The 47,244-nt window shown below is 51.6% G+C and carries 35 protein-coding genes and 3 pseudogenes; 21 read left to right on the top strand and 17 right to left on the bottom strand.

What is annotated here, in order from left to right:
- The 6 genes and pseudogenes from FC814_RS23545 to FC814_RS14945 all read left to right on the top strand — a co-directional run.
- The coding region (locus tag FC814_RS23545; protein WP_071528444.1) for an IS1 family transposase at positions 1–61 on the top strand (61 nt) is incomplete at its 5' end.
- Between the two features lie 16 nt (positions 62–77).
- Positions 78–536, top strand: a pseudogene (locus FC814_RS14965) (DUF2877 domain-containing protein); the annotation flags it as partial.
- Positions 526–2,073, top strand: coding sequence for an acyl-CoA synthetase FdrA (fdrA, locus tag FC814_RS14960; RefSeq protein ID WP_137326125.1), 1,548 nt, complete (start codon positions 526–528; stop codon positions 2,071–2,073). The pseudogene FC814_RS14965 and the gene fdrA, both read left to right, overlap by 11 nt.
- Positions 2,073–3,491, top strand: a complete 1,419-nt coding sequence (locus FC814_RS14955) for a DUF1116 domain-containing protein (protein WP_137326124.1) — start codon at positions 2,073–2,075, stop codon at positions 3,489–3,491. The genes fdrA and FC814_RS14955 overlap by 1 nt, the downstream gene beginning before the upstream one ends.
- Positions 3,492–3,703: 212 nt before the next feature.
- Positions 3,704–4,654 carry a carbamate kinase family protein gene (locus FC814_RS14950; RefSeq protein WP_137326123.1) on the top strand — a complete coding sequence of 317 codons (951 nt, stop codon included), beginning with the start codon at positions 3,704–3,706 and terminating at the stop codon, positions 4,652–4,654.
- Between the two features lie 9 nt (positions 4,655–4,663).
- Positions 4,664–6,046 (top strand): amidohydrolase family protein, encoded by a 1,383-nt coding sequence (locus tag FC814_RS14945; protein WP_137326122.1) that lies wholly within the window; start codon positions 4,664–4,666, stop codon positions 6,044–6,046.
- Positions 6,047–6,200: 154 nt separating this feature from the next.
- On the opposite strand, the gene FC814_RS14940 is transcribed toward FC814_RS14945, so the two are convergent.
- A complete protein-coding gene (locus FC814_RS14940) occupies positions 6,201–8,066 on the bottom strand; it encodes a YaaW family protein (RefSeq protein ID WP_137326121.1) in 1,866 nt (621 codons plus the stop codon).
- 312 nt (positions 8,067–8,378) lie between these two features.
- Here FC814_RS14940 and zorA1 point away from each other — a divergent pair, with 312 nt between their 5' ends.
- The 4 genes from zorA1 to zorD are packed head-to-tail and all read left to right on the top strand — an operon-like array spanning position 8,379 to position 16,706.
- Positions 8,379–10,934, top strand: a complete 2,556-nt coding sequence (zorA1, locus tag FC814_RS14935) for a type I Zorya anti-phage system protein ZorA1 (protein WP_137326120.1) — start codon at positions 8,379–8,381, stop codon at positions 10,932–10,934.
- Between the two features lie 11 nt (positions 10,935–10,945).
- A complete protein-coding gene (zorB1, locus tag FC814_RS14930; RefSeq protein WP_000483327.1) occupies positions 10,946–11,683 on the top strand; it encodes a type I Zorya anti-phage system protein ZorB1 in 738 nt (245 codons plus the stop codon).
- Positions 11,680–13,467 carry a type I Zorya anti-phage system protein ZorC gene (gene zorC / locus FC814_RS14925; RefSeq protein WP_137326119.1) on the top strand — a complete coding sequence of 596 codons (1,788 nt, stop codon included), beginning with the start codon at positions 11,680–11,682 and terminating at the stop codon, positions 13,465–13,467. The genes zorB1 and zorC overlap by 4 nt, the downstream gene beginning before the upstream one ends.
- Positions 13,467–16,706, top strand: a complete 3,240-nt coding sequence (zorD, locus tag FC814_RS14920) for a type I Zorya anti-phage system protein ZorD (protein WP_137326118.1) — start codon at positions 13,467–13,469, stop codon at positions 16,704–16,706. Before zorC ends, zorD begins: the two co-directional genes overlap by 1 nt.
- A gap of 313 nt (positions 16,707–17,019) precedes the next feature.
- Here zorD and FC814_RS14915 read toward each other — a convergent pair whose 3' ends face one another.
- Both FC814_RS14915 and FC814_RS14910 read right to left on the bottom strand, forming a co-directional pair.
- Complete coding sequence (locus tag FC814_RS14915; RefSeq protein WP_137326117.1) at positions 17,020–17,652, bottom strand: LysE family transporter; 633 nt, start codon at positions 17,650–17,652, stop codon at positions 17,020–17,022.
- Positions 17,653–17,786: 134 nt separating this feature from the next.
- Positions 17,787–20,414, bottom strand: a complete 2,628-nt coding sequence (locus FC814_RS14910; RefSeq protein WP_137326128.1) for an autotransporter outer membrane beta-barrel domain-containing protein — start codon at positions 20,412–20,414, stop codon at positions 17,787–17,789.
- Between the two features lie 582 nt (positions 20,415–20,996).
- Here FC814_RS14910 and yahO point away from each other — a divergent pair.
- The gene (gene yahO / locus FC814_RS14905; protein ID WP_000848012.1) at positions 20,997–21,272 is read left to right on the top strand and encodes a DUF1471 family periplasmic protein YahO; all 276 of its coding nucleotides are present in this window, start codon (positions 20,997–20,999) and stop codon (positions 21,270–21,272) included.
- 110 nt (positions 21,273–21,382) lie between these two features.
- Here yahO and prpR read toward each other — a convergent pair whose 3' ends face one another.
- Entirely contained in the window at positions 21,383–22,969 is a 1,587-nt protein-coding gene (gene prpR / locus FC814_RS14900; RefSeq protein WP_137326116.1) for a propionate catabolism operon regulatory protein PrpR, read from the bottom strand.
- A 238-nt stretch (positions 22,970–23,207) separates the two neighbouring features.
- Between prpR and prpB the strand changes: the two genes are divergently transcribed.
- The 6 genes from prpB (at position 23,208) to codA (ending at position 32,005) form a co-directional block, all read left to right on the top strand.
- Positions 23,208–24,098: a methylisocitrate lyase gene (gene prpB, locus FC814_RS14895; RefSeq protein WP_000052204.1), complete on the top strand. Its 891-nt coding sequence runs from the start codon at positions 23,208–23,210 to the stop codon at positions 24,096–24,098.
- A gap of 160 nt (positions 24,099–24,258) precedes the next feature.
- Positions 24,259–25,428 carry a 2-methylcitrate synthase gene (gene prpC, locus FC814_RS14890; protein WP_001285883.1) on the top strand — a complete coding sequence of 390 codons (1,170 nt, stop codon included), beginning with the start codon at positions 24,259–24,261 and terminating at the stop codon, positions 25,426–25,428.
- A gap of 431 nt (positions 25,429–25,859) precedes the next feature.
- Positions 25,860–27,311 carry a 2-methylcitrate dehydratase gene (gene prpD, locus FC814_RS14885; protein WP_137326115.1) on the top strand — a complete coding sequence of 484 codons (1,452 nt, stop codon included), beginning with the start codon at positions 25,860–25,862 and terminating at the stop codon, positions 27,309–27,311.
- A 39-nt stretch (positions 27,312–27,350) separates the two neighbouring features.
- Positions 27,351–29,237, top strand: a complete 1,887-nt coding sequence (prpE, locus tag FC814_RS14880; RefSeq protein WP_137326114.1) for a propionate--CoA ligase — start codon at positions 27,351–27,353, stop codon at positions 29,235–29,237.
- Between the two features lie 235 nt (positions 29,238–29,472).
- Positions 29,473–30,732, top strand: coding sequence for a cytosine permease (gene codB, locus FC814_RS14875; RefSeq protein WP_085460440.1), 1,260 nt, complete (start codon positions 29,473–29,475; stop codon positions 30,730–30,732).
- The gene (gene codA / locus FC814_RS14870) at positions 30,722–32,005 is read left to right on the top strand and encodes a cytosine/isoguanine deaminase (protein ID WP_010344717.1); all 1,284 of its coding nucleotides are present in this window, start codon (positions 30,722–30,724) and stop codon (positions 32,003–32,005) included. The genes codB and codA overlap by 11 nt, the downstream gene beginning before the upstream one ends.
- Positions 32,006–32,134: 129 nt before the next feature.
- Here the strand turns inward: codA and cynR are convergent, their stop codons facing one another.
- A complete protein-coding gene (gene cynR, locus FC814_RS14865; protein ID WP_137326127.1) occupies positions 32,135–33,040 on the bottom strand; it encodes a transcriptional regulator CynR in 906 nt (301 codons plus the stop codon).
- A gap of 110 nt (positions 33,041–33,150) precedes the next feature.
- On the opposite strand from cynR, the gene cynT reads away from it, so the two are divergent.
- From cynT to cynX, 3 genes are read left to right on the top strand one after another with little or no spacing between them, the layout of a single operon-like run.
- A complete protein-coding gene (gene cynT, locus FC814_RS14860) occupies positions 33,151–33,810 on the top strand; it encodes a carbonic anhydrase CynT (protein WP_000658635.1) in 660 nt (219 codons plus the stop codon).
- A 30-nt stretch (positions 33,811–33,840) separates the two neighbouring features.
- Positions 33,841–34,311, top strand: coding sequence for a cyanase (cynS, locus tag FC814_RS14855; protein ID WP_000616250.1), 471 nt, complete (start codon positions 33,841–33,843; stop codon positions 34,309–34,311).
- Positions 34,312–34,316: 5 nt separating this feature from the next.
- Positions 34,317–35,498, top strand: coding sequence for a cyanate transporter CynX (gene cynX, locus FC814_RS14850; protein ID WP_038809064.1), 1,182 nt, complete (start codon positions 34,317–34,319; stop codon positions 35,496–35,498).
- A gap of 102 nt (positions 35,499–35,600) precedes the next feature.
- On the opposite strand, the gene lacA is transcribed toward cynX, so the two are convergent.
- From lacA to FC814_RS14825, 5 genes and pseudogenes are all read right to left on the bottom strand, one after another.
- Positions 35,601–36,212 (bottom strand): galactoside O-acetyltransferase, encoded by a 612-nt coding sequence (lacA, locus tag FC814_RS14845; RefSeq protein ID WP_137326113.1) that lies wholly within the window; start codon positions 36,210–36,212, stop codon positions 35,601–35,603.
- A gap of 65 nt (positions 36,213–36,277) precedes the next feature.
- Positions 36,278–37,531 (bottom strand): lactose permease, encoded by a 1,254-nt coding sequence (lacY, locus tag FC814_RS14840; RefSeq protein WP_000499563.1) that lies wholly within the window; start codon positions 37,529–37,531, stop codon positions 36,278–36,280.
- A gap of 51 nt (positions 37,532–37,582) precedes the next feature.
- Complete coding sequence (gene lacZ / locus FC814_RS14835; protein WP_137326112.1) at positions 37,583–40,657, bottom strand: beta-galactosidase; 3,075 nt, start codon at positions 40,655–40,657, stop codon at positions 37,583–37,585.
- A gap of 122 nt (positions 40,658–40,779) precedes the next feature.
- On the bottom strand, positions 40,780–41,871 hold the full coding sequence (lacI, locus tag FC814_RS14830; RefSeq protein ID WP_137326111.1) for a DNA-binding transcriptional repressor LacI: 1,092 nt from the start codon (positions 41,869–41,871) through the stop codon (positions 40,780–40,782).
- 27 nt (positions 41,872–41,898) lie between these two features.
- A pseudogene (locus FC814_RS14825) lies at positions 41,899–42,000 on the bottom strand (GlxA family transcriptional regulator); the annotation flags it as partial.
- A 62-nt stretch (positions 42,001–42,062) separates the two neighbouring features.
- On the opposite strand from FC814_RS14825, the gene FC814_RS14820 reads away from it, so the two are divergent.
- Entirely contained in the window at positions 42,063–42,602 is a 540-nt protein-coding gene (locus tag FC814_RS14820) for a DUF2058 domain-containing protein (protein WP_001096713.1), read from the top strand.
- Between the two features lie 57 nt (positions 42,603–42,659).
- Here FC814_RS14820 and frmA read toward each other — a convergent pair whose 3' ends face one another.
- The 7 genes and pseudogenes from frmA to FC814_RS23540 all read right to left on the bottom strand — a co-directional run.
- The gene (gene frmA, locus FC814_RS14815) at positions 42,660–43,769 is read right to left on the bottom strand and encodes an S-(hydroxymethyl)glutathione dehydrogenase (RefSeq protein WP_000842101.1); all 1,110 of its coding nucleotides are present in this window, start codon (positions 43,767–43,769) and stop codon (positions 42,660–42,662) included.
- A gap of 34 nt (positions 43,770–43,803) precedes the next feature.
- Positions 43,804–44,079, bottom strand: a complete 276-nt coding sequence (gene frmR, locus FC814_RS14810; RefSeq protein WP_001141271.1) for a formaldehyde-responsive transcriptional repressor FrmR — start codon at positions 44,077–44,079, stop codon at positions 43,804–43,806.
- Between the two features lie 201 nt (positions 44,080–44,280).
- Positions 44,281–45,054 (bottom strand): YaiO family outer membrane beta-barrel protein, encoded by a 774-nt coding sequence (locus FC814_RS14805; protein WP_085460444.1) that lies wholly within the window; start codon positions 45,052–45,054, stop codon positions 44,281–44,283.
- A gap of 1 nt (position 45,055) precedes the next feature.
- Positions 45,056–45,580 carry an acetyltransferase gene (locus tag FC814_RS14800; RefSeq protein ID WP_170967949.1) on the bottom strand — a complete coding sequence of 175 codons (525 nt, stop codon included), beginning with the start codon at positions 45,578–45,580 and terminating at the stop codon, positions 45,056–45,058.
- Between the two features lie 34 nt (positions 45,581–45,614).
- Positions 45,615–46,811 (bottom strand): glycosyltransferase family 2 protein, encoded by a 1,197-nt coding sequence (locus tag FC814_RS14795; RefSeq protein ID WP_000860450.1) that lies wholly within the window; start codon positions 46,809–46,811, stop codon positions 45,615–45,617.
- Between the two features lie 9 nt (positions 46,812–46,820).
- Positions 46,821–47,168, bottom strand: a pseudogene (locus FC814_RS14790) (PIG-L deacetylase family protein); the annotation flags it as partial.
- Between the two features lie 14 nt (positions 47,169–47,182).
- Positions 47,183–47,244: IS1 family transposase (locus FC814_RS23540; RefSeq protein ID WP_071528444.1), on the bottom strand; the 62-nt coding region annotated here is incomplete at its 5' end.

Here is a 47,244-nt window from a genome sequence, read left to right as displayed (position 1 = left end):
ATCGGTGGAGCTGCATGACAAAGTCATCGGGCATTATCTGAACATAAAACACTATCAATAAGTTGGAGTCATTACCTTATCAGGCGTTAAATAAAGAATTACATATCAGGCGACGTGCTGTTATTCAGGCAGTAAACGATAAACAAAATATCGCGTCAGCGGTCGCTAATATGATTGGGTTAGGGATTGGTCTGACGCCTTCAGCCGATGATTATTTAACAGGTCTGGCGCTTGTTTTATTTATTTCCGGGCATCCGGTAGAAAAATACAAAGAGGAATTTTATCTCGGCCTGCAACGCGGCAGAAATAATACCACGTTATTAAGTGCCATAACGCTGGAAGCCGCATTACAACAACGCTGTCGGGAAAATATTTATCACTTTATTCACGGCATCATTAATGACATCCCTGAGAACGCCACTCAGACAATAGAAAAAATTAAACATATTGGCTCCAGTTCCGGCTGCGACATGCTGTATGGCATGGCCGATGGTTGTGCGCTGAGCCAAACCTACGGAGGGAATTATGTCAGTTAAAATAGTCATTAAACCGAATACCTATTTTGATTCTGTCTCGTTGATGTCCATCTCCACGCGTGCAAATAAACTCGACGGTGTCGAGCAGGCATTTGTGGCGATGGCGACCGAAATGAACAAAGGCGTGCTGAAAAATTTAGGGCTGCTAACGCCGGAACTGGAGCAGGCGAAAAACGGCGACCTGATGATCGTTATCAACGGCAAAGCGGGCGCGGACAACGAGCAGTTGCTGGTGGAGATTGAAGAACTGTTCAATACCAAAGCGCAAAGTGGTACGCACGAGGCGCGTTATGCCACTATCACCAGCGCCAAAAAGCATATCCCGGAAAGTAACCTGGCGGTGATTTCCGTCAACGGCCTGTTTGCCGCTCGCGAAGCGCGTCAGGCGCTGCAAAATGACCTCAACGTGATGCTGTTCTCCGATAACGTCTCGGTTGAAGATGAACTGGCGCTCAAGCAGCTCGCTCACGAAAAAGGGCTGCTGATGATGGGACCAGACTGTGGCACGGCGATTATTAACGGCGCGGCGCTCTGCTTTGGTAACGCCGTGCGTCGCGGCAACATCGGTATTGTTGGCGCATCCGGCACCGGCAGCCAGGAACTGAGTGTCCGCATCCATGAATTTGGCGGCGGCGTTTCGCAACTGATCGGCACCGGCGGGCGTGACCTGAGCGAGAAAATTGGCGGCCTGATGATGCTCGACGCCATCGGCATGTTAGAAAACGATCCGCAAACTGAAATCATCGCCTTAATTTCTAAACCGCCAGCGCCGGCGGTGGCTCGCAAAGTGCTGGAACGCGCGCGCGCCTGCCGCAAACCGGTGGTAGTCTGCTTCCTCGGTCGTGGCGAAACGCCAGTGGATGAGCAGGGGCTACAGTTTGCTCGCGGCACCAAAGAAGCGGCGCTGAAAGCAGTGATGCTCTCCGGCGTGAAACAGGAACATCTCGACCTGCATACGCTTAACCAGCCGTTGATTGCGGATGTGCGTGCGCGTCTGCAACCGCAGCAGAAATACATTCGTGGCCTGTTCTGCGGCGGTACGCTGTGCGACGAAACCATGTTCGCGGTGATGGAAAAAAATGGCGATGTCTACAGCAACATTCAGCCCGATCCTGAATTCCGCCTGAAAGATATCAACCGCAGCATCAAACACACCTTCCTCGACTTTGGCGATGACGACTTCACCAACGGCAAACCACATCCAATGATTGACCCGACCAACCGTATCAGCCGGTTGATCGAAGAGGCGCGCGATCCCGAAGTGGCGGTGATCGTGATGGATTTTGTGCTCGGATTTGGATCGCATGAAGATCCGGTCGGCTCCACCATCGAGGCGATCAAAGAAGCAAAAGCGATCGCCGCTACCGAAGGGCGCGAGTTGATCATTCTCGCCTATGTGCTGGGCACCGATCTCGATACGCCATCATTAGAACAACAGAGCCAGATGCTGCTTGATGCCGGGGTAATTCTGGCCAGCAGCAGCACCAATACCGGATTGCTGGCGCGTGAATTTATCTGCAAAGGGGGGGAAGCCTGATGAGCCCGTCACTGTTTAGCCAACCGTTGAACGTTATTAACGTCGGTATCGCCATGTTTAGCGATGACCTGAAAAAGCAGCATGTAGAAGTGACCCAACTCGACTGGACGCCGCCGGGGCAGGGCAATATGCAGGTGGTGCAGGCGCTGGATAACATTGCCGATTCGCCCCTGGCAGACAAAATCGCCGCCGCTAATCAGCAGGCGCTGGAGCGCATTATTCAGTCGCATCCGGTGCTAATTGGTTTTGATCAGGCGATTAACGTGGTGCCGGGCATGACGGCGAAAACCATTCTTCACGCCGGACCACCGGTCACCTGGGAAAAAATGTGCGGCGCGATGAAAGGCGCGGTCACCGGGGCGCTGGTGTTCGAAGGGCTGGCGAAAGACCTCGACGAGGCGGCTGAACTGGCGGCTTCCGGGGAGATCACCTTCTCGCCGTGCCACGAACATGATTGCGTGGGGTCGATGGCGGGGGTTACCTCGGCCTCGATGTTTATGCACATCGTGAAAAACAAAACCTACGGCAACATCGCTTACACCAACATGAGCGAGCAGATGGCGAAGATTTTGCGTATGGGCGCTAACGACCAGAGCGTGATCGACCGCCTCAACTGGATGCGCGATGTGCAGGGACCAATGCTGCGCGACGCGATGAAAATTATCGGTGAGATCGATCTGCGCTTAATGCTGGCGCAGGCGCTGCATATGGGCGATGAGTGTCATAACCGCAATAACGCCGGGACGACGCTGCTGATTCAGGCGCTGACGCCGGGGATTATTCAGGCGGGCTATTCCGTCGAGCAACAGCGCGAAGTGTTTGAGTTTGTCGCCAGCAGCGACTACTTCTCCGGCCCGACGTGGATGGCGATGTGTAAAGCGGCGATGGATGCGGCGCACGGCATCGAATACAGCACCGTGGTCACCACCATGGCGCGTAACGGCGTTGAGTTCGGCCTGCGGGTCAGCGGCCTGCTAGGGCAATGGTTTACCGGTCCGGCGCAGCAGGTGATCGGCCCGATGTTTGCCGGGTATAAGCCGGAGGATTCGGGGCTGGATATCGGCGACAGCGCCATCACCGAAACCTACGGCATTGGTGGATTTGCTATGGCGACCGCGCCCGCAATCGTCACGCTGGTGGGCGGCACGGTGGAAGAGGCTATCGATTTCTCCCGCCAGATGCGTGAAATCACTCTCGGCGAGAACCCGAACGTCACCATTTCGCTGCTCGGTTTTATGGGCGTACCGTCGGCTATCGACATCACCCGCGTGGGCAGCAGCGGCATTCTGCCAGTGATCAACACCGCCATCGCCCATAAAGATGCGGGCGTCGGCATGATTGGCGCGGGCATTGTGCATCCGCCATTCGCCTGCTTCGAGAAAGCCATTCTTGGCTGGTGCGAACGTTACGGCGTCTGACTTACATGTTTATGCCGGATGCGGCGTGAACGCCTTATCCGGCCTACGAATGGCACAAGAGTTTGTAGGCCTGATAAGACGCGCGAGCGTCGCATCAGGCATTTTTCACCATTGCCGGATGGCACAAGAATCTGTAGGCCTGATAAGCGTAGCGCATCAGGCAGTCTGGCGTTGGTCATAACCCCATCACCCTCTGTCGCGGACATAACAACATGAAAGAACTTGTGGTCGTTGCCATTGGTGGCAACAGCATTATCAAAGATAACGCCAGCCAGTCGATTGAGCATCAGGCGGAGGCGGTGAAAGCCGTCGCTGATACGGTGCTGGAAATGCTGGCTTCCGATTACGACATTGTGCTGACCCACGGCAACGGGCCGCAGGTCGGGCTGGATTTACGCCGCGCGGAGATTGCCCACGAGCGCGAAGGGCTGCCCTTAACGCCGCTGGCGAACTGTGTGGCAGATACGCAAGGCGGCATTGGCTATCTGATCCAACAGGCGCTGAACAACCGACTGGCGCGCCACGGCGAGAAAAAAGCCGTCACCGTGGTGACTCAGGTGGAAGTGGATAAAAACGATCCGGGTTTTGCTCATCCCACCAAGCCCATCGGCGCATTCTTCAGTGAAAGCCAGCGTGACGAATTACAAAAGGCAAACCCGGACTGGCATTTTGTTGAGGATGCCGGACGGGGCTATCGCCGCGTAGTCGCCTCGCCGGAACCGAAACGTATTGTTGAAGCACCTGCCATTAAGGCGCTGATCCAACAAGGCTTTGTAGTGATTGGCGCGGGCGGTGGCGGCATTCCAGTGGTGCGCAGTGAAGCGGGGGATTACCAAAGCGTGGACGCGGTTATCGACAAAGATCTCTCTACCGCGCTACTGGCCCGCGAAATTCACGCCGACATTCTGGTGATCACCACTGGCGTGGAAAAGGTGTGCATTCACTTTGGCAAGCCGCAGCAGCAGGCGCTGGATCGGGTGGATATTACCACCATGACCCGCTATATGCAGGAAGGGCATTTCCCGCCCGGCAGCATGTTGCCAAAAATCATTGCCAGCCTGACGTTCCTGGAACAGGGCGGCAAAGAAGTGATTATCACCACGCCGGAATGCCTGCCAGCGGCGCTGCGCGGTGAAACGGGCACCCATATTATTAAAACGTAAGGACGTAAGATGAAAGAAAGCAATAGCCGTCGTGAGTTTTTGAGCCAGAGCGGTAAGATGGTTACCGCCGCCGCGCTGTTTGGTACGTCTGTGCCGCTCGCCCACGCGGCAGTCTCTGGCACCGCAAACTGCGAAGCGAATAACACCATGAAAATCACTGACCCGCACTACTATCTCGACAACGTGTTGCTGGAAACCGGTTTTGATTACGAAAACGGCGTAGCGGTGCAGACCCGCACGGCGCGCCAGACCGTGGAAATTCAGGACGGCAAAATTGTTGCGCTGCGCGAGAATAAGCAGCATCCGGACGCCACGCTGCCGCACTATGACGCTGGCGGTAAGTTGATGCTGCCCACCACCCGCGACATGCATATTCATCTCGACAAAACCTTTTACGGCGGGCCGTGGCGCTCGCTCAATCGCCCGGCAGGCACCACCATCCAGGACATGATTAAGCTTGAGCAGAAAATGCTGCCGGAGCTGCAACCTTACACTCAGGAGCGGGCGGAAAAACTGATCGATTTATTGCAGTCGAAAGGCACCACCATTGCCCGTAGCCACTGCAATATCGAACCGGTTTCCGGCCTGAAAAATCTGCATAACTTACAGGCGGTGCTGGCACGACGTCAGGCGGGCTTCGAGTGTGAAATCGTCGCCTTCCCGCAGCACGGTTTACTGCTGTCGAAATCGGAGCCCTTAATGCGTGAAGCGATGCAGTCAGGGGCGCATTACGTCGGCGGGCTGGACCCGACCAGTGTCGATGGCGCGATGGAAAAATCTCTCGACACCATGTTCCAGATTGCGCTGGACTACGACAAAGGCGTCGATATTCACCTGCACGAAACCACGCCGGCAGGCGTGGCGGCCATCAATTATATGGTTGAAACCGTAGAGAAAACGCCGCAACTGAAGGGCAAGCTGACCATCAGTCACGCCTTTGCGCTGGCAACGCTTAACGAGCAACAGGTGGATGGACTGGCAAACCGCATGGCGGCGCAGCAAATTACTATCGCCTCGACAGTGCCGATTGGCACGCTGCATATGCCGCTCAAACAGTTGCACGACAAAGGCGTAAAAGTCATGACAGGAACTGACAGCGTTATCGACCACTGGTCGCCTTACGGCCTGGGCGACATGCTGGAAAAAGCCAATCTGTACGCGCAACTCTATATTCGTCCTAACGAACAGAACCTCTCCCGATCGCTGTTTTTAGCCACTGGCGATGTCCTGCCGCTGAATGAAAAAGGCGAGCGCGTCTGGCCAAAAGCGCAGGATGACGCCAGCTTTGTGCTGGTGGACGCCTCCTGTTCCGCCGAGGCGGTGGCGCGTATCTCGCCACGTACCGCAACGTTCCATAAAGGGCAACTGGTATGGGGGCGTGTGGCAGGTTGATGTCCGTTTGAAATGTCTTCAACGGTGAGTCGTAAGAGATTTATCGCCCCAGGGAGTGGGGCAACTTGAATATGGGTTTGTTGGCCTTGATTCTTCTGAGCCGGAGACATTGTGTGTGGCACCGCTAACCACACAGTAAACCTTACGAGCCGCCTTAAGCATCCGGCAACGCATAACACTTCACCGGTTTTCCGTCTTTCATTTCCACCAACATGCGGCTGGTCTGCAACGGCTTGTCCAGCATATTTTGCTGGAATTGGTCGAACGCCATGCGGGCTTCCTTAATTGCGACTTTTTGCGGCATTAAGCGGTTATTGCACCATTTTCGCAAAATGACTTTATTGGCGCTGGTGGTATTCGCCTGTTCTGCTACGGCGCCGATGCTATCAATTCGTGACTGTAATTGTTTTTCTACCTTGCTGATAACTGTATCGAACTGCGCATAATGATGTTCTATAGCCTGCTGACGACGTTCTACCAGCATCGTCTGACCCTCACTATGGCTGACCAGATGTAATGCTTGCCCGCGTACCCTCATCGCTAAATCCCACTCCATCGTCCGTTCTTCAATAATTTTTTGTTGCGCCTGAATTTTACTGGTGATGGTTGCGCTACTGAAAAAACTGCCGTCATTTATAGAGGCTACCTTATCGCCAGCAAAGGCAATATCCGTCAGCAGATGATCCTGGAGCGTTGAAAAATCCTTTTCGATAGCTTCAAGTATTTGCCGTATTTCTGGCGAAGATTGCCCCTCAATGACGACAGGTGTGATTTGCTGTAAATACTGAATAGCGCCGACAATTTCAGATTTGCGGGCATTGTTCTGGAACGCAGAAATCTCCCGAATAGTTTCAATTATCTGCGTCAGTTTATTGCTGATATCTGCCAGATGTTTTTGTGCCAGTATCGCCGAAGCGACATTCAGTAATATGCTGGCATTGACTAATTGATTCAGTTTGTCAGGGTTCAGCAAAACTGCGTGCGCTTTAATTCCTTTTTCCCCAAGACTGAAGCCACGATATCCCGAGCCATCTTTCACTTTCGCCAGTGCGCCATCAATTATGACTTCCATATAGTGATGACTGGCGACATGGGCGGCGGTGGCGAGCGAAGGAAGCGTCTGTAAGAGTGGGCCTAACCGTGAAATTTCAGTAATGTCATGTCGTATCAGAGTGTCGGGGTGGGTAATTTCATTTAAAGCGATAGACGATACAGTTAAAACGCGCTGCGACTTTTCATTTTCAAACACCCAGCGATTACCATAGTTTGCGGTTGACATTGCCGTTGATGATACCGATTCGCTCAGACGGTGATGGCGGGAATTTTTTAAGCGAATCCAGGCAATTTGCACTACACAGGGCAAGGTGATTCGGAACGCCGGGTTGGAAATATCATAAGCGGTATATAAACCGGTGAGGGCTAACCCGACAGGACCGGTGAGAACGCCCAACACGCGACCTATCCCCAGACCCGCAATTAGCGGGAGTGCCTTCCCCGTGGCGATCTGCGCCAGACCGCTTGCTACCATTGCCGCACGTTGCAAAAGTGGCAGCTCCATACGTGACAACTTATCCAGGCTAATACTGGTGCTAATTCCCATATCGCGGAGAAGCTGACGGCGATCGTCATCTGACATTTTGTTCCAGGATGACGCAAAAACGGCATCGATAATCAGTGATTCTTTTTCTTTTACCGGTGCATTTTTCGCGACTTTAATTTTCAGATGGCTGGCGACATCGTCAACAATTTCGCTATAGCTAACGCCATTGCGTCGGAACAGATTCATTACGGTGTTACCGCCAAAATGTTGCAGTTCGCGAATCAGCAAACGCAATGTTTCCTCATCAACAGCTTCGCTATTTTTACCATCGCGCAAGGCCTTTTTAACGCGGTCAGACTGGGAAAAATTAAATTTTCCGTCTGGGGTAATGTAATCAATCAGCAGATCGATATCGTTTTTGTCGGCGTTCAGTAGCAGAGCAACCAGCGTTTCATCGCCCTTAATGTCAATCTCACTCATTTAATTGTCTCGTTGAATAGTGACTGGACGTTATTAGAAGCAGCGCGCCCTACGAAAAAGTTTCATACGTAAGTCTGGCGGCGAAAAAAAATAAAATCCCCAATCTTTGTGTCATAAAGCATAAATTCTGTGAATTATTTTCACCAAGCGATTTAAATTTCTTACATATGCGTGTGATCAATGTTTTTGTGAGATATATAACGTTTTATTGATGTAAAAATCGAGACTTTTCCTATAATGAGCGGGCGATTTTTTTCCTTGCTGGTGATGTTCTGCCCTGCAAATTTCTTTTCCTTCACTCAAGGTATTTAGATGTTTTCGCTGACTTCGTTCCTCGACACGTTAACCTCTGTTAATCCAGAAAATGTGCCGATTTATGTCGCTATTGTGGTTGGGGTTTTGTTGTTGGGTTTCATTGTCCGTTACGCTATTCCTTCATTTAGGGTTTCAGCGCGCTTTAAACAAAAAGCGAAAGCAATTCGGCAACTTGGCAATGAAAAACCGGCACAACAACTCGAAAAATTAGACGCGTTATTCTCTGATAAATTTTTTGCGCATCCCTGGAGCGAATTTAAAGAGTCTCTACATCGCCAGTTTGAGTTTGACGAAAACAGCGGGCAAAAAAAAATTAGCGCCATCCGTTCAACGGCTCCGTCGTCAGCATGGTTTACGGAACCGTTATTAGTCGAAATTCCTCTCTATACGGAAGCGTTTAAACATCTCCCTGGCATCCTGACCGGAATTGGGATCATCGGCACCTTTTCGGGGCTGATGATTGGTTTGCACCATTTTGACCCCAGCACGCCAGAGCAGGTCAGCGCCAGCGTCGCTAACCTTTTACGCGACGTTCTGTATGCGTTTTTAGGTTCGGCGTTTGCTATTACGTTTTCCATTCTGGTCACCATGTTTGAAAAATGGCGACTGGCGCAATGTTATAAAAACCTTGAACTTCTTACCGCCAGCATTGACCAGCTTTTTGAGGGCGGCGTCGGTGAAGATTACCTTTCGCAACTTCTTTCCAGTACTAAAGAAAACACCACCCATGCGCGGCAACTTAAGGATGGTCTGGTCACTGACCTGCGCGAAATGCTGCAAAACCTGGTGGATAGCCAGGTGCGGGAAAATCAAAAGCTGGCAGAGACATTATCAACAACATACCGCGAGTCAGGCCAACAGTTTGCTGAACAGGTCAGTGGTGCTATCGAAACCAGTCTGAAAAATCCGCTGGATAAAATTGCTGGTGTGGTGCAAACCGCCTCCGGCGATCAGAGCCATCGTGTGCAGTCGATGCTGGAGAACGTCCTGACCGCCTTTATGAGCAAAATGGATAACACCTTTGGTCAGCAATTCACCACCATGCAGGAGATGATGGGGCGTTCTGTGGAAGCCATTCAGTCTATGCAAAGCGGCTTCTCAACGTTGTTGCAGGATATGCGTCAGGCCGGGGATGACTCACGTCAGGGCAGCGCGCAACTGATCTCTCAACTGTTAAGCGAAATGAAAAGCGGTCAGCAGGAGATGCAGGCAGGGATGAATGAGATGCTGCGCAGCTTGCAGGAATCCGTTGCTCGTATTGGCGCAGAAGGTGAGGGCGCGGGCGAACGGATGGCGCAACAACTGGAAAAAATCTTTGCCGACAGCGAAGCGCGTGAAAAAGCGATGGCGGAACAGATGCGCGCGTTTATTGAGGCTATCCAGTCCAGTGTTCAGCAAGGGCAAAATGAAACCATGGAGAAAATGGCAGCTTCCGTGGATACGCTTGGCAGCCATATGGCGACGCTCTTTGCACAACTGGAAAATGGTCAGCAGCAACTTAATCAGCAGCAAAACCAGGCGCAAAATCTGCTGATGGGCAATATGAGCAAAGGTATCGAAACGCTGACGCAAAACCTGGCGGGTGTATTCAGCCAACTGGAGTCAGGGCAAAAACAGATGAGCCAGACTCAGGAACAGGGGCAACGCGTGCTGCATGAAGAAACTCAGCAGCTTCTGGCACGTAGCGAAGCGCGTGAGCAGGCGGCGGCGGCGCAACAGCAACAGTTTATGACGTCGTTACAGCAAACCATGCATTCCGGTCAGGATGCCCTGCGAGAGAAAATGACCAGCGGTATCGATCACCTGGGTAGCCAACTTGGTAACCTGTTTGGGCAACTGGAAGAAGGTCAGAAGTCGCTCAGTCAGCAACAGCAATCTGCGCAGAGTGCGTTACAACAGGAAGCGCAGCGAATCATTGGTCAGCTTGAAAGTCAGGTTGAGTCGCTGATGCAGATGCTGCGTGAACAGCAATCTGCTTCAGGCGATCTGCTGCAACGGATGGCGCAAAACACCACGCGCCATCTGGAAGAGATACAAACAGGAGCCGATAAAATGCGCGTGGCTGCCGACCGCTTTGAGGCTGCGGGCGATCGTGTTGCTGAGGCTAATCAGTTGACCGCTGAGGTGCTCAATGGCACGCAACAGGCAGGACGCACGCTTTCCAGTGCCAGCGCGGAGTTGGGTGCATTGATTGCTGATTATCGTAATACCCGTGAAGTCGTGGCGAATGCCATAACGGCACTCGAAACGCTGATTAACCGTAGCCATGATGAACAAACATCGCGCAGCCGTTTTGTTGACGATCTGAAAGCGTACTCTGAACGCCTGCAACAATATAACCGTGAGGCTCAGGAGTTCCTGCATAACATTGCCGAGGTAATGGGAACCAGTTTTGAATCCTTTACGACCGGAGTGGAAAACGGCCTGAATCGTTCACTGCAAGAGATGGATACGCAACTGACGAAAGCGGCGGGAGCCTTAAGTTCTTCGGTTGAGATTATCGGTGAAAGCGTGGATACGCTGGAAACAGTACTCCGTCATCGTCGCGCGTAAGGAACAGGCTGATGTTTAACCGGGTATTTAATGGCAGGCAACGGCGCAGCGATGAAGCGGAAAAACCCTTCTGGATCTCCTATGCAGACCTGATGACCGCCATGATGGTGCTGTTTCTGGTGGTGATGGTGGCGTCACTTAGCTCTGTTACGCAGCGGATCCAGCAGGCGGAGGCGGGGGAGAAATCGCGCGGGCATGATATCGCTCGCCTGTGTGAAAAACTTGAGCTTCAGGCAAAGAATCTCAATAAGACGATTCAGGTTGACTGCCATGACAACCGTATCAGCTTTGGTGAAGCAGGGCGTTTTGAGCACAATCGCTTTGCGCTTAACGCCGAAGGATTACAGGCGCTACAGGATGTGGTGCCGTTAGTGCTGGAGGCGGCAAATAGCGATGAAGGCAAAAAATGGTTTAAGCAAATTGTTATAGAAGGTTTTACGGATACTGACGGTTCTTATCTCTATAACCTGCACCTTTCGTTGCAACGCTCGGAATGGGTGATGTGCAGTTTGCTGGATAGCAGAAGCGCGCTACAGCAAAAAATAACCCCGGAACAACAGGTCCAGATCCGCAAATTATTTCTGGCGGGCGGGGTTTCGTTCAACAATGCGAAAGAGAGCAAAGAAGCCAGCCGTCGCGTAGAACTGCGGATGCAATTCTTTGGCCTGAAAGACAAAAAGCGCGACGAAAGCATGGATGTTGTTCCTGGCATTAGTCAGGAAACCTGTCAGTTGGGAGCCATGCAATGACTTCCGCTATTGAAAAACTGAAAACCCGTTTGCTGCCCTATCGGGAGCAGAACGTGCAGCCGACGGTAAGTCATGCTTTTCACTATCTTCAGCGCGTTATCGCGCAACTTGAGAGGAAGGTAGATGCTCGCGCGGTGCAGATGGTTCCCCCTCTGGAGAAACGCCGACAGGCCATTGCCCGGCTGCGTGCGGGGGATACGCCAAAGCCCTTCGAGTGGAAGATGATTTTTTTTGGCCTTAATGACGTGGCAGAAGGCGATCTGTTTGAAATTGCATTGATTGATGATGCAACAAACTTCGCGAGGATTATCGCTGAAATTGAACAAAAAATTGCGCAGCAGCGGTTAACACGCCGCGAATGGCTGGCGCTATGTACCAGCTACTTTGGTCATTCCAGCGATATGCCGGAAAAGAATCCGCAGTGGCTTCAGCTACGCACGCAGATTGCTCGCGGGTTTCAACAGCTAAAAGAGAGTGCGCCGCGTCAGATGTCCTGGATGTCGGTCATTGACACCTATAGCGATATTTTTACCGATAATGCAGGTTTTCTTCTCGGACAACAGCTTGGGCGTGGAGAAATCACGGATATTTCGGTGCTGGAGAAAGTCGCGCAAATTCCGCAAACCAGCTGGTTATGGCGCAAAATTGTTAACCACCTGGTCAATGAGATTTTTTGCCTGACTGACGATGCTTTTCAGCAGAAAATTCATTCTCTTATCGCCTTGAGCCGCCAGCTTACGCGGTTTAAAGATAATATTCTGGCAGCCACTCTGACCCGTTATTATCAGTCGGCTTTTAAACATCAAACGCATTTCGAACTCAAGCAATTGGCCCTGGAATATTGGGGAAATCCGCAGTTAACCAGCCGTAATAAAAGCTGGCAGGTTCACGTTGAAAATCCGGTATTACTGATGGTGCAAGGATGGTTCGCCAAAGACGACCTGAAACTGTTCTTTGAATTGCTGAAAGGCAATCGGGATGTTGACCATGCGCGCCTGTTCTACTGGCTACGTTTTGCCAACCAAATGAGCTATACGCGCATTGTGCTGGGCGAAGATGCGCTGCGATCCAAAGATGCCGATTATGTTGAATTCAGGGCGAAAAACGCAGGGCGATTAAGCCGTTTGCAAGGTTCTGGTTCACGCGATAACAATGCCATGATTATGCGCATTGGTGATTATCTGTTTGTCGAATTTTCGAAAGTGGGGGCGATGTATGCCTACCATATGGGGAATGCGCCCTTTAATCCGGAAACCGGCATTCTTGATATTGATTATGATCTGAAAGATAAGCGGAATAACCGCCGTAAAGTCCGGTTGCGTTTACCGCATTTGTCGCCGGTATTTCTCTACTCACTCAACCGAATTGAGGGGTGGATGAGCCGATATGACGAAGAACTTCGTAAGCTGGGTATTGATTACGTTGCGGAAGATTTAAATCAGTCCTCTGTCACTTTGGATATCTCTCGCTTCAATGCCTCAAAGACCGTGAGTCGGCCTGAACCTGCATCGTTATCTGAACATGAAGTCAGTGATGCAAAGTCAGACCGGGAAGAGCAAATCAAAATCATCGCCTCCTCGTTAAAAGCCAAAAAAGATCTCCCCGACCGGGAACAACAAATCCGGGAGATTATTCGTTCGGTCGATTGCAAAGTGATGGATAAACGAGGGCTGGGGGGCGCAATCCATATTCAGTTCAATGAACCAGACCATGAAGCGGCGCAAAAATTACTCAGCCTTGGGTTTAAACCTGTGCTGGGTAAATTTACTTACTGGAGCAAATAGTGTTCAAAAAATTGTTGGGTAAATTTATTAAAGAGAATACTTCACTACCTGCTTCATTTGCGCCGCTGTATGTAATGAAAGAAGAGGGTTTTGCTTTCCCCTTTAGTCTTGCCGATAGCGAAGATAACTGGCCTGTCGCCTCATGCCTGGAACAGCTTCATGAGGAAGATTATGTTTCACACTGGTCTGATTGCTGGTTTCTTAGCTGGGATGATTTTTACCGCATCCGGAAAAATGACGACTATGTCAGCAGTCTGGCGATTTTTGCTTTCCCTTCACAGCGCAGTCTGACGGCTCATCTTGCTGCAACAGGAAGCATTAGCGATGACACTTTTCGCGTTTTCATTGATAAATGGACCCTACCTGATGACTATCGCCCTGTTGAGATAACTTGCACAGGCGCCAGCTTTTCCTCTGCGGAAGGCACCTTTATGTTAAGTGAAGAGAACTGGCAACTTCTGGACGCACTACAGCAACTCAGGTTGCAGCAGCGACAGACGCCGGGCGAAATGGTCAACCAAACCCGTTGGGCCAAAATACGGCGGCAGGCCAAAAAAGCAGGGGCAAAACTGGATGACTATCTCGCGAAAACGATCGTCATCAGGCCGGAATCGTTGCAGTTAAAACTGCGAAAATCGCTGGTGGTGGATACTCCGGTGCTGGAAATTGAACCTGTTTTTGATGAGCAGCCTGCCAACTGGTTACAGAGTTTTGACCGCACGCAACAGGTGCAGGATCGCTACCGTGTTTTAGGGGACGATGGTGTCTTAAACCATGTCATTCTTTCCCCTGAAGTCAAAGACGTCCTGACCTCCGTGCACGCTATTACGGGGCGTCGCGTGGCGGGGGATGATGCGCTCTCATTTGTTCGCAACCCCTACACCTGGATTGGTGAAGAGGCGAGCCAGGTGCTTGATCCTGACGTTTATGAGCAGAATTTGCAGGACGCCGGGATCTACTTTTATGATTTCCGTCTGGAGCCGCAGATTGATGAAAACAGGCAAATTGCGGCGGTAACGCTTCTTCTCAGCCCCAGAACTGAGCAATCTGTGGCGGATGAAACCTATATCTTTAAACGTCCAGGTGAACTGGCGGCGTTGCTCTCTGAACTGGAGCAAAAGTTAGCGGCACAACTGCCCGCCGGAGTCTGGCAGGGTTACGATCTGGAGCTTTCCAGATTCAGCCAGGAAGAACTGCAAGGTTATCAGGCGTTGCTTGAAAACTGGCAGCACCAGGCGGCGGGAATGAATTTTACCCACGTCCTCGATCTGAACAAATACAGCGACCGGGTTATCGGGATCGGTGAATTTGAAAAAATAAGTTCGCCTTATCTGGTCAAAAGTGAAAGTGAAAAATGGCTTCCGGAGAACCTTGCGCAAGAGATGTGCGAGGCTATGTTCTCTGGCTGGGATCTCGATAATCATCAACATTTTCAGGAACTGGAAGAGCGGCTGGAAGAGGCAAAAGCCACGGATGCGCCGGAAGTCGCCATGCCCTGGAACGACAACCTTTTGCCCCGTGAAGAAGCAGAAATTTTCCACGATAAATGGAAAAAGAAAATCGACGGTGAAACAAATGATGGCGTCAGTAGTGAGCCGGTCAGTCGCGCCGTTCTGCTGATAGAACAAAATATCGAGCAGGCGCTGTATGTTAAACAACGGCGGGACTCTTTGCTCGGTGCACATCAGGCAGAAGTCGAACTGCCGATGATCCTCAAAACGTCCATTCAGCTACGTGAACACCAGCGTAAAGGGGTAGCGTGGCTCCAGCAGTTGTATCTAAAGTCGCCAATAGAGACGGCGGGATGTTTGCTCGCAGACGATATGGGGCTGGGTAAAACCTTACAGATTCTAACTTTTCTCATCTGGCATCGTGAACGTTTCCCGGATGCGCCTCCTTCGCTGATTGTTGCTCCGGTGTCGTTACTCGATAACTGGGAGCGTGAGGTTGGGAATTTCTTCCTGCGCGAGCAGGTGTCGATTTTAAAACTCTACGGTAATGAACTTAAGGCTAAGAAATGCGCGAAAGAGAGTATTCCACAGGCGCTTAAAAGTAAGGGGATTAAGAACTTACTGCAAAGTGACTGGGTGGGTGACGCGCATATTGTTCTTACCACCTATGAGACGTTGCGCGATCAGGAATTTTCGCTGGCTCGTCAGCCCTGGTCCATAATGGTGTGCGACGAAGCGCAGAAAATTAAAAATCCGGCGGCATTAATTACCCAATCGGCAAAAGCCATTCAGGCACAATTTAAAGTCGCATGTACCGGAACACCGGTCGAAAATATCCTTGTCGATCTGTGGTGTTTATTTGACTTCGTGCAGCCAGGTTTGTTGGGGGCTTTAAATAATTTTGGTAAAGATTATCTGCGCCCCATTGAGCAACAGAATGATAATGCTGTCCTCGAATCGCTACGTAAATTAATAGAACCGCAGACGCTGCGCCGCACCAAAGAAGAAGTGGCGAAAGACCTGCCGGATAAGATTGAAGATCAACGCTGTAAACAGTTGAATATGCTGCCATTGCAACGGGATCTCTATACCCACTCGGTTGCAAGCTGGCAAAATCAACAGGAGATCAGCGAAGGGCTGGATCAACGAGGCTCAGGTATGCTGGGGTTACTGCATCGCCTGAAACTTATTTGCGCATGGCCTTATTCCGTCAGTGCAGATTTGCGCTTACGGAACGATGCCCCGAAAGTAAAATGGCTGCTGGAGACATTAAATACGATTCGCCAGTCATCTGATGACAAAGTGATTATTTTTACGGAACTGCGCGATATTCAACGAGAACTGCAACATCTGATTGCGCAGCATTTTGGCTTTAAGCCTTTTATTATTAATGGTGATACCAGCACCAAATCTGGCAGCGATCAAAATCGTCAGAGCCTGATCGATACATTTCAGTCAACGCCCGGTTTTAACGTCATTATTTTATCCACCATTGCGGTTGGGTTTGGCGTCAATGTCCAAAAAGCAAATCATGTCATCCACTTTACCCGTTGCTGGAATCCGGCGAAGGAAGATCAGGCGACCGATCGGGCCTACCGTATCGGGCAGCAGAAAGATGTTTACGTCTATTATCCGACGGTGCGTGATAGCCAGTTAATGACTTTTGAAGAAACGTTGGATGAATTACTGAACCGACGCCGGGCATTGGCGAGAGATATGCTCAAAGGGGCAACCGATCTGAGCGCCGCAGATTTTGAAGCGGTGCTGGCGGGCACTCCCCTGGCGTAGGGAATACCATGGGCGAGTAAATCGACAGGGATTCGCTATTGCTTTATTAATGAACAACAAAGACATTTTGTGAATGTATGGGTTGACATTCATATGAAAAAAATCATAATTCCGTCAGGTTTGCGTAGGGCAGTTTCTGTATCTTATGCATCGCACCAGGGCCTGACAGAAAATATGCTGTAAGGTTCGTATCAAAAAACCGCCATTAGCTCATCAGGAAGAGCAGACGACAATCAGGATTGTTGTATGGTACGGGGTTCGAGGCCTCGATGGCGGTCCAACTTTTCAATCGTATTAATTACCAATCATCAGCTCATTGCCGCGTCACCCCTTCATAAATCAGCCGTAGCGCGAATAGACCAATAACCATACCAATAATCCGACTGGCGACCTGCTGCATACGTCCATATGCGCGACGCACGGCGGGTAAAGAAAACGCCTGACTAAGAAATATACGCCAGATAACAGACGCGAGCACAATCCCTGCCCAGGCCATTAAACGCGCCCAGGTCGGCGTTTCTGCACTTAACGTCACTGAGAAGATACTGATAAAAAATAAAACTGTTTGTGGATTCGAGAGATCGGTAATTAACCCACGGCGGAAAAATACATACCAGGGGGCGCTAAGGGGCTGCTGTAACGCGCTCATCTGTGGTGTTGATTGTCGGCGCATACTGTTCCAGGCAAACCATAAGAGATAAGATCCGCCGACGATTTTAATGAGTGAGAAAATCTCTTCACACTGAGTAATGAGCGTTGCCATCCCAAATAATCCCAGCCCGGAATAGATGGCGTCGCCCAGTGCCACACCAAGCCCGGTGAGTACGCCCGCGCGACGACCAGAAGCCAGACTGGTTTGAACCACGACAAAGAGATTTGCGCCTGGATTAAAAAACGTGATGACGAACAGTCCGACGGTCAGGTAAACGGCGTGCAAAGGATCCATAGTGATTTCATCCATAAATAAGCTGAATTAACTTCATCATATTTATAGTAAAAATGACTGAATGCGAGCGCGATCACAAAGAACGTTGATCTAAAAAGAGTGCCGCCCGTATCGTGACGGGCGGCAAAGTGGCATTAAAAGAGATATTTCATGCCCAGCATTCCCTGGGTATCGCTGTAACCGTTGTCCCCCAACTGCTGGGCGACGTTGCCCCACAGTTGCAGACGTGGATTAAGCTGACCTTCCACCCCAACTTTTAGCTCGCCGATGTTACGCGTGCCGATGATTTCATCGCTGATGCCATCCATCTTCACGCTGTAATTGCGGGAGTTATAAATCCAGTTGGCTTCCACGAAAGGCTGGAAGGAACGCGCTTTATGATCATCAATAGCATTGTGACCCTGCAGGTACGCTTTCACCCCCAGACGCGTTTGCAGGTTGCCTTCGGTGCTGTCCTCAACCAGAGTGCCATTGTCTTCAGTATGATTGTCTGCCTTCACATCCATCCACGTCAGTTGCATTTTAGGCTGCAACCAGTAGCTGGTGCGGGCATCTGCGCTTTCACCAAGACGGAAGGTATAACCCGCTTCAATGGCGGCGGTGATACCGTCAGAGTGATATTTTTCACTGGGCAGATACTCGCCGGAGACGGTGTTATCAAACCAGTTATAGAGCAACCAGCTATCAACATAAGTTCCTGTTTTATCTGCTTCGTTAGCGTACCAGGTGCCATACACCCCCACACTGTAGCCGTCGATTTGCCCACGAGAGCTGTACCCGGTCAGGCTGGAATGCGTGTGACTCTTGCTGTTGGCATAGCCGGCCATCAGGCCGAGATGCCAGCGATCGAGTGCGTTACTGCTCCATTGCGCAAGATCGCCGCCAAGTTGCAGAACATAACGGTTGCTCTGAGTGCTCAGTTCATCCGAGCGATCTTTAAAACGATTGTGTCCGCCAATGTTACGTAACCACAGACTGGTCGCTTTCTGCTCACCGGTCAGCAGGTCGGTATATTGTGTTTCCCCCAGACGGTCATGCAGTCGGGTATTAAACAGCGTATTTGCCGCCTGAATATTGGCAAGATAGCTACCAATTTCCGGGCGATACAGATGTTTTCGTTCTGGTTGTGGGACAGATGGCGTAACAGGCGGCTCCGGTGTCACAGGCGGTTCTGGTGTTACAGGAGGCTCAGGATCTGGTTCCGGGATGACGGGCAGTTCCGGTGGAGTATACGGTCCTGCGGGAATTTCACTGGTTAAAAACCAGTTCTGATTGTCGCTTTTTACCACGTTGTAGTCATAGGGACCGGCAACAATGCGACCTTCTTTACTGAAAACGCCCTCTGACAGGCCGTCAACCTCTACAATTTTTATCCCTTCCAGAGTATTCGCGCCCAGACCGCCCGCATTGTTGACCATAATGCGGGTACTACCGGAAGTATCACCTTTTACGATGAGTTTATCCGTTACGGAATTATCATCGCCTAATACAGTATGCATGACTAACAGGCCATCATTGGCGGTGTAGTTGCCGTTAATGGTCAGTGTGGTCGGCGTGAACTCGTGACCCTGTTCATACGAAGACAACGTTGTTGTTCCAGCCAGCGTCAGCGTTTTTAACGCCTGCGAATAACTGTTTAAATCGAGATGCCCATCGTTGTCGACAATATAATCGGAGTTGGGGCTGAAGGTATTTTCTTTACCTGCGCGTAGGCTGCCTTTTGTTATATAGGTATTACCGGCATAGTTATTCGAGCCGGATAATGTGGTTGTCCCGGAACCTACCTGGTTAACCTGACCATTTCCCTGGATAGGTGAGGCCAGAACAAAATCGGCACTGGAGTGATTAAAGTTTACTACCGACGAGGAGGAAGCATCTGCGGCTCCCAAATGAATAAATGGCGTATTAATCGAACCTGCAGGCTGTTCAGCCTCACCTTGCGCACCACCAATATTTAAAACGCCTGTGGCGCCAGGGGCGAGAGTAACCCAGATAAACGAATTGGCATTGATTGTTGCACCGTTATTAACGGTAAGGATACCGGTAGTCGTAACCGGAACATCAGGGCTAAATCCGCCAAGATAAATATATTCAGCATTCAATGTTGAATTTTTACCGTCAACCAGGATATTTCCATAACTATTAAGATTTTCTGATATACCATTGACTGGAGAAGCATAGCCTATATTTAGTTGAGCTAAGGAAGTGAATGTACCGCCATTAGTAATACGTAAATTGCCGGTTCCCTGATTGCCAACAGTAGTAATGTTAGAGGTAACTGACGAGTTTTCCCCATCAATAAACATCAATCCTTTGGCATCACCATAATAATCACCAATTTTTAGGTCTTGCAGGCCACTTATCTTACTGCCTTCTAACACATATACGGTGCCGGAACCATCATATGTCCCCAGCTCCATCCTGGGTGCAGTGAGATTAAACTGCCAGTCGGTATGGTTTAATAAAGTGATGGAACCTTCAGAATTTCTACCTATGGTAGAGTATCTGGTAATAATTAACATATTATCAAGGATAACGGAGCCATTAGAGTTTTCGCCCACCATCAAAAAACCAAATTGCTTCCATTTGGGATTGTAACCCTCTGAAGCAATGAGTTTCAATTCTTCATTATTATTGACGACAACTCTACTATTTAGATTTGAGGGAGGGTCAACGGCCAGAGATACTGGTGTGTATAGTATTGTTGAAATGGCTATAGCCAGGGTTGATAAAGCATGTTTTGTTAACTTCATATCACTCATATCACTCACTTTCATCCTTAAAATATAAATAGCGAGATGTGTTTTATTGCACTGATTTTCTTCCTGAAGACTTGTTGGGTGTAAGCATGCAAGTTGCCAAATAAGAATATCTGTAATATTAGATACAATAAATTTATTAAATTGTTAGTTGTTCATTGCATTGATAGGTTTTAGTGGTTTGTAAATGGTGTGAGTGAAGTTTTTTACTATTATCATTAAAAATAATAGTAAATCGTCTTAAGGTTAATAAGGAATAAAATAAATAATGCTTATAAAAATCAATCCAATAGATGGTTGGTTTTTTCTTGTTCAGAAAAATAATGTGGATAATGTAAGTTTTATATTGAATCTCTGGCAGGGTGAAAATATGAGATTTTTATGAAAAATAATTCAAATAACACCAGCGATACTTGCAGTGAAAGTTATTAACCAGTTGGACAAGAGTGGTTCGCATTAAGAACAATACAAATATATTCTCTTTTCCTATAGATTTTTCCTAACCGCTGAACTACTTATTAATCAACCCTGATGATGACTGTTAGCTTCAGGGCATTAGCCAATCACACATTATGGAGTTCACTTATGAAAACTGGAACTAAGCTCTTAGTTGGTGCGTTAGCTTTTGTTGTTACAAACGTCTATGCTGCTGAATTGATGACCAAAGCGGAATTTGAAAAGGTTGAATCGCAATATGAAAAAATAGGTGATATTTCAACAAGTAATGAAATGTCGACTGCAGATGCAAAAGAAGATTTGATCAAAAAAGCGGATGAAAAAGGTGCTGATGTGTTGGTACTGACCTCCGGTCAGACTGACAATAAGATCCACGGTACGGCAAATATCTATAAGAAGAAGTAATTCTGAAGCCCCTGTAAATATGCCCGATGCGCACGTCTATCGGTGAGCGTAATATATTGAAATTCATGGTTTTGTAGGCCGGATAAGGCGTTCACGCCGCATCCGGCAATTTAATTTTTCAGCCGCCGCCAGAACGTCGTCCGGCTGACGCCTAAATAATTCGCCGCTGCTGTTTTATCACCATTAAATTTATCCAGTGCCTGTTGGGGTGTCAGCAAAGGGGAGGCGGTAATTTTCGCCGACTCGTGGACTAATTCCGGCAGTAGCTGTTGCAAAAACTGCGGTGTTAAATCCGGCGTCGGTTCCACACTTAAAAATAGCGCCAGTCGCTCCATCATATTGCGTAGTTCACGAATATTTCCCGGCCACTCATAGTGCAATAAAACCACCTGGCAGGTATTTAACCCCTCGCGTAATGCAACAGAAAACGGGGCGGAGAGCGCCGCCAGAGACGCTTTCAAAAAGCTTTCCGCCAGCGACAGAATATCCGCATCTCGCTCGCGCAATGGTGGCAATTGCATACGCAGAATACTCAGTCGATAAAACAGATCACGGCGAAAATGTCCTTGCTGCATATCCTCTTCCAGATTGCAGTGGGTGGCGCTGATGACCCGCACATCCACCGGAATCGGTTGATGTCCGCCGACGCGAGTGACCTCTTTTTCTTCCAGAACCCGCAGCAGGCGAGTCTGCAAAGGAAGCGGCATTTCGCCAATCTCATCAAGAAACAGCGTGCCGCCGTGGGCGATTTCAAACAGCCCGGCGCGGCCTCCGCGTCGTGAGCCGGTAAACGCCCCTTCTTCATAGCCAAACAGCTCCGCTTCCAGCAATGATTCAGCAATCGCCCCGCAGTTGACGGCAACAAACGGATGCGACTTTTTGCCCTGTCGCGCATCGTAGCGGGCAAAGTATTCCCGATGAATCGCCTGAGCCGCCAGCTCTTTACCGGTTCCCGTTTCTCCCTCAATCAACACCGCCGCACTGGAGCGGGCATAGAGCAAAATGGTTTGCCGCACTTGTTCCATCTGTGGTGATTGACCAAGCATATCGCTCAGAACGTAACGAGTACGCAGGGCGTTGCGGGTAGTATCCTGGGCGTTATGCCGGAGAGACATGCGCGTCATATCCAGCGCATCGCTGAACGCCTGGCGCACGGTGGCAGCGGAATAGATAAAAATTCCGGTCATTCCGGCTTCTTCTGCCAGATCGGTAATCAGCCCGGCACCGACCACGGCTTCGGTGCCGTTAGCTTTTAGCTCGTTAATCTGCCCGCGTGCGTCTTCTTCGGTGATGTAGCTACGTTGATCAAGGCGCAAATTAAAGGTTTTTTGAAACGCGACCAGCGCCGGAATGGTTTCCTGATAGGTGACAACGCCGATAGAAGAGGTGAGTTTTCCGGCTTTTGCCAGTGCCTGTAACACATCGAATCCGCTGGGTTTGATCAGAATCACCGGCACCGACAGGCGGCTCTTCAGATACGCGCCGTTAGAGCCAGCGGCGATGATAGCGTCGCAGCGTTCGCTGGCCAGTTTCTTGCGGATGTAGGTCACCGCTTTTTCAAAGCCAAGCTGGATAGGCGTAATGTTCGCCAGGTGATCAAACTCAAGGCTGATATCGCGAAACAGTTCGAACAAGCGCGTCACTGATACCGTCCAAAAAACGGGTTTGTCGTCGTTCAGCCGTGGTGGATGTGCCATAGCACCCTAAAGAATTAAGAAACCGAATATTGGGTTTAGTCTTGTTTCATAATTGTTGCAATGAAACGCAGTGAAACATTGCCTGAAACGTTAACTGAAACGCATATTTGCGGATTAAATTAAGGATTTTAAGTTAACTTATTGAAAATAAAAATTTAATTACATTCATGCAATTGTGGCACATCCCTTGCTTTGTGTTTATTAACGCAAATAACAAGTTGATAACAAAGGATGTGCTATGTCTCTACACTCTCCAGGTAAAGCTTTTCGCGCTGCACTCACTAAAGAAAATCCATTGCAGATTGTCGGCACCATCAACGCTAACCATGCGCTGCTGGCACAGCGTGCCGGGTATCAGGCGATTTATCTCTCCGGGGGCGGTGTGGCGGCAGGCTCGCTGGGGTTGCCCGATCTCGGTATTTCTACCCTTGATGATGTACTGACCGACATTCGCCGTATCACCGACGTTTGTTCGCTGCCGTTGCTGGTGGATGCTGATATTGGTTTTGGCTCTTCGGCCTTTAACGTCGCCCGCACCGTGAAATCGATGATCAAAGCAGGGGCGGCAGGCTTACATATTGAAGATCAAGTCGGCGCGAAACGCTGCGGTCATCGTCCGAACAAAGCGATCGTCTCAAAAGAAGAGATGGTGGATCGGATCCGCGCGGCGGTGGATGCGAAAACCGATCCTGATTTTGTGATCATGGCACGCACCGATGCGCTGGCGGTAGAGGGGCTGGATGCCGCGATCGAGCGTGCGCAGGCCTACGTTGAAGCCGGTGCCGAGATGTTGTTCCCGGAGGCGATTACCGAACTCGCCATGTACCGCCAGTTTGCCGATGCGGTGCAGGTGCCAATCCTCGCCAACATTACCGAATTTGGCGCAACGCCCCTGTTCACTACCGATGAATTACGCAGTGCCCATGTTGCAATGGCGCTGTACCCGCTTTCAGCGTTTCGCGCCATGAACCGCGCCGCTGAACATGTCTACAACGTCCTGCGTCAGGAAGGCACGCAGAAAAGCGTGATCGACACCATGCAGACCCGCAACGAGTTGTACGAAAGCATCAACTATTACCAGTACGAAGAGAAGCTCGACGACCTGTTTGCCCGTAGTCAGGCGAAATAAAAAACGCCCGTTGGTTGTATTCGACAACCGATGCCTGATGCGCCGCTGACGCGACTTATCAGGCCTACAGGATGAACTGAACTGTAGGTCGGATAAGACGCATGGCGTCGCATCCGACAATAATCCCGACCCTACAAATGATAACAATGACGAGGACAACATGAGCGACACAACGATCCTGCAAAACAATACCCATGTCATTAAACCGAAAAAATCTGTGGCACTTTCCGGCGTTCCGGCGGGCAATACGGCGCTCTGCACCGTGGGTAAAAGCGGCAATGACCTGCATTACCGTGGCTACGATATTCTCGATCTGGCGGAACATTGCGAATTTGAAGAAGTGGCGCACCTGCTGATCCACGGCAAACTGCCGACCCGTGACGAACTCGCCGCTTACAAAACGAAACTAAAAGCCCTACGTGGCTTACCGGCTAACGTGCGTACTGTACTGGAGGCTTTACCTGCGGCGTCACATCCGATGGATGTCATGCGCACCGGCGTTTCCGCGCTCGGCTGCACACTGCCGGAAAAAGAGGGGCACACCGTCTCTGGTGCGCGGGATATTGCCGACAAACTGTTGGCGTCACTTAGCTCGATTCTTCTCTATTGGTATCACTATAGCCACAACGGCGAACGCATCCAGCCGGAAACTGATGACGATTCCATCGGCGGTCACTTCCTGCATCTGCTGCATGGCGAAAAGCCATCGCAAAGCTGGGAAAAGGCGATGCATATTTCACTGGTGCTGTATGCCGAGCACGAGTTTAACGCCTCCACTTTTACCAGCCGGGTGATTGCGGGCACCGGCTCTGACATGTATTCAGCCATTATCGGCGCGATTGGCGCACTGCGCGGGCCGAAACACGGTGGGGCGAATGAAGTGTCGCTGGAGATCCAACAACGCTACGAAACGCCGGACGAAGCCGAAGCAGATATCCGCAAACGCGTGGAAAACAAAGAAGTGGTCATTGGTTTTGGTCATCCGGTTTATACCATCGCCGACCCGCGTCATCAGGTGATCAAACGCGTGGCGAAGCAGCTCTCGCAGGAAGGCGGCTCGCTGAAGATGTACCACATTGCCGATCGCCTGGAAACAGTGATGTGGGAGAGCAAAAAGATGTTCCCCAATCTCGACTGGTTCTCAGCCGTTTCCTACAACATGATGGGCGTTCCCACCGAGATGTTTACGCCACTGTTTGTTATCGCCCGCGTTACTGGCTGGGCGGCGCACATTATCGAACAACGTCAGGACAACAAAATTATCCGTCCTTCCGCCAATTATGTTGGCCCGGAAGACCGCCCGTTTGTCGCGCTGGATAAGCGGCAGTAAGAAGAACGGAGCAGGAGGTAACCGCGTGCACAATTTGCCCGTTAGGGTGAGGGGGAAGGTCAGCTCAGGTGCGAGCACAGACCCTCACCCCGGCCCTCTCCCTGGAAGGGAGAGGGGGAAAAACGCGCCCCATTTGACCGGGTGCACGAACAATTCCCTCGCCCCGGCCCACTCCCCGGAAGGGAGAGGGGGAAAAACGCGCTCCATTTGACCGGGTGCACGAACAATTCCCTCGCCCCGGCTCACTCCCCGGAAGGGAGAGGGGGAAAAACGCGCTCCATTTGACCGAGTGCACGGACAGTTCCCTCGCCCCTCCGGGGAGAGGGTTAGGGTGAGGGGAAAGGCCTGCTCAGAAGTAAACACTCACTCTCGATAACAGAGTAAAAAACAATCACTTTAACTTTATAAAAAATCCGAAGGAAACGTACCCAATGTCAGCTCAAATCAACAACATCCGCCCGGAATTCGACCGCGAAATTATTGATATCGTCGATTACGTAATGAACTTCGAAATCAGCTCCAGAGTGGCCTACGACACCGCACATTACTGCCTGCTCGACACTCTCGGCTGCGGTCTGGAAGCTCTCGAATACCCGGCCTGTAAAAAACTGCTGGGGCCAATTGTCCCCGGCACCGTCGTACCTAACGGCGTGCGCGTCCCCGGAACTCAGTTCCAGCTCGACCCCGTCCAGGCGGCATTTAACATTGGCGCGATGATCCGCTGGCTCGATTTCAACGATACCTGGCTGGCGGCGGAGTGGGGCCATCCTTCCGACAACCTCGGCGGCATTCTGGCAACGGCGGACTGGCTTTCGCGCAACGCGGTCGCCAGCGGCAAAGCGCCGTTGACCATGAAACAGGTGCTGACCGCAATGATCAAAGCCCATGAAATTCAGGGCTGTATTGCACTGGAAAACTCCTTTAACCGCGTCGGCCTCGACCACGTTCTGTTAGTGAAAGTGGCTTCCACCGCCGTGGTCGCCGAAATGCTCGGCCTGACCCGCGAGGAAATTCTCAACGCCGTTTCGCTGGCGTGGGTAGACGGTCAGTCGCTGCGCACCTATCGCCATGCGCCGAACACCGGCACGCGCAAATCCTGGGCGGCGGGCGATGCCACTTCCCGCGCGGTACGTCTGGCACTGATGGCGAAAACCGGCGAAATGGGTTATCCGTCAGCCCTGACCGCGCCGGTGTGGGGCTTCTACGACGTCTCCTTTAAAGGCGAGTCGTTCCGTTTCCAGCGCCCGTATGGTTCCTACGTTATGGAAAATGTGCTGTTCAAAATCTCCTTCCCGGCGGAGTTCCACTCCCAGACGGCAGTTGAAGCGGCGATGACGCTCTATGAACAGATGCAGGCAGCAGGCAAAACGGCGGCGGATATCGAAAAAGTGACCATTCGCACCCACGAAGCCTGTATTCGCATCATCGACAAAAAAGGGCCGCTCAATAACCCGGCAGACCGCGATCACTGCATTCAGTACATGGTGGCGATCCCGCTGCTGTTCGGGCGCTTAACGGCGGCAGATTACGAGGACAACGTTGCGCAAGATAAACGCATCGACGCCCTGCGCGAGAAGATCAATTGCTTTGAAGATCCGGCGTTTACCGTTGACTACCACTACCCGGAAAAACGCGCCATCGCCAATGCCATTACCCTTGAGTTCACCGACGGCACGCGCTTTGAAGAAGTGGTGGTGGAGTACCCGATTGGTCATGCCCGTCGCCGTCAGGATGGCATTCCGAAACTGGTCGATAAATTCAAAATCAACCTCGCACGCCAGTTCCCGACTCGCCAGCAGCAGCGCATTCTGGACGTTTCTCTCGACAGAACTCGCCTCGAACAGATGCCGGTCAATGAGTATCTCGACCTGTACGTCATTTAAGTAAACGGCGGTAAGGCGTAAGTTCAACAGGAGAGCATTATGTCTTTTAGCGAATTTTATCAGCGTTCGATTAACGAACCGGAGCAGTTCTGGGCTGAGCAGGCTCAGCGTATTGACTGGCAGACGCCCTTTACACAAACGCTCGATCACAGCAATCCGCCGTTTGCCCGTTGGTTTTGTGAAGGCCGAACCAACTTGTGCCACAACGCCATCGACCGCTGGCTGGAGAAACAGCCAGAGGCGCTGGCATTGATTGCCGTCTCTTCGGAAACAGAAGAAGAGCGCACCTTTACCTTTCGCCAGCTTCATGACGAAGTAAACGCGGTGGCGTCAATGCTGCGCTCACTGGGTGTGCAGCGTGGCGATCGGGTGCTGGTGTATATGCCGATGATTGCCGAAGCGCATATTACTCTGCTGGCCTGCGCGCGCATTGGCGCTATTCACTCGGTGGTGTTTGGTGGATTTGCCTCGCACAGCGTGGCGGCGCGGATTGATGACGCTAAACCGGTGTTGATTGTCTCGGCAGATGCCGGAGCGCGCGGCGGCAAAATCATTCCCTATAAAAAATTGCTCGACGATGCGATAAGCCAGGCGCAGCACCAGCCGCGCCACGTTTTGCTGGTGGATCGCGGGCTGGCGAAAATGGCGCGCGTCAGCGGGCGGGATGTCGATTTCGCGTCGTTGCGCCATCAGCACATCGGCGCGCGGGTGCCGGTGGCGTGGCTGGAATCCAACGAAACCTCCTGCATTCTCTACACCTCCGGCACGACCGGCAAACCTAAAGGCGTGCAGCGTGACGTCGGCGGTTATGCGGTGGCGCTGGCGACCTCGATGGAAACCATTTTTGGCGGCAAAGCGGGTGGCGTGTTCTTTTGCGCGTCGGATATCGGCTGGGTGGTAGGGCATTCGTATATCGTCTACGCGCCGCTGCTGGCGGGGATGGCGACCATTGTTTACGAAGGATTGCCGACCTGGCCTGACTGCGGCGTGTGGTGGAAAATCGTCGAGAAATATCAGGTGAGCCGGATGTTCTCAGCGCCGACCGCCATTCGCGTGCTGAAAAAATTCCCTACCGCTGAAATTCGCAAACACGATCTTTCGTCGCTGGAAGTACTCTATCTGGCTGGAGAACCGCTGGACGAGCCGACCGCCAGTTGGGTGAGCAATACGCTGGATGTGCCGGTCATCGACAACTACTGGCAGACCGAATCCGGCTGGCCGATTATGGCGATTGCTCGTGGTCTGGACGACAGGCCGACGCGGCTGGGAAGCCCCGGCGTGCCGATGTATGGCTACAACGTGCAGTTGCTCAATGAAGTCACTGGTGAGCCGTGTGGTGTCAATGAGAAAGGGATGCTGGTGGTGGAAGGACCATTGCCGCCGGGCTGTATTCAGACCATCTGGGGCGACGACGACCGCTTTGTGAAGACTTACTGGTCGCTGTTTTCCCGTCCGGTTTACGCCACGTTTGACTGGGGTATCCGCGACGCTGACGGTTATCACTTTATTCTCGGGCGTACCGACGATGTGATTAACGTTGCCGGGCATCGGCTGGGCACGCGCGAGATTGAAGAGAGTATTTCCAGTCATCCGGGCGTTGCCGAAGTAGCGGTGGTTGGGGTGAAAGATGCGCTGAAAGGGCAGGTGGCGGTGGCGTTTGTCATTCCGAAAGAGAGCGATAGTCTGGAAGACCGTGAGGTGGCGCACTCGCAAGAGAAGGCGATTATGGCGCTGGTGGACAGCCAGATTGGCAACTTTGGCCGCCCGGCGCACGTCTGGTTTGTCTCGCAGTTGCCGAAAACGCGATCCGGAAAAATGCTGCGCCGCACGATCCAGGCGATTTGCGAAGGACGCGATCCGGGGGATCTGACGACCATTGATGATCCTTCATCGTTGGATCAAATCCGCCAGGCGATGGAAGAGTAAGGTATTGTCGGATGCGTCGCGCGCCGCATCCGACACCGTGCGCAGATGCCTGATGCGACGCTGACGCGTCTTATCATGCCTACCCACTGTTTTTACACTGATAAATTTTTCCCCATCTTTTTTTATTCATTCATATAAAAAATATATTTCCCCACGGAAACGATTGCTTTTTATTTTCAGATGAATAGAATGCGGCGGATTTTTTGGGTTTCAAACAGCAAAAAGGGGGAATTTCGTGTCGCAAGATAACAACTTTAGCCAGGGGCCAGTCCCGCAGTCGGCGCGGAAAGGGGTATTGGCATTGACGTTCGTCATGCTGGGATTAACCTTTTTTTCCGCCAGTATGTGGACCGGCGGCACTCTCGGAACCGGTCTTAGCTATCATGATTTCTTCCTCGCAGTTCTCATCGGTAATCTTCTCCTCGGTATTTACACTTCATTTCTTGGTTACATTGGCGCAAAAACCGGCCTGACCACCCATCTTCTTGCTCGCTTCTCGTTTGGTGTCAAAGGCTCATGGCTGCCTTCACTGCTGCTGGGGGGCACTCAGGTTGGCTGGTTTGGCGTCGGCGTGGCGATGTTTGCTATTCCGGTGGGCAAGGCAACCGGGCTGGATATCAATTTGCTGATTGCCGTCTCCGGTTTACTGATGACCGTTACCGTCTTCTTTGGCATTTCGGCGCTGACGGTTCTGTCTGTAATTGCGGTTCCGGCGATTGCCTGCCTGGGCGGTTATTCCGTGTGGCTGGCCGTTAACGGCATGGGCGGTCTGGATGCATTGAAAGCGGTCGTTCCCGCACAACCGTTAGATTTCAATGTCGCGCTGGCGCTGGTTGTCGGTTCATTTATCAGTGCGGGCACGCTCACCGCTGACTTTGTCCGGTTTGGTCGCAATGCCAAACTGGCGGTGCTGGTGGCGATGGTGGCCTTTTTCCTCGGCAACTCGTTGATGTTTATTTTCGGTGCGGCGGGCGCTGCGGCACTGGGGATGGCGGATATCTCTGATGTGATGATTGCTCAGGGTTTGCTGCTGCCTGCGATTGTGGTGCTGGGGCTGAATATCTGGACCACCAACGATAACGCACTTTATGCGTCGGGTTTAGGTTTCGCCAACATTACCGGTATGTCGAGCAAAACCCTTTCGGTGATTAACGGTATTATCGGTACGGTCTGCGCACTATGGCTGTATAACAATTTTGTCGGCTGGTTGACCTTCCTTTCGGCAGCTATTCCTCCGGTAGGTGGCGTGATCATCGCCGACTATCTGATGAACCGTCGCCGCTATGAGCACTTTGCGACCACGCGTATGATGAGTGTCAATTGGGTGGCGATTCTGGCGGTCGCGCTGGGGATTGCCGCAGGCCACTGGTTACCGGGAATTGTTCCGGTCAACGCGGTATTAGGTGGCGCGCTGAGCTATCTGATCCTTAACCCGATTTTGAATCGCAAAACGACAGCTACAATGACGCATGTGGAGGCTAACAGTGTCGAATAACGCTTTACAGACCATTATTAACGCCCGCTTACCCGGCAAAGAGGGGCTGTGGCAGATTCATCTGCACGACGGAAAAATCAGCGCCATTGATGCACAATCCGGCGTGATGCCCGTAACAGAAAATAGCCTGGATGCCGAACAAGGTTTAGTTTTACCGCCGTTTGTGGAGCCGCATATTCATCTGGACACCACGCAAACCGCCGGGCAACCGAACTGGAATCAGTCCGGCACGCTGTTTGAAGGCATTGAACGCTGGGCCGAGCGCAAAGCGTTATTAACCCATGACGATGTGAAACAACGCGCATGGCAAACGCTGAAATGGCAGATTGCCAACGGCATTCAGCATGTGCGTACCCATGTCGATGTTTCGGATGCAACGCTGACCGCATTGAAAGCAATGCTGGAAGTGAAGCAGGAAGTCGCGCCGTGGATTGATCTGCAAATTGTCGCCTTCCCGCAGGAAGGGATTTTGTCGTATCCCAACGGTGAAACGTTGCTGGAAGAGGCGTTACGCTTAGGGGCTGACGTAGTGGGGGCGATTCCGCATTTTGAATTTACCCGTGAATACGGCGTGGAGTCGCTGCATAAAACCTTCGCCCTGGCGCAAAAATACGACCGTCTCATCGACGTTCACTGTGACGAGATTGATGATGAGCAGTCGCGTTTTGTCGAAACCGTTGCCGCCCTGGCGCACCGTGAAGGAATGGGCGCGCGAGTCACCGCCAGCCACACCACGGCAATGCACTCCTATAACGGGGCGTATACCTCGCGCCTGTTCCGCTTGCTGAAAATGTCCGGTATTAACTTTGTCGCCAACCCGTTGGTCAATATTCATCTGCAAGGGCGTTTCGATACGTATCCAAAACGTCGCGGCATCACGCGCGTTAAAGAGATGCTGGAGTCCGGCATTAACGTCTGCTTTGGTCACGATGATGTCTTCGATCCGTGGTATCCGCTGGGAACGGCGAATATGCTGCAAGTGCTGCATATGGGGCTGCATGTTTGCCAGCTGATGGGCTACGGGCAGATTAACGACGGCCTGAATTTAATCACCCACCACAGCGCCAGAACGTTGAATTTGCAGGATTACGGCATTGCCGCCGGAAACAGCGCCAACCTGATTATCCTGCCGGCTGAAAATGGGTTTGATGCGCTGCGCCGTCAGGTTCCGGTGCGTTATTCGGTTCGTGGCGGTAAGGTGATTGCCAGTACACAACCGGCACAAACCACCGTGTATCTGGAGCAGCCAGAAGCCATCGATTACAAACGGTGATTGCCTGGGTTACAGCGAGCGTAGTTTATGCCGGATGCGGCGTGAACGCCTTATCCGGCCTACGTAGAGCACTAAACTCGTAGGCCTGATAAGCGTAGCGCATCAGGCAATTCCAGCCACTGACCTGTGTCAGTGGCTACCGTGATTCATTCCCGCCAACACCGCGTATTCATCCAACGCCATGTGCAAAAATGCCTTCGCGGCGGCTGTCTGCCAGCTATTTTTCCGCCGCAACAAAACCGCCGTTCTCTCCAGTAGTGGCGGGGCAAGAGAAATAGCTTTAAGCCCGTCATGTTGTGTGGCAATCGCTGCTGGTAACAATGTGGAAAGGGAAGTGCGGCGAATCAGCTCCAGAACCGCGCTAATTGAGTTCGCCTCAATGACCACCTGTGGATGCAGCCCCGCTTTCTCGCAGTAGTGGTCAATTTGCTCTCTGGTGGCAAATTCCGCGCTGAGCAGCACTAGTTTTTCATCATGCAAGCGACTCAACGCCACCTGTTCACAGGCAGCCAGCGGATGATGTTGCGCCACGACTAACGCTAAACTTTCTGTCAGTAGAGGAATTGCCTCAAGCTCCGGCGAATGCACAGGCGCGAAGGCAATCCCAACGTCCAACTCGTCGCGGCAAAGCATATCTTCGATTTTCTCCTGCGACATTTCCTGTAGCTGGAGCGTGATGCCGGGGTAGCGCGCATAGAAATCCGCCATTAAAGGGCCGATAAAGTAGCTTGTAAAGGTGGGAGTGACGGCGATACGCAGCGATCCTCGCGTCAGATCGGCAACGTCATGAATCGCCCGTTTACCCGCTCCCAGTTCCTGTAATGCCCGGCTGGCGTACTGTCGCCAGACTTCCCCCGCATCGGTGAGACGAATCGTTCGCCCGCTACGGTCAAACAGCGGCACGCCTAAACTCTCCTCTAACTGGCGAATCTGCTGGGAAAGCGCAGGCTGGGAGACGTGTAACGCACTGGCGGCACGGGTGAAGCTGCCATGTTCAGCCACGGCAAGAAAATAATTGATATGTCGAGAGAGCATTCGCCAACCTATAAGTAAATCCAATAGAACTCATCATAAATGAGACTTTTACCTTATGACAATCGGCGAGTAGTCTGCCTCTCATTCCAGAGACAGACAGAGGATTAACGGTGAAAGAGATTATTGACGGATTTCTTAAATTCCAGCGCGAAGCATTTCCTGAGCGGGAAGCCTTGTTTAAACAGCTGGCGACACAACAAAGCCCGCGCACACTTTTTATTTCCTGCTCCGACAGCCGTCTGGTTCCTGAGCTTGTGACGCAACGTGAACCTGGCGATCTGTTCGTTATTCGCAACGCGGGCAATATTGTCCCTTCCTACGGGCCGGAACCCGGTGGCGTTTCTGCTTCGGTGGAGTATGCCGTCGCTGCGCTTCGGGTATCTGACATTGTGATTTGTGGTCATTCCAACTGTGGCGCCATGACCGCCATTGCCAGCTGTCAGTGCATGAACCATATGCCTGCCGTCTCCCACTGGCTGCGTTATGCCGATTCTGCCCGCGTCGTTAATGAGGTGCGCCCGCATCGCGATTTACCGTCCAAAGCTGCGGCGATGGTGCGTGAAAACGTCATTGCTCAGTTGGCTAATTTGCAAACGCATCCATCGGTGCGCCTGGCGCTCGAAGAGGGACGGATCGCGCTGCACGGCTGGGTCTACGACATTGAAAGCGGCAGTATCGCAGCCTTTGACGGCGCAACCCGCCAGTTCGTACCACTGGCAACCAATCCCGGCGTTTGTGCCATACCGCTACGCCAGCCAACCGCAGCGTAACCTTATTTTTAAACCATCAGGAGATTTACCATGATTCAGTCGCAAATTAACCGCAATATTCGTCTTGATCTTGCCGATGCCATTCTGCTCAGCAAAGCGAAAAAAGATCTCTCATTTGCCGAGCTTGCCGACGGCACCGGTCTGGCAGAAGCCTTCGTGACCGCTGCTTTGCTGGGGCAGCAGGCGCTTCCTGCCGACGCCGCCCGCCTGGTCGGGGCGAAGCTGGATCTCGACGAAGACGCCATTCTACTGTTGCAGATGATTCCACTGCGTGGCTGCATTGATGACCGTATTCCAACCGACCCAACGATGTATCGTTTCTATGAAATGTTGCAGGTGTACGGCACAACCCTGAAAGCGTTGGTTCATGAGAAGTTTGGCGATGGCATCATCAGCGCGATTAACTTCAAACTCGACGTCAAGAAGGTGGCGGATCCGGAAGGTGGCGAACGCGCGGTCATCACTTTAGATGGCAAATATCTGCCGACCAAACCGTTCTGACAACCATGCGCGACCATCAAAAGACGTTCACGATGCTGCTGGTTCTGGTGCTGATTGGTCTTAATATGCGACCACTGCTCACTTCCGTCGGGCCACTGCTACCGCAATTGCGCCAGGCGAGCGGAATGAGCTTTAGCGTGGCTGCCCTGTTGACGGCTCTGCCGGTGGTCACCATGGGCGGGCTGGCGCTGGCCGGAAGCTGGCTTCATCAGCATGTCAGCGAACGTCGCAGCGTCGCCATTAGCCTGGTGCTGATTGCCGTCGGTGCATTGATGCGTGAGCTTTACCCTCAAAGTGTGCTGCTGCTTAGCAGCGCACTGCTCGGTGGGGTGGGGATCGGCATCATTCAGGCGGTGATGCCTCCGGTGATTAAACGGCGGTTTCAGCAGCGCACGCCACTGGTGATGGGGCTGTGGTCTGCGGCTCTGATGGGCGGCGGTGGACTTGGTGCCGCCCTGACGCCCTGGTTAGTTCAACACAGCGAGATTTGGTATCAAACACTCGCCTGGTGGGCGCTGCCTGCCGTTGTTGCGCTCTTTGCCTGGTGGTGGCAAAGCTCCCGCGAGGTCGCCTCTTCCCACAAGACAACAACCACTCCGGTTCGCGTAGTATTCACTCCCCGCGCGTGGACGCTGGGACTTTACTTCGGTCTGATTAACGGCGGTTACGCCAGCCTGATTGCCTGGTTACCCGCCTTCTATATTGAGATTGGCGCCAGCGCGCAGTACAGCGGTTCTTTGCTGGCGTTGATGACGCTTGGGCAAGCGGCGGGAGCGTTACTGATGCCTGCTATGGCTCGCCATCAGGATCGGCGCAAACTTTTGCTGTTGGCACTGGCGTTACAACTGGTGGGTTTCTGCGGCTTTATCTGGCTGCCGCTGCAATTGCCGGTATTATGGGCGATGGTGTGTGGTTTAGGTCTGGGCGGCGCATTTCCGCTCTGTTTGCTGCTGGCGCTCGATCATTCTGCGCAACCGGGTATTGCTGGCAAGCTGGTGGCGTTTATGCAGGGGATCGGTTTTATTATCGCCGGGCTTGCTCCCTGGTTTTCTGGTGTGCTGCGTAGCATCAGTGGCAATTACCTGATGGACTGGGTGTTTCATGCGCTGTGCGTTGTTGGGTTGATGATCATAACCCTGCGCTTTGCACCGGCACGTTTTCCGCAGCTGTGGGTCAAAGAGGCATGATGCGACGCTTGTTCCTGCGCTTTGTTCATGCCGGATACGGCCAACGTAGATCACTGAATTTGTAGGCCTGATAAGCGAAGCGCATCAGGCAATTTTTATAATTTAAACTGACGATTCAACTTTGTAATCTTTGAAATAATACTGCTTATCCCGGTCGTTTATTTCGCGAATAACCCGACAGGGAACGCCCGCAGCTACGACGTTTGGTGGAATGTCTTTTGTGACGACGCTACCCGCGCCAATAACCGAATTATCCCCGATGGTGATGCCTGGATTAATGACCACATGACTCCCGATCCAGACATTATTGCCTATCGTTATCGGAAAAGAGTACATCTCTCCGTTTTTTCTTAATTCATGGTGTACCGGGTGCCCCGTAACGGAAAGAGTAACGTTGGGGGCAATCAGTACGTTATCACCGATCGTTACCGTGTAATCATCGACGATGGTTAAATTGAAATTTGCATAAAAATTGCGGCCTATATGGATGTTGGAACCGTAAGAGAAATAGACAGGCGGTTCTATCCAGGCATTTTCTCCTACCGTGGCAAACATTTCTTTAAGCAGGCTTTCCCTTTTTTCAACTTCCGCTGGATGCGAGTGATTAAACTCATACATTAACGTTTTCCCACGAAGTCTTTTTTCAGGTAAGCCTTCGCACATATCGGTAAATAGCTTTCCTGCTTTTATTCTTTCTGTCATCGACATGTTCATTGCGATCATTCCGTCCTGATATGTTGGTCGGATAAGGCGCTCGCGCCGCATCCGACATTGATTGCTTAAGCGACTTCATTCACCTGGCGACGCAGCAGAGAAAGCGGGCCGGGGCCGCTGAGCGTGAACACGGAAATTAAGGTGAAGCCCAGCGCCACCAGACCCAGCACTAGATACGCGCCCTGGAAACCGATGCTTTCATACATATTGCCCGCCAGTACAGACATAAAAATCATCGCCAGTTGCTTAAAGAAGCAGAAACAGACCAGATAAATCGTCGCTGAAAAACGCACTTCAAACTGGCTGGTAATATATTTAAAGCAGCCCACCAGCAGGAACGGGACTTCAAACATATGCAGCGTTTTTAGAATAACCACTTCCAGCGCCGAGGTGGCGAACGATGAGCCAATAATACGTACTGACATAATGGTGCCAGCCAGTAGCAGGGCGTTTTTCCCGCCGATGCGATTAATGATCAGCGGCGCAAAGAACATAATCGAGGCGTTAAGTAATTCGCCCATTGTTGTGACATAGCCAAATACCCGCGTACCTTGCTCACCGGTGGCAAAGAACGAAGTAAAGAAATTAGCAAACTGTTGGTCAAAAACATCGTAGGTGCAGGAAACGCCAATAACATACAGTGACAAAAACCACAGTTTTGGCTGTCTGAACAGTTCCAGCGCCAGTTTAAGGCTAAATGCCGAATGGTTGGCACCTACGGCATTGGCAACCGTGGCGGAAGAAGGGGCATCTGTTTTGGCGAAAAAGAGCAATACAGCGAGGATGAGTGCACAGCCAGAACCCAGCCAGAAAACAAACTGGTTGTTGATGGTGAACATGATGCCGACAATCGAGGCACACAGCGCCCAGCCAACGCAGCCAAACATTCGCGCGCGACCAAATTCGAAATTACTGCGACGGCTGACCTTCTCGATAAATGCTTCTACTGCTGGCGCACCGGCGTTAAAACAAAAACCAAGATAAATACCGCCAACAACCGAACCCAATAAAATATTGTATTGTAACAGCGGGCCAAAGATAAAAATAAAGAATGGCGCAAACATCACTAACATGCCGGTAATAATCCATAGCAGATATTTGCGCAGCCCAAGTTTGTCAGAAAGCAAGCCAAACAGCGGTTGGAATAACAGAGAGAACAAAGAAATAGCGGCAAAAATAATACCCGTATCACTTTTGCTGATATGGTTGATGTCATGTAGCCAAATCGGGAAAAACGGGAAGTAGGCTCCCATGATAAAAAAGTAAAAGAAAAAGAATAAGCCGAACATCCAAAAGTTTGTGTTTTTTAGATAGAACATAATGGATTTCCTTACGCGAAATACGGGCAGACATGGCCTGCCCGGTTATTATTATTTTTGACGCCAGACCAACTGGTAATGGTAGCGACCAGCACTCAGTTGGTATTCTGCCGACACTGACGGGCTCCAGGAGTCGTCGCCACCAATCCCCATATGGAAACCGTCGATATTCAGCCAACTGCCTTCTTCTGCGTGCAGCAGATGGCGATGGCTGGTTTCCATCAGTTGTTGTTGGCTATAGCGGCTGATATTGAACTGGAAGTCGCCGCGCCACTGGTGTGAGCCATAATTCAATTCGCGCGTCCCGCAGCGCAGACCGTTTTCGCCTGGGAAGACGTATGGGGTATACATGTCTGACAATGGCAGATCCCAGCGGTCAAAACAGGCCGCAGTAAGGCGGTCGGGATAGTTTTCTTGCGGCCCCAGCCCCAGCCAGTTAACCCGTTCTGCGACCTGTGCCAGTTGGCAGGTCAGGCCAATCCGCGCCGGATGCGGTGTATCGCTTGCCACTTCAACATCGACGGTAATCGTCATTTGACCACGACCATCAATACGGTAGGTTTTGCGGCTGATAAATAAGGTTTTCCCCTGATGCTGCCAGGCGTGGACAGTCGTAATCAGCACCGCGTCGGCAAGCGTATCTGCCGTGCACTGCAACAACGCCGCTTCGGCCTGGTAATGTCCTGCTGCTTTCCAGCGTTCTACCCAGGCGTTCGGGTCAATGCGGGTCGCTTCACTCACGCCAATGTCGTTATCCAGCGGCGCACGGGTGAACTGATCGCGCAGCGGCGTCAGCAGTTGTTTTTCATCGCCAATCCACATCTGTGAAAGAAGACCTGACTGCCGGTTAAATTGCCAACGTTTATTACCCAGCCCGATGCAAAAATCCGTTTCGCTGGTGGTCAATTGCGGGGCGGAGTGGGGCGCGGAGAGGGGCGTCACACTAAGGTTTTCCGCCAGACGCCACTGTTGCCAGGCGCTGATGTGTCCGGCTTCTGACCATGCGGTCGCGTTCGGTTGCACTACGCGCACTGTGAGCCAGAGTTGTCCGGCGCTCTCCGGCTGTGGCAGTTCAGGCAGCTCAATCAACTGTTTACCTTGTGGAGCGACAGTCAGAGGCACTTCGCCACTTGCCAGCGGCTTGCTATCCAGTGCCACCGACCAGTGCAGAATTTCGTTATCGCTATGACGGAACAGGTATTCGCTGGTCACTTCGATGATTCGCCCGGATAAACGGAACTGGAAAAACTGCTGTTGGTGTTTTGCTTCTGTCAGCGCCGGATGCGGCGTGCGATCGGCAAAGACCAGACCGTTCATACAGAACTGGCGATCGTTCGGTGTATCGCCAAAATCACCGCCGTAAGCCGACCACGGGTTGCCGTTTTCATCATATTTAATCAGTGACTGATCCACCCAGTCCCAGACGAAGCCGCCCTGTAAACGTGGGTACTGACGAAACGCCTGCCAGTATTTAGCGAAGCCGCCAAGACTGTTACCCATCGCGTGGGCGTATTCGCAGAGGATCAGCGGGCGTAACTCACCTGGCAGCGAAAGCCATTTTTTGATTGACCATTTCGGTACTGCCGGGAAGGGTTGATCTTCATCCACGCGCGCGTACATCGGGCAAATAATATCGGTTGCGGAGGTGTCTGCACCGCCGCCTTCATACTGTACCGGGCGGGAAGGATCGACGGATTTGATCCAGCGATACAGCGCGTCGTGATTAGCGCCGTGGCCTGATTCATTACCCAGCGACCAGATAATTACGCTCGTGTGATTACGATCGCGCTGCACCATCCGCGTTACGCGCTCGCTCATCGCGGGCAGCCACTGCGGATCATCTGTCAGGCGGTTCATCGGCACCATACCGTGAGTTTCAATATTAGCTTCATCCACCACATACAGGCCGTAGCGGTCGCACAGCGTGTACCACAGTGGATGGTTCGGATAATGCGAACAGCGCACGGCGTTAAAGTTGTTCTGCTTCATCAGCAGGATATCCTGCACCATCGTCTGCTCATCCATGACCTGACCATGCAGAGGATGATGCTCGTGACGGTTAACGCCGCGAATCAGCAACGGCTTGCCGTTCAGCAGCAGCAGGCCATTTTCAATCCGCACCTCGCGGAAACCGACATCGCAGGCTTCCGCTTCAATCAGCGCGCCGTCGACGGTGTGCAGTTCAACTACCGCACGGTAAAGGTTCGGGGTTTCTGCGCTCCACAACGCCGGGCTTTCGACGTTCATATTTAGCGTGACGCGATCGGCATAACCGCCGCGCTCATCGATAATTTCGCCGCCGAAAGGCGCGGTGCTGCTGGCGACCTGCGTTTCCCCCTGCCATAAGGATACCGTTACCCGCAGATCGTCGCGCAGTTCGCCACACATGCGGACTTCAGCGTCGAGAACGGCACGGCTGAAATCGTCATTAAAATGGGTAGCAACATGGAAATTGCTGATTTGCGTGGTCGGTTTGTGCAGCAGCGAGACGTCGCGGAAAATGCCGCTCATCCGCCACATATCCTGATCTTCCAGATAACTGCCGTCACTCCAGCGCAGCACCATCACCGCGAGGCGGTTTTCTCCGGCGCGTAAAAAGTTGCTCAGGTCAAATTCAGACGGCAAACGGCTGTCCTGCCCGTAACCGACCCAGCGTCCGTTGCACCACAAATGGAATGCTGAGTTAACGCCATCAAAGATAATCCGCGTCTGGCCTTCCTGTAGCCAGCTTTCATCAATATTAAATGTGAGCGAGTAACAGCCCGTCGGATTCTCTGCGGGAACAAACGGCGGATTGACCGCAATGGGATAGGTTACGTTAGTGTAGATGGGCGCGTCGTAACCGTGCATCTGCCAGTTTGAGGGGACGGGGAGTGTATCGGCGTCAGGAAGATCGCACTCCAGCCAGCTTTCTGGCACCGCGTCTGGGGCGGGAAACCAGGCAAATTGCCATTTGCCATTCAGACTGCGCAACTGGCGGGAAGGGCAATTCTCGCGGGCTTCTTCACTATTTCGCCAGCTGGCGAAAGGGGGATGCGCCGCAAGGCGGTTGAGTTGGGTAACGCCAGGGTTTTCCCAGTCACGACGTTGTAATACGACGGCCAGTGAATCCGTAATCATGGTCATTGCTGTATCCTGTGTGAAATTGTTATCCGCTCACAATTTCACACAACATACGAGCCAGAAGCATAGAGTGTAAAGCCTGGGGTGCTTAATGAGTGAGCTGACTCACATTAATTGTGTTGCGCTCACTGCCCGGTTTCCAGCCGGGAAATTTGCCGTGCCAGCTGCATTAATGAATCCGCCAACGCGCGGGGAGAGGCGGTTTGCGTATTGGGTGGCAGGGTGGTTTTACGTGTCACCAGTGATACGGGCAATAGCTGATTTCCCTTCACCGCCTGGCCCTGAGAGAGTTGCAGCAAGCGATCCACGCTGGTCTGCCCCAGCAGGCGAAAATCCTGTTTAATGGTGGTTAACGGTGGGATATAACACGAGCTGTCTTCGGTATCGTCATACCCCACCACTGAGATATCCGCACCAACGCGCAGCCCTGACTCGGTAATGGCGCGCATTGCACCCAGCGCCATCTGATCGTTAGCAACCAGCATTGCGGTGGGGGTAATGCCCTCATTCAGCATCTGTATGGTTTGTTGAAAACCAGACATGGCGCTCCAGTCACCCTCAAGCTCCGCTATTGGCTGTAGTTGATTGCAATCGAGATATTTGTGCCAGCCCGCCAGACGCAGACGCGCCGAGACAGAACTTAATGGACCCGCCAACAGCGCAATTTGCTGGTGACCCAACGCGACCAGATGTTCCACGCCGAGCCGTGCGCCGTCATCATGGGAAAAAATAATGCTGTTAATGGGGGATTTGTCGGAGACATCAAGAAACAAAACCGGCACGTGGCCGCAGGCTGCCTCTACGGCGATGGCATCTTGTTCATCCAGGGGATAGTTGATAATCAGTCCGCTGACGCGTTGTGCGAGAAGATTATGAACCGCCGCTTTACAGGCTTCGACGCCACTGCGTTCCACCATTGATACCACTACGCTGGCACCGAGTTGATCGGCGCGGGATTTAATTGCCGCAACAATTTGTGAAGGCGCATGAAGCGCCAGGTTGGAAGTGGCAACGCCAATCAGCAACGACTGTTTGCCCGCCAGTTGCTGTGCCACGCGGTTGGGAATGTAATTCAGCTCCGCCATTGCCGCTTCCACTTTTTCCCGCGTTTTCGCAGAAACGTGGCTGGCCTGATTTACCACGCGGGAAACGGTCTGATAAGAGACTCCGGCATACTCGGCGACATCGTATAGCGTTACTGGTTTCACATTCACCATCCTGAATTGACTCTCTTCCGGGCGTTATCATGCCATACCACGGAAGGTTTTGCGCCACCCGGCAGGGCTGACACCAAAGTGAAATTTAAAATGCTGACGCCAGGTCACAGGAGAGAGAAAGCCCACTTCGATACACTCACTGTATTTACAGGTATACTCGCAAAAATTATTCAGCGGGTTTGGAAATAAAGATGGCAAAACTTACCTTACAAGAGCAGTTGCTCAAAGCAGGATTAGTCACCAGCAAAAAAGCGGCGAAGGTCGAGAGAACGGCGAAAAAATCGCGTGTTCAGGCGCGTGAAGCACGGGCGGCGGTAGAAGAAAATAAAAAGGCACAGCTTGAGCGTGATAAACAGCTTAGTGAACAACAAAAACAAGCGGCATTAGCGAAAGAATATAAAGCCCAGGTGAAGCAGCTTATTGAAATGAACCGTATCACCATTGCCAATGGCGATATCGGTTTTAACTTCACCGACGGCAATCTGATTAAGAAAATTTTTGTTGATAAGCTCACGCAAACGCAGTTGATTAATGGCCGCCTGGCAATTGCCCGTTTGGTTACTGACGGCAATAGTGAAGGTGAATATGCCATTATTCCGGCAAGCGTTGCCGATAAAATCGCCCAGCGTGATGCCAGCAGTATTGTGTTGCACAGTGCACTCAGCGCCGAAGAGCAGGATGAAGACGATCCGTATGCCGACTTTAAGGTGCCTGATGATTTGATGTGGTAATTATATGTCCGTCACCATCCGCGAACAGGATGGCGACGGTTCGTTACGTGCGGGATATTAATAACGGATCACGGTTCGAATTGATTTGCCTTCATGCATTAATTCAAAGGCGTCATTAATTTCATCCAGACTCATGGTATGCGTTACAAACGGCTCCAGGTCGATATTACCTTTCATCGCATCTTCAACCATACCCGGCAACTGGGAACGACCTTTCACGCCGCCAAACGCGGAACCTTTCCATACGCGACCGGTGACCAACTGGAATGGACGGGTTGAGATTTCCTGACCGGCGCCAGCCACACCGATGATCACCGACTGACCCCAGCCACGGTGAGCACTTTCCAGCGCCGCGCGCATCACATTGACGTTGCCGATGCACTCAAAGGTATGGTCGATACCCCATTTGTTGATATCCAGCAGGACATCTTTAATCGGTTTGTCGTAGTCATTCGGATTAATGCAGTCGGTGGCACCGAAGCGACGCGCCAGATCGAATTTCTTCGGGTTAGTGTCGATAGCGATAATCCGTCCCGCTTTCGCCTGACGAGCGCCCTGAACAACCGCCAGACCAATCGCACCAAGACCGAATACGGCAACGGAATCACCAGGTTGAACTTTAGCGGTGTTGTGTACTGCGCCAATGCCGGTGGTGACGCCACAGCCCAGCAGGCAGACGTGTTCATGGTTTGCTTCTGGGTTAATTTTTGCCAGAGACACTTCCGCGACCACGGTATATTCACTGAAGGTGGAACAGCCCATGTAGTGATAAAGCGGTTGCCCGTTGTAAGAAAAACGTGTTGTGCCGTCTGGCATCAGACCTTTGCCCTGGGTTTCGCGAACCGCGACACAGAGGTTGGTTTTACCGGAACGACAGAATTCGCACTCGCCGCACTCTGCGGTGTAAAGCGGGATCACATGGTCGCCAGGTTTAACGCTGGTCACGCCTTCACCGACTTCAACCACAACGCCAGCCCCTTCGTGACCGAGAACGACCGGGAATACACCTTCCGGGTCATCGCCGGAGAGGGTAAATGCATCAGTATGGCAGACGCCGGTATGAGTGACTTTAATCAGCACTTCACCTTTCTTCGGTGGCGCTACGTCAATTTCAACGATTTCCAGTGGTTTACCGGGAGCAAATGCAACGGCAGCACGTGATTTCATATTTCGCTTTTCCTCAATAGGGTAGTGGTTTCTGCTATTTAAGATAGGCACGAACCAGTTCAATCGTGTCATCAACGGATTGGCTGACTTCGCGGCTATAGCAGTCATTTCGGTCAAACGTTTCCCGGATATGGCTTTCAAGCACTTCTGCCATCAGCCCGTTAGCCGCGCCCCGAACGGCAGCGATCTGCTGGAGTATGGCACGGCATTCGGCATCACCCTCCAGTGACCGTTCCAGAGCATCAATCTGCCCCCGAATACGACGAACTCGAGTAAGCACCTTTTTCTTCTCTTCCGGAGTACTGGGCATTTCGCACCTCATCATCTGTACGTAATATACTATAGGGGGGTATGCTATATGTCAATGCATACCCCCCTATAGTATATAACACTGGAGAATAAAATTTATCCGATGAATGTGGGTGATATCTGGAGGAAACGAAGAGGAAAGAAGAGTGTTTGGGCGCTAATCTCGTGGGATTGCCGCCCGGATAGCAGGCGGCGGAAGGAATCAGAATTTCCAGGTCAGATTGGCAGCGAATTGCAGGCCGTTATAATCATCGGTCGGCGTGTCATACCACACTTTACCGGCAGTCAGCCCCAGATTCAGTTGCTCTGTCAAAGGCTGAATACGTTGTAAACTGGCGCTCTTCATGCTCCCGTGACGCGTCTCCGGAGACCAGTCGTAGGTGTAAGCTCCCGTCCCACGACTAAGCCAAAGTTGAGTATAACCGCCGCCGCGAGGGTCATTCAGACGCAAGGAAATCATATTGCTGTAACTGCCGCCAGCATCGCTGGAGTCATAATGGGTATAGCGATAGCTGGTGATCACCGGGCCAGTGTAGAGCGATACGCCGCCTTGCCAGGCATCGACTTCAACATCATCGTAATATTTAGTGTAGCGATAACCAGTCGTGAACAGCGTTTTTGGCAGCAAAGCCAGGTTAATATCCTGACGAAAATCCTGGCGGGCAAAGACCGGTGTATTATCGGCAAAGGCAATACCCGTGCGGGTTGTCAGCCAGTTATTCCATTTGTACCAGACAGCGCCCTGACCGCGTGTGGCATTGAAACGTTCAGTCTCATAATCACGACGCCCCTGGGAAAGATTAAAAAGCAGCGTTGCGTTTTCAACTTTCGCCACCAGTTCAGCATACGCTAAATTACGGTTGCCATGATCGCCAGAATAATCGGTAAAATCGTAGCCTGCGGTAATAGAAGTTAACCCGGCATAAGCGGGCAATGCGCTAAAGATTGCCGCTGCTAATAACGTTCGTTTTATCATTTTAATCTCCTGTACGGATAAGTTCTTGCCGGAGTGAATAATTTCCGGTAGGTAAATTGCGTTCTACAATAACGCGCGGGCCAAGTTGCGTGTTTGGCGAAATAATTCGGCCAGGTAAAATAATTACCTGCACGCCAAGACGTGAACGCTGACCAATATAACAACCTAATTTATCGCAGCCGGTAGCGATAATACCCTCTGGGGTGCGAACCGATACTGGCTGTTCATCCAGTCGATGGTTACTGGTACGCACCTGTGCGCCCAAATATGCCTGGCTTGCAACAACGGAATCGGCAATAAAACATTGCGGTCCAATCATCGCTTCCGCCTCAATAACCGCATTTTTGATTTCAGTGGCAAAACCAATTTTTACGCCATTGTTGATTACCGTACCGAGGCGAATAAACGCATAATTACCTATCAGGCAGTTTGCACCAATCACTACCGGCCCTTGAATAACCACACCGTGGCAAATACGGGTATTGGCACCGATAACAACTTCACCGGCACTTTCATCAATAATCACCTGGTCAGCAATCTGAATATTTTTCTCTTTAACATTAAGCTTCAGATAGCTTTTCAGTGCCTGCGACAGAAGGTTGGGAATAAGCGGTTGGCGCTTCCACCAGTGCGGAATAACGGGTGGGTTTGTCGCGCTGAGGTTCGCGTCCAGTAAAAAAGGCAATAAGTCCATAAATAATCCAGATGGCATAAGCTAATAATACATACACAACGGAAAGTGGCGCTAAAGGCACCAACAACCAGCAACGATGAAACCAGGCGCTAAAAGCACCAATAACACAAACTACGCCGACCCAGATAAGCGGAAACATGGCCAGTACCACGCCATGTGGCCCGGTGGTGATTAATTCATTAAACCAGGTGGTTAGATAAATCCCAACGCCATAGAGCACGACCAACAGCATAGGGAAAATACTGAAGATGCCGAAACGGCTAAATAAAAGCCTTTTATGCAGACGCATACAGACCGCGTAACCCACAATCCAGCGCCGCCAGCGACGCCACTCCTCACGCGGGTTGTTGCATTCCTGAGGGTATACAATACAGCGATTCGCCTGACGAATGCGGTAACCATTGGCGACCAACGTCCAGGTGAGATCCAGATCTTCGACTTTGGTACGATCCGAGAAACCAAATTTACGCAATACATCGGTACGGAACATCCCACAGGCACCGCTGATAATAAAGGGCGCGCCGCCCAAAAGCTGTTGTAGCGTGCGCTTCATAACGATCATCGGCAGTTTTACCGTGGCGCGAATATGAGGCAGCAAACCTGCGCCTTTTAACGCTGTGGAAGGAATGCCGCCGACGGCATCAGCGCCGCGCTCAATTTCCGCCAGCATATAACCCATTCCGTCTTTATCGGGCGGAACATAGGTGTCAGCATCGCTTAAAAAAACCTGGTCGCAGGTGGCGTAGTTCAGGCCGTTCATCAGAGCGCCGCCTTTGCCGGTATTTTTTTGCGTAACAGCAACAAAGCGGTCGCCCCATTTGCGTTTGACTTCCGCCATTACCGCTTCGGTATTATCCGTGGAGCCGTCGTTAACACAAATTACCCGGCAAAAATAAGGATTGCGCAGCAGATTATCCAGTGATTGTGCCAGACAGGGGCCTTCGTTATAGGCAGGAATAATCGCGTCAATACAGCCTTTCTTTTGGCTGGGCTTACGCCTTAACGTACTCAAAAACCATAGCAATATTGCTACGGCCATAAATATAAAGATCCAGGTTTTCATTAAGTCTGCTCAAAGAATCATTTTATGAATAACAAAGCCTTCACCCAGATCACTATTGACCTGTTGTCCGCGAAATTGTGCAACAGCACGTAAACGTTCATGACGCATATAATCACGTCGCTCCTGGCTTTTATGTTTTTTTAACGCTGCAAGTTTTACGGTAAAATATTCTTCTTTTACGGATTCAAAAACCTGGGGCATAAATGAAAGCCAGGTGCTTGGCGTTTCATAGCCGAGAATCTGTGGAATAGTGCGGCAGGCAACCATTGATGCCTGATAAACTGCCAGATGATCCTGATGGCGGTCAGCATCATGCATGGTATATACCCGTATGATTTCTACATCAGCGGGAATTTGGTAATGACTCCAACTTATTGATAGTGTTTTATGTTCAGATAATGCCCGATGACTTTGTCATGCAGCTCCACCGATT

The organism is Escherichia sp. MR (assembly GCF_005280595.1).
GTDB lineage: Bacteria > Pseudomonadota > Gammaproteobacteria > Enterobacterales > Enterobacteriaceae > Escherichia > Escherichia ruysiae.
Note: the sequence above shows the minus strand (reverse complement) of the source record. Positions and strands in the feature narration are given on the sequence as shown.

Coding starts and splice junctions, on each gene's coding strand:
- fdrA (WP_137326125.1), top strand. CDS start 526: ATGTCAGTTAAAATAGTCATTAAACCGAATACCTATTTTGATTCTGTC.
- FC814_RS14955 (WP_137326124.1), top strand. CDS start 2,073: ATGAGCCCGTCACTGTTTAGCCAACCGTTGAACGTTATTAACGTCGGT.
- FC814_RS14950 (WP_137326123.1), top strand. CDS start 3,704: ATGAAAGAACTTGTGGTCGTTGCCATTGGTGGCAACAGCATTATCAAA.
- FC814_RS14945 (WP_137326122.1), top strand. CDS start 4,664: ATGAAAGAAAGCAATAGCCGTCGTGAGTTTTTGAGCCAGAGCGGTAAG.
- FC814_RS14940 (WP_137326121.1), bottom strand. CDS start 8,066: ATGAGTGAGATTGACATTAAGGGCGATGAAACGCTGGTTGCTCTGCTA.
- zorA1 (WP_137326120.1), top strand. CDS start 8,379: ATGTTTTCGCTGACTTCGTTCCTCGACACGTTAACCTCTGTTAATCCA.
- zorB1 (WP_000483327.1), top strand. CDS start 10,946: ATGTTTAACCGGGTATTTAATGGCAGGCAACGGCGCAGCGATGAAGCG.
- zorC (WP_137326119.1), top strand. CDS start 11,680: ATGACTTCCGCTATTGAAAAACTGAAAACCCGTTTGCTGCCCTATCGG.
- FC814_RS14915 (WP_137326117.1), bottom strand. CDS start 17,652: ATGGATCCTTTGCACGCCGTTTACCTGACCGTCGGACTGTTCGTCATC.
- FC814_RS14910 (WP_137326128.1), bottom strand. CDS start 20,414: ATGAGTGATATGAAGTTAACAAAACATGCTTTATCAACCCTGGCTATA.
- yahO (WP_000848012.1), top strand. CDS start 20,997: ATGAAAACTGGAACTAAGCTCTTAGTTGGTGCGTTAGCTTTTGTTGTT.
- prpR (WP_137326116.1), bottom strand. CDS start 22,969: ATGGCACATCCACCACGGCTGAACGACGACAAACCCGTTTTTTGGACG.
- prpB (WP_000052204.1), top strand. CDS start 23,208: ATGTCTCTACACTCTCCAGGTAAAGCTTTTCGCGCTGCACTCACTAAA.
- prpC (WP_001285883.1), top strand. CDS start 24,259: ATGAGCGACACAACGATCCTGCAAAACAATACCCATGTCATTAAACCG.
- prpD (WP_137326115.1), top strand. CDS start 25,860: ATGTCAGCTCAAATCAACAACATCCGCCCGGAATTCGACCGCGAAATT.
- prpE (WP_137326114.1), top strand. CDS start 27,351: ATGTCTTTTAGCGAATTTTATCAGCGTTCGATTAACGAACCGGAGCAG.
- cynR (WP_137326127.1), bottom strand. CDS start 33,040: ATGCTCTCTCGACATATCAATTATTTTCTTGCCGTGGCTGAACATGGC.
- cynS (WP_000616250.1), top strand. CDS start 33,841: ATGATTCAGTCGCAAATTAACCGCAATATTCGTCTTGATCTTGCCGAT.
- cynX (WP_038809064.1), top strand. CDS start 34,317: ATGCGCGACCATCAAAAGACGTTCACGATGCTGCTGGTTCTGGTGCTG.
- lacA (WP_137326113.1), bottom strand. CDS start 36,212: ATGAACATGTCGATGACAGAAAGAATAAAAGCAGGAAAGCTATTTACC.
- lacY (WP_000499563.1), bottom strand. CDS start 37,531: ATGTTCTATCTAAAAAACACAAACTTTTGGATGTTCGGCTTATTCTTT.
- lacZ (WP_137326112.1), bottom strand. CDS start 40,657: ATGACCATGATTACGGATTCACTGGCCGTCGTATTACAACGTCGTGAC.
- lacI (WP_137326111.1), bottom strand. CDS start 41,871: ATGGTGAATGTGAAACCAGTAACGCTATACGATGTCGCCGAGTATGCC.
- FC814_RS14820 (WP_001096713.1), top strand. CDS start 42,063: ATGGCAAAACTTACCTTACAAGAGCAGTTGCTCAAAGCAGGATTAGTC.
- frmA (WP_000842101.1), bottom strand. CDS start 43,769: ATGAAATCACGTGCTGCCGTTGCATTTGCTCCCGGTAAACCACTGGAA.
- frmR (WP_001141271.1), bottom strand. CDS start 44,079: ATGCCCAGTACTCCGGAAGAGAAGAAAAAGGTGCTTACTCGAGTTCGT.
- FC814_RS14805 (WP_085460444.1), bottom strand. CDS start 45,054: ATGATAAAACGAACGTTATTAGCAGCGGCAATCTTTAGCGCATTGCCC.
- FC814_RS14795 (WP_000860450.1), bottom strand. CDS start 46,811: ATGAAAACCTGGATCTTTATATTTATGGCCGTAGCAATATTGCTATGG.